This window comes from Variovorax sp. Varisp46, assembly GCF_059491885.1.
Genome location: NZ_CP168515.1, coordinates 3,404,941 through 3,461,921 on the forward strand (window position 1 = coordinate 3,404,941; position 56,981 = coordinate 3,461,921).

The window sequence follows — 56,981 nt, forward strand, 5'->3', positions numbered from 1 at the left end:
ACAACCCGCTCGAGTCGAGCACCAACGACGATATTCAATTGGCGGTGCAAGCATTCCAGCTCCTGCTGGACAACCTCGCCACCGAGCAAGCCCACTGACCGACCACAGAAGAACAACCATGACCGACTACGCCAAACTCGACGCCTGGATCGACGCCCACTTCGACGAGGAAGTGCAGTTCCTGCAGCAACTGGTGCGCGTGCCCACCGACACGCCGCCCGGCAACAACGCGCCGCACGCCGAACGCACCGCCGAACTGCTGAAGGACTTCGGCCTCGACGCCGAGAAGCACGCCGTGCCCGCGCAGGATGTGAAGGAGTACGGCCTCGAATCGATCACCAACCTGATCGTGCGCCGCAAGTACGGCAGCGAAGGCCGTACCGTCGCGCTGAATGCCCACGGCGACGTGGTGCCGCCCGGCGAAGGCTGGACGCACGACCCGTACGGCGGCGAGATCGCCGACGGCAGCCTCTACGGCCGCGCCGCCGCGGTCAGCAAGAGCGACTTCGCGAGCTTCACCTTCGCGCTGCGCGCGCTCGAAGCGGTAGCAAAACCGGCCAAGGGCAGCGTCGAGCTGCACTTCACCTACGACGAAGAATTCGGCGGCATCCTCGGCCCGGGCTGGCTGCTCAAGAACGGCCTGACCAAGCCCGACCTGATGATCGCGGCCGGCTTCAGCTACGAAGTGGTCACCGCGCACAACGGCTGCCTGCAGATGGAAGTGACGGTGCACGGCAAGATGGCCCATGCCGCCATTCCGACCACCGGCGTCGATGCGCTGCAGGGCGCCACGAAGATCCTCAACGCGCTCTATGCGCAGAACATGCTCTACCAGCAGGTGACGTCGAAGGTCGAGGGCATCACGCACCCGTACCTCAACGTCGGCCGCATCGAGGGCGGCACCAACACCAACGTGGTTCCGGGCAAGGTGGTGTTCAAGCTCGACCGCCGCATGATCCCCGAGGAGAACCCGGTCGAGGTCGAAGCCACGATCCGCAAGGTGATCGCCGATGCCGCCGCCGAAAGCGCGGGCATCACGGTCGAGATCAAGCGCCTGCTGCTCGCCAACTCGATGCAGCCGCTGGCCGGCAACAAGCCGCTGGTCGATGCCATCCAGAAGCACGGCGGCGAGCTGTTCGGCGAGCCGATCAAGGCCATGGGCACGCCGCTGTACACCGACGTGCGCCTGTACGTCGAAGCCGGCATTCCTGGCGTGATCTACGGCGCCGGCCCGCGCACCGTGCTCGAGTCGCATGCCAAGCGCAGCGACGAGCGCGTGGTGCTCGAAGACCTGCGCCGCGCCACCAAGGTGATCGCGCGCACGCTCTGCGACCTGCTGGCCTGATCCGGCTCAGGCGCCCTTGGCGTGCGCCGGCAGCGCCCGCGAAGCCGCCCACGCCATCAGTTCGGACAGCGGCGCGGGCCGCGCCAGGTGGTAGCCCTGCACCAGCTTGCAGCCCAGCGCGCGCAGTGCCTCGAGCTCGTCCTGCGTTTCGACGCCTTCGGCCACGACCTGGATGTTCAGCGAACGGCCGAGCTGGACGATGGCATCCACCAGCACCACGTTGCCCGGTGAGGACGACAGGCCGAGCGTGAAGCTGCGGTCGATCTTCACCTGCCGCACGTGCTCGCTGCGCAGCGACGCCAGCGACGAATAGCCCACGCCGAAGTCGTCGACCACGATCGCCACGCCCGCGGCCGACAGCGTGCTCAACCGGCCGCGCGTGGCATGGGTGTCGAGCGCCACCTCTTCCGTTATCTCGATCTGCAGCCGGCGCGGCGCGATGCCGCGCTCCTTCAGCATGCCCAGCACGATGTCGTCGACCGCGAGCTGCGCCATCTCGCGTGGCGAGACGTTGATGGCGACCGGCGCTGCGGCCAGGCTGGAGCCCGCGGCCTCGAGCTGGCGCATGGCCAGGCAGGCCTCGTCGACCAGGTGCCGCAGCAGCGGCTCCGCCACGCCGGTGCTCGCGGCCGCGTAGATCACTTCCTCGGGAGCGATCTGGCCGTGGCGCGGGTGGTTCCAGCGCATCAGCGCCTCGAGGCTGTGGACCTCGCAGCCGTCGCTGTTCATGATCGGCTGGAACCACACGCCGATATCGCGCGCCTCGATGGCGCGCAGCAGGTCGCGCTCCACGTCCCGCCGCGTGGCCAGCCGCTGGTTGAGCGCCTTGTCGAAGAGCTGGCAGCGGTTGCGCCCGAGGCGCTTGGCCTCGTTGAGCGCCTCGTCGGCAAAGCTGATCATGTCGGCGATCTCGGCCTCGCCCGACACCGAGATGCCGATGCTCACGCCCAGGTGACCGCCGTAGTGCGCCGTGGCGAAAGAGACCGAACGGATCAGCCCCTGCGCGATGGCCGTGGGCGCCTGCCGCTCGTCCCACAGGCTGTAGAGCAGCGCGAATTCGTCGCCGCCCCAGCGCCCGAGGACCGCCTGCATGTCTGCGGTTTCCCGCTGCAGCCAGCGGGCCACGTCCTGCAGCACGCGGTCGCCGGCCTTGTGGCCGAAGGCGTCGTTCACCGCCTTGAAGCCGTCGAGGTCGAGCAGCAGCAGGCCGTGCTGGCGGCCATCGGTCGTGGCGATGCGCAGCGTCGCGGCCTCGGTGAAGCCCTCGCGGTTGAACAGGCCGGTAAGCGAATCGTGCGAGGCCCGGAAGGCCAGTTGCTGCGTTGCATCCAGCGAGAGCGCGTGCGCCAGCCGCAGCTGGGCGGCCATGGCGGTGGCTTCGTTGCGGATGCGGCTGCCTTCGCGGAAGGCCTTGTCGCTGTGCAGCGCGCCGCGCCCCAGCGCCCCGAGGTACAGCAGCACGAGCGCCGCCAGGCACAGGTTGTCGAAGCCGCCCGCATACGCCAGGCAGCCCGCCACCGACAGCAGCGCCGGCGTGATGAAGCCGATGGGCACGAGCGCATAGGCGATGCCATAGGTGACCGCCCCGGCGCAGATGCCGCACACCACCGTCAGGTAGAACACCGCCTGCGGCGAGGAGTAGCCGTCGCACAGCAGCGGAATAAGCGCCCACACACAGCCCGACACCGCGGCCAGGCCGGCTGTCAACCGCAGGTGCCATTCGACCGGGCGGGCGATCGGCGATGTGGCGACGCTGCTGTCGGGCGTGGTGCCCGGCGACGGTGCGAACGGCCAGCGGCAGATGTAGCGGCGCAGTCCGTTCACCATGAGGGACAGCAGCAGCCAGCACAGCCCTTCGAACGCCCGGCCGGCGTTGACGGCGATCAGCGCCGCCGCGCAGCTCAGCACCACGTTGATCGGAATGGCCCGCAGCACGCTGCGGCGTATCGCCACGAGCTGGTCGGTGCGCACCGTGCGGGACAGCACCAGGTCGTCGACGGAAGCAGTGAGCTCGGGAGAAGGCGCGCGGGGAATCATGAAAGGAGCACAGTTTAGGGCGCGGGCCACGCCGGCGCGCCGACTGGTGCGCGGTAACAACGAACTTTCGTTCGACTTTCACCCGGATGTCATGGCCCCATCCCAGACTCGCGGCTTTCGCAGAGACGCGCGCTTCCAGTCCGCGTCGCTTTTTTTAAGCCAGCCATGTCCATCTTCCCGACAGTGCGGCGCGCTGGCGAACACTCGTTTTGAAGGGTTCGAAGAATAGCCCATGCCGGCGCGCGCATCAGCCCCTTTCACGCCCAACAGGCCGATCTGCGGATCGTCGGCAGGCAGGTTGCCATTCCGGCACCCCGCTCCAGCCGACGGTGCCCACGCTGATGTACGACGTCATCGAAGACATCCTGATCACGCTGGGCAAGCAGTATCACAATCAATGCGGGCGGCGTGCCGCGTCGGCGGCATCGATCTCGCGCAGCGACTTGCCCTTGGTTTCCTTGGCGAAGCTGACGGCGACGATGGAGATCAGCGCCGCGCCAACCAAGTACAGGGCGATGGGCGTGGATGACTTGTAGTGCTTGAGCAGTGTGAGCGAAATCCACGGAGTCAGCGAGCCGGCCAGCAGCGGTGCGACCTGATAGCACAACGACAGCGCGGTGTAGCGGATCCGCGTGGGGAACAGCTCGGTCATCAGCGCCGAGTACGGCGAATAGGTCATCGACTCGATCGCCAGCCCCAACACGATCGCGGCCATGATGAGCCATTCGTTGCCGGTGTCCATCATCGGAAAGCCGACGAAGCCCCAGAACGCAGTGAGCACCGCACCAATCAAGTACACCGGCTTGCGGCCGATCACGTCGGAGAGATGGCCCATCACCGGAATCAGCAGGAAGTGGACGGTGTGCGCACCGAACATCAGCAGCAGGATGCGCGAGGTGTTCATGCCCACGATCATCTTCAGGTAGGTCAGAGAGAAGGTGACCACCATGTAGTACAGGATGTTCTCCGCGAAGCGGGCGCCGATGCCGATCAGCACTTCACGCCAGTGGTACTTGAGCACCTGCACAAGGCGCATCTCTTGCTGCTTGACCTGATGCTGGCGCGCCTGCGACTCCTTGAAGATCGGCGCGTCGTCCACCCGCTTGCGGATCCAGTAGCCGATCAGCACGACCACGGCCGAGAACCAGAAGGCCACGCGCCAGCCCCAGCCAAGGAAGTCCGATTCGCTCAGCGTCGAGGACAGCAGCAGCAGGACCACGGTGGCGATCAGGTTGCCCGCCGGCACGCCCGCCTGCGGCCAACTGGCCCAGAAACCGCGGCGGTCGTCAGGACTGTGCTCGCTCACGAGGATGACTGCGCCGCCCCACTCGCCGCCGAATGCGAAGCCCTGGATCAGCCGCAGGCTCACCAGCAGCACCGGTGCCCAGTAGCCGATCGCCTCGAAGGTCGGGAGGCAGCCCATCAGGAAGGTGGTGATACCGACGACGATCAGGCTGATCTGCAGCAGCGTCTTGCGGCCGATCTTGTCCCCGTAGTGGCCAAACACGATCCCGCCCAACGGCCGGGCGGCGAACCCCACCGCGTACAGCGCGAAGGCCGCGAGCACGCCATCGATCGGATTGCCGGTCTGCTTGAAGAAGTGCGTGCCGAACACCAGCGCAGAGGCCGTGCCGTAAAGGAAGAATTCGTACCACTCCGCGATGGACCCGATCATCGACGCGGCGACGACGCGCTTGAGATCGCCGGTGTCTTTCTTGGGAATGCTCGCTGGCATCGTCTCGATTGCTGCGGTGTTTGACATGGGAACGGATCCTCGAAAGGGAAGTGAGAAAAATGCGCGCAGAAGTCCCCGCCCACGAGACGGCGGTTGCCGACTCGCGCCGAGTCCGTGAGCAGGGATTCCTTCGCGCGGGAGGACCTCGCGGAACGAATCCCGCGAGGCGAACCTGAGGAACGCTCAGGTGACGATTGCTCGGCGCGCAACGCGCGCCAGGTAGTCCACGAGCAGATTCACGCCATCGAAAGCGGCCGCGGCTTCAGCACTGGCGATGGTGGTCACGGTGAACGGGGCCGCCGGCCTGAAGGATCAACCGACGACCGATTGGTACTGCGCAGGCCGCGTGGCGAGCGCCTTCTTGACGATGGCTTCGATGAATGCGCGCTCCTCGCCGATGAGCGGCAGGCGCGGACGGCGCATGTGCTCGCTGCCCACGCCCACCAGCACGTCGATGAGCTTGAGGTTCTGCACGAGCTTGGTCGACACGTCGAGGTGCAGCATCGGCGTCATCCACTGGTAGAGCTTGAGCGCCTCGGCGAACTTGCCGGCCTTCATCAGGTCGTACAGCGCGACGGTCTCGCGCGGGAACGCGCAACCCACGCCGGCCAGCAGGCCGTCGCAGCCCAGGGCCAGGCCTTCGTAGGCCAGGTCGTCCACGCCCAGGAACAGCTGATAGCGCTCGCCCACCGTGTTGCGCAGGTCGGTGATGCGGCGGATGTCGTCGGTGCTCTCCTTGATGGCGGCGATCCACTCGCAGTCGGCCAGCTCGACCATGTGCTCGGGCTTGAGGTCGACGCGGTAGGCCACCGGGTTGTTGTAGACCATGATGGGTTTCTGCGCGGCGTTGGCGATGGTGCGCACATTGAGCATCGCCTCGCGCGCGTCGGCCACGTAGATCACCGAGGGCATCACCATGAAGCCGGCCACCCCGAGCTTGTTGGCGCCGTCCACGTAGCGCAGCGCTTCGCGCGTGCTGGTTTCCGACACATTGGCCAGCACCGGGATGCGGCCGTCGGCGGCGTCCAGCGCGATCTTCGCGACCTGCAGCTTTTCTTCCAGCGTCAGCGTGCTGGCTTCGCCGAGCGAGCCGCAGGTGACGAGGCCGTGGATGCCGTTGCGGATCTGGAAGTCGATGTGCCGGGCCGTGCCCTCGGCATCGATGCTCTCGTCGGCGTGGAACTTGGTGGTGATGGCGGGGAAGATGCCTTGCCAGCGGGGATTGGTCACGGATGGTGCTCCTTGGATAACAGGGTGGGTTATTTCAAATATCTTATTAATATATTTAAAACATACGTACAAAATATTAGAGTTATTCGCTATTGACATCGCATCAGGGAATCTACGGATATATGATTCCCCGAATGGCCTTGATTGCGTGCAGTTTTTGTATACAAATAACGCATCCGAAAAACCGGCGCGAAATTTGCGTCAAAACCGGGTCCCGATCCACCCACCCGCACGAGGAAAGACCATGAGCACAGTCGTCAGCCAGGCCCCCGCGGGGGCAAGCGAAGCCGGCATTGCGCCGCACGCGGAATCGAACGCCGTCATCAAGCCGGGCTACCACCCGCGCCTGACCAACGAAGACCTCGCTCCGCTGAAGAAGCAGACCTGGGGCCAATACAACATCTTTGCCTTCTGGATGTCCGACGTGCACAGCGTGGGCGGCTACATCACGGCCGGCAGCCTGTTCGCGCTGGGCCTGTCGAGCTGGCAGGTGCTGGTGTCGCTGCTGGTCGGCATCGTGATCGTGCAGTTCTTCTGCAACCTCGTGGCCAAGCCCAGCCAAGTGACGGGCGTGCCCTACCCGGTGGTGTGCCGCGCGCCCTTCGGCGTGCTGGGCGCCAACATCCCGGCCATCATCCGCGGGCTGATCGCCGTGGCCTGGTACGGCGTGCAGACGTACCTCGCATCGGCCGCATTCATGGTGCTGGCGCTGCACATGGCGCCGGGCCTGGCGCCGTATGCCGATGTCGCGCAACACGGCTTCGTCGGCCTGTCGGCCCTCGGCTGGGTCGCGTTCATGGTCATGTGGGTGCTGCAGGCCTTCGTCTTCTGGCACGGCATGGACGCCATCCGCAAGTTCATCGACTGGGCCGGCCCGGCGGTGTACGTGGTCATGGCCGTGCTGTGCGGCTGGCTGGTGTGGAAGGCCGGCTGGAGCAAGATCGACCTGAACCTCGGCGGCATCAAGTTCCAGGGCTGGGACGCGCTGCCCGTGATGCTCTCGGCCATTGCTCTGGTGGTGAGCTACTTCAGCGGCCCGATGCTCAACTTCGGCGACTTCTCGCGCTACGGCAAGAGCTTCGACGCGGTGAAGAAGGGCAACTTCTGGGGCCTGCCGGTGAACTTCGTGTTCTTCTCGCTGCTGACCGTCATCACCACCGCCGCCACGCTGCCTGTCTTTGGGGAACTGATCACCGATCCGGTGCACACCGTGGGCAAGATCGACAGCACCACCGCCGTCGTGCTGGGCGCGCTGACCTTCATGATCGCGACCATCGGCATCAACATCGTGGCCAACTTCGTGTCGCCGGCCTTCGACTTCTCGAACGTGGCACCGCAGCACATCAGCTGGCGCACGGGCGGCATGATCGCCGCGGTGGGCTCGGTGTTTCTCACGCCATGGAACCTCTACAACAGCCCCGAGGTCATTCACTACACGCTCGACGTGCTGGGTTCGTTCATCGGCCCGCTGTTCGGCATCCTGATTGCCGACTACTACATCGTGCGCAAGCAGCGCATCGACGTGGACGCGCTCTACACGATGAGCCCCAAGGGCGAATACTGGTACAGCGGCGGCTACAACCCGAAGGCGATCCAGGCGCTGGTGCCGGCAGCCATCGTGCCGATCCTGTGCGTGATGGTGCCGGCGCTGCGCGGCGGCGCGAACTATGCGTGGTTCATCGGCATGGGCCTGGGCTTCGTGCTCTATGCCGTGCTGAACCGCAACAACAAGACTTGAACTGAAAGAGAAAGGGAGCGCCGTGCGCATCAAGATCATCAACCCCAACACCACCTGGAGCATGACCGAGAAGATCGGCGCCTGCGCCCGCGCGGTGGCGCATGCCGGCACCGAGATCGTGGCCGTGAGCCCGGCCATGGGGCCGGTCTCCATCGAAAGCCACTACGACGAGGCGCTGGCCGTGCCGGGCTTGCTGCAGGAGATCGCTTCGGGCGAGCGCGACGGGATCGACGGCTACGTGATCGCCTGCTTCGGCGACCCGGGCCTGAAGGCCGCGCGCGAGCTGGCACGCGGCCCCGTGGTGGGCATCGCCGAGGCGGCGATGCACCTGGCCAGCATGATCGGCAGCCGCTTCAGCGTGGTGACCACCCTGGGCCGCACCATGGGCCAGGCCTGGCACCTGGCCGAGATCTACGGCATGGAGCGCTTCTGCGCCAACGTGCGCGCCTGCGAGCTGCCGGTGCTTGAACTCGAGGAGCCCGGCTCGCGTGCGCGCGAACGCATCATCGACGAATGCCGGCGCGCGCTCGAGGAAGACGGCTCCGATTGCATCGTGCTGGGCTGCGCCGGCATGACCGACCTGTGCGTGCACATCGAGCAAGTGCTAGGCGTGCCCGTGATCGACGGCGTGGCCGCGGGCACCAAGCTCATCGAGTCGCTCGTCGCCCTGAAGCTGCGCACCAGCAAGCGCGGGGAGCTGGCGAAGCCCTTGCCCAAGCCCATCGTTGGCGCACTGGAAAGCTTTACGCTTTCGAGCTAGGCCACAATCCGCGCATGCCCCGCGCCAGTTCCAAATCTTTCGTACCCCCCGCCATCGCCGTTCCAGCCGAGAACGGCGCGGCCGCAGCAGACAAGAACAGCTCCATCGAAAGCATCGCCAACGACATCGCCACCGCGATCGTCGAGAAGCGCCTGCCGCCCGGCACCTGGCTGCGCGAAGAGGCGCTGGGCCGGGTCTATTCGGTCAGCCGAACCAAGGTGCGCGCCGCATTGCTGATGCTGTCGAAGGACAAGCTCATCGAGATGATTCCCGACAAGGGCGCGTTCGTCTGCCAGCCCTCGGTGGAAGAGGCCCGCGAGGTGTTCGCGGTGCGCCGCATTCTCGAAAGCGAGGTGGTGCGCCTGTTCGTCGCCGCCGCACGGCCGCGCGACTACCAGGTGCTGGAGCAGCACATCAAGTTCGAACGCACGGCGCTGCGCCAGACCACCACCACGGGCACCGTGCGCGAGAAGCTGCTGGGCGACTTCCATGTGGCGCTGGCCGAGGCCACGGGCAACCGCACGCTGGCCGAGCTGGTGCGCGAACTGGTGGCGCGCAGCTCGCTGATCGCCATGCTGTACCACTCGTCGAACGACCCGCACTGCTCGTCGGACGAGCACGCCGATTTCCTGCGCCTGTGCCGCAAGGGCGATGCCGAGGCCGCCGTGAAGAGCATGAATGACCACCTGGAGCGCATCGAGGCGAGCCTCGAACTGGGCACCGAGAAGCCTGACCGGCAGCTCGATCTGGTGAAGGCGCTGCTCGCCTAGGGAGGGTCTGCAGGACAGCCTGAAGGTGTCCTGGGCACCCGGGTGCGATTCAGCGCCGGGCTTTCTTCGCAGCGCGCTTCCTGGGCTCGCGCGAAGAGGAGTCGGCCGGTGCGACAGCTGCAGTTCCCAGGCATTCCGCACTTGCGATCAGTCCGCGCAGGAACACCATGATCAGCCGGCCCGAGGGATCCGGGCGCGTGCTCATCCGCTGCAGTGCCAGCCCATGCGAGAGTGCCATGAAGGCCGCGGCCAGTTCGTCCGGTGCGGCAGGGGGCGAGCGCCCGAGCTTGTCGAACAACAGGCCGATCACGCCGCCGATCTCGGACCGGTGTTTGTCCCACACCTTCCGGTACTCCGCAGCGAACGCCGGGCTGCGGTTGGCATGCAACTGCAGTTCGATGGAAAGCATGCACCAGTCGGCATCGTGATTGAGCGTGGAAGCCCAGGCTTCCAGTTCGGCCAGCATCTGTTCGGGCTGTTGCGCGTCGTTGCCCAAGACCGTGGAAAGCCGCGTCGCTTCCGCTTCCATGTGCCGTCGCAGCAACTCCAGCAGGACGTCTTCCTTGCTCGAGAAGTTCGAATAGAAAGCACCTTGGGAGTAGCCCGCCTTGTCCGCGATGTCGCGGATCGACGCGCCCCCATAGCCGTTCGACACGAACAGGTGCTGCGCGGTGTCGATCAGGCGCTCGCGAGTCTGCGCCCGGCTTTCCTCACGGGTCAGGCGCCTTCTTGCTGTCGTGGGGCTCATGCCTCAAAAGATATCACATGAACTTTGGATGTCGACCGGCGGGCGCGTGCTTCCGGAGGCAAGGCTGGGACACTTCTTCAGATATCACTTGATATTTCAAAATGCCGAAGGTACATTCAAAACTCATTTGATCTTTGACATTCAATCGATATGGAAAAATCCAAGAGCCCGAGGTCCGCATTTGTCACCGGCGCCACCGGCCTTCTCGGCAACAACCTTGTGCGCGAGCTGGTCGCGCGCGGCGTCTCCGTCAAGGCCCTCGCCCGCTCGAAGGCCAAAGGTCAGCAGCAGTTTGCGGGGATGAAAGGCGTCGAATTGGTGCTGGGCGACATGGCGGATGTACCCGCTTTCTCCAAGGCACTGCAAGGATGCGACGTGGTGTTCCACACCGCCGCCTTCTTCCGGGACAACTTCAAGGGCGGCAGCCACTGGGAAGAGCTCAAACGCATCAATGTGGACGGCACGCAGCAGCTCATCGAGCGGGCATACGACGCCGGCATTCGGCGCTTCGTTCAGACCTCGTCCATCGCGGTGCTGAATGGCGAGCCGGGCATGCCCATCGACGAGACCTGTCTGCGTGACCTGGCAGATGCCGACGACGACTACTACCGCAGCAAGATACTGGCCGATCAAGTCGTGTCGGCCTTTCTTGCAGCGCACCCGGACATGCACGCGAGCTTTGTCTTGCCAGGGTGGATGTGGGGGCCGGCCGATATTGGCCCCACCTCGTCAGGACAATTTGTCAACGATGTGGTGCTTGGAAAATTGCCTGGGTTGCTGCCTGGGAGCTTTTCCGTTGTCGATGCCCGCGATGTGGCGAGGGCGCAGATTTCGGCCGCGGAGCACGGGCAGCGCGGCGAACGCTATCTGGCTGCCGGCCGCCACATGACGATGCAGGAACTGGTGCCCTTGATGGGGAAGATCGCGGGCATCAAGACGCCGACACGCAACTTGCCCTTCCCGCTCCTGTATCTCCTGGCGGCGGCACAGGAGCTCTATGCGCGGATCAGCGGCAAACCCATCCTGCTCAGCCTGGCGACGGTGCGGCTGATGCGCAAGGAGGCGGGGCGCAGCCATTTCAATCACACGAAGAGCGAGCAGAAACTTCAACTGAAGTTTCGCCCGATCGAGCAAACCGTTGCCGATACGGTCGCCTGGTATCGCGGCAATGGCTGGCTGCCCAGTGCGTCGCCCCGATAGCGCCAAGCAAATCGCTTTTTCGCCCTTGCGACGGGCCCGAGCCGCCCAACCCAATAAAGGAAAGACCGTGACGAACAAATTGATCTTGAAACTCTTGACGGCCTTCGGAGCCGTCCTTCTTGTCGCGGCAGCGCCGCACGAATCCGCGGCACAGGGCATCCCCTCGGCCAGGGCGGCGGACAGCATGGCCGAGTTCTGCAGGAAAGGACAGGCGGAGTACCCGGGAGGCATCGCTCGCATGCATCCTTCGTTCAAATTCAACATCTGTTGGTGGCTCGAGGATGCCGGCATCGAAGCAAGCACGTTCGACGACGTCGTTGGAACGCCGCCGGAACATGCCGGGCCGTCGCAGGCGGCCTGGCAAGCGACTTTCAGCAAGCCCGCCCAGGTGCATCTGGAACGAGCCCGCGTGGCCGAAGAGCGGGGCGACAGCGCGGCCGCATCGGCCGAATACAAGAAGGCCGCTTTCTATCTGCGGATGAATCGGCTGCCCAAGCGTGTCCCCGCCGCGGATCTGCAGGCGACCGAACGAGCCTACGCGGTCCTGGGAAAGCCGCTCCAGCGGATCACATTCAAGACCGGAGAGAAAGAATTCATTGGCTACTTCCGAGCCCCGTCGGCACGACGCGGCAGCAACGAGAAGCTGCCGGTGCTGGTCATCCTCGGCGGCCTCGACAACCTGAAGACGGAGATGATCCGGCACAGCGACTACTTCATGGGCCGCGGGTTCGCAACCCTCATTGTGGAAAATCCGGACACTGGGGAGAACCAGTTGGGATTCCGTCCGGAGTCCTCCGCGATGCTTGACACGGTTGCGGACTACATCAAGACCCGCAGCGACCTGGACGCGAGCCGAGTGGCCGTGTACGGCTGGAGCATGGGAGGCTACTTGGGAACGCTTGGCGGGCTGAGGAACGACTTCTACAAGGCGATCGTCAACATAGGCGGCCCCAGCGATTCGAGCTTCGGACAAGCGCATTGCAAGACGGCGCCGGCATGGATCGTCGCGCCCTACACCGTGTTTGCCAACATGAATCCGCAGACGACACCCCGTCAGGCGATGTGCGAATACTACGAAGCATTCCAACTCTCACGTCAATTGAAGATGCCAACCGCGGTGCAGTTGCACAAACCCATTCTCATGGTGAACGGCGCCCGCGAAGATCTCGTCTCCAGAGATGAACCTGCGTCCCTTGCGGCTCTTGGCTTCAATGTGACGCAACTGGTATTTGGGGAGGATGGCCACACGGCGGAGTCGAACATGCGAGAGCACTTCGAGTTCACCGCGAACTGGCTCATGCGGCGGCTGAAATTGGAAAACTGATCGTCTTCGCCCAGGGCCCGCGATGCGGGTTTTCCTGCATCCGGATTGCCGCATAAATTGTATACAGTTTGGCGTACACACCAGGTGGACGCCACGGAACACCGCGCCGTTCACGCCTCTCTCCCCTTGCTGCGCCAGGAGATACACGATGACGGCCGAGACCTCTTCCACTGTTCCGACAGTCCATCCCGTGGACCAGCGCCTGCCTTCTGGCAAGCTCGCGGCCCTTGGCCTGCAGCACGTGCTGGTGATGTATGCGGGCGCGGTCGCGGTGCCGCTCATCGTCGGGCGCGCGCTCAAGCTCTCGCCCGACGAGGTCGCCCTGCTGATCTCGGCCGACCTGTTCTGCTGCGGCATCGCCACGCTGATCCAGGCGCTGGGTGCCACGCAGTTCTTCGGCATCAAGCTGCCCGTGATGATGGGCGTCACCTTCGCGTCGGTGGCGCCAATGGTCGCCATCGCCAACGCCAACCCGGGCCAGAACGGCGCGCAGCTGCTGTTCGGCGCCATCATCGGCGCGGGCATCGTATCGATACTGATCGCGCCGCTGGTGAGCCGCATGCTGCGCTTCTTTCCGCCGGTGGTCACGGGCACCATCATCGCGGTCATCGGCATCAGCCTGATGCGCGTGGGCATCAACTGGATCTTCGGCAACCCCGTGGGCCCGACCGCGCCCGCGCTGGTCGACCCGGTGTATGCGAAGTGGCTGGCCGAGGTCACCTCGCCCGGCAGTTCCATTCCCGCGGTGCCCAAGGGCTTCGCGATCATGCCCACGGTGCCCAACCCCAAGTACGCGGACCTCTCTGGCTTCGGCGTGGCGGCGCTGGTGCTGGTGTCGATCCTGCTGATCGTCAAGTACGCCAAGGGGTTCATCGCCAACATCTCGGTGCTGCTGGGCATCGTGATCGGTGCGGTGGTGGCCTCGGTCACCGGCCTCATGACCTACGAGAAGGTGGGCAAGGCCGCCTGGGTCGACATCGTGCTGCCCTTTCACTTCGGCATGCCGCAGTTCGACCCGATCCTGATCCTCACGATGACGCTGATCATGATCGTGGTGATGATCGAATCGACCGGCATGTTCCTCGCTCTCGGTGAAATGACCGACCGCAAGATCAGCCAGAAGGACCTGGCGCGCGGCCTGCGCACCGACGGCCTGGGCACGCTGATCGGCGGCATCTTCAACACCTTCCCGTACACCAGCTTCTCGCAGAACGTGGGCCTCGTGGCCGTCACGGGCATCAAGAGCCGCTACGTGTGCGTGGCCGGCGGCGCGATCCTGATCGTGCTGGGCCTGCTGCCGAAGATGGCCGCGCTGGTGGAATCGTTGCCCACCGTGGTGCTCGGCGGCGCGGGCCTCGTGATGTTCGGCATGGTGGCGGCCACGGGCATCCGCATTCTCTCGGGCGTGGATTTCAAGACCAACCGCCACAACGCGATGATCGTCGCGGTGTCCATCGGCATCGGCATGATTCCGCTGATCGCGCCCAACTTCAAGCAATGGATGCCGCACGCGATCCACTCGCTGATCGAGTCGGGCATTCTGCTGGCGTCGATCGCGGCCGTGCTTCTCAACCTGTTCCTCAACGGCGCGAAGCACGACGAGCAGGCTGTGATCGCCGCGGCCAAGCAGGCCGAGGCGCACTGATCCTTCTTTCTTCTTCTCAGATCATTGCCAGCGGCGTCTTGCGCCGCGGCGGTGGATGCAGACGGTCCAGCTCGGCCAGGGTGGCCGCATCGAGTTGCAGATCGGCGGCAGCCAGGTTCTCCTTCAGGTGCGCACTGCGCACCGCCTTCGGAATCGCGGCCACGCCGGGCCGTGCGACGACGGCGGCCAGTGCAAGCTGCGCAGCCGTCACGCCGAGCCGGCCGGCCAGTTCGCTCAGCCCATCGTCTTCGGCCAGCGCCCCCTGGTCGATCGGGCTGTAGGCCATCAGCGGCATGCCGCGTTCGCGCTGCCAGGGCAGCAGGCTGAACTCGGGACCGCGCTCGCCGAGCGACAGGTACACCTGGTTCGCCGCACAGCCCGGCCCGTCGCCCACGGCCTGCATCAGCTCTTCCATGTCGTCGGTGTCGAAGTTGCTCACGCCCCAGTGGCCGATGCGTCCGTCCGCCACCAGCGACTGCATCGCGGCGACGGTCTCGCGCAGCGGATGGTTGCCGCGCCAGTGCAGCAGGTAGAGGTCGATGGCGTCGAGGCCAAGCCGCTTCAGGCTGCGCTCGCAGGCGTCGCGCGTGCCGCGCCGGCTGGCGTTGTGCGGATAAACCTTGCTGACGACGAAGAGCTCTTCACGCCGTGCATCGCCCGCGCGCAAGGCCTCGGCAATGGCCTGGCCCACCACTGTTTCGGCCCCGCCTTCGCCGTACATCTCGGCCGTGTCGATGAGCCGGTAGCCGAGGGCGATGGCCTCGCGCACGGCTTTCACCTCCGCCGCACGATGACCCGCGTTTTCGCCCATGCGCCAGGTGCCCAGGCCGAGGACGGGCATCTCGCCGCCGGTGGGAAGTTGGAGTGTTCGCATCGGGCCATGGTACGAGGGACATAAGGTCGTGTCAGCCCTCCGGCGACGACTTTCCCGGTGCTCCGTGCAGCAGCACGGCGTTCGCCCGGGGCACCTCCAGCCTTCTAATTTTTCGAAATCGAAGTCGATTCCGTGACATTGAATTGACAAAGTCCTCTATGAAATCTCGCCGCTTCGCCTTCTGATTTTGTCAAGGCGGTTTGGGTGCCAACCCCCACCGCACCCCCACCCCTCGCTCCTAGAATTTTTCAACAGCCCAGCGTCGCAGGCGCCGGCCCCCGAACGCAACGAACTTGGAACAGGTTGAGTCAATGCAGAAGAAGCACAGGATTGCCGTCATTCCCGGAGACGGCATCGGCGTCGAGGTCATGCCCGAAGGGTTGCGCGTGCTCGACGCGGTGGGTCGCCGCTTCGGCATCGACTTCTCCTACGACCATTTCGACTGGGGTTCCGACCACTATGTGCGCACCGGCCTGATGATGCCGGCCGACTGGGCCGACAAGATCCAGGGCCACGACGCCATCTACTTCGGCGCGGTGGGCGCCCCCGACAAGGTGCCCGATCACATCGCCGTGTGGGGCCTGCTCATCAAGATCCGCCGCGACTTCGACCAGTACGTCAACCTGCGCCCCGTGCGCCTGATGCCCGGCGTGCCCGGTCCGCTGGCGCACCGCAAGCCCGGCGACATCGACTTCCTGGTGGTGCGCGAGAACACCGAAGGCGAATACACCTCCGTGGGCGGCCGCCTGTTCGAAGGCACGCCGCGCGAAATGGCGATCCAGGAAGCCGTGTTCACCCGCACCGGCGTGGACCGCATCATCGACTACGCGTTCAAGCTCGCCAGCCGCCGCAAGCGCAAGAGCCTGACGGCCGCCACCAAGTCGAACGGCATCTCGATCACCATGCCCTACTGGGACGAACGCCTGGCCGAAATCGCCACGCGCTACCCCGACGTGGCGACGAACAAGTTCCACATCGACATCCTCTGCGCGCACTTCGTGCAGCACCCCGACTGGTTCGACGTGGTCGTGGCCTCCAACCTCTTCGGCGACATCCTGTCCGACCTGGGCCCGGCCTGCACCGGCACCATCGGCATCGCGCCCTCGGCCAACCTGAATCCGGAGCGCAAGTTCCCGTCGCTGTTCGAGCCCGTGCATGGCTCGGCGCCCGACATCGCAGGCAAGGGCATCGCCAATCCCATCGGCCAGATCTGGTCGGCCGCGCTGATGCTGGACCACCTCGGCGGCGACGATCCCGTCTACGCGCAGGCTTCCGCCGCCGTGCTGTCGGCCATCGAGACTGTACTGAGCGAAGGTCCGCGCACCCGCGACATGGGCGGCACGGCCAACACCGTGGATGTGGGCCGCGCGATCGCCGAATGCATTTCTGCATGACGAATCTGGAAGCCAGGGGTCGGTACGGAGTGCGTCGTTCGGGGTGCGCTCACGCCGACGGGGTACCTTGCTCCGCGAATGTCCTCCGGCCTTCGGCCTCCCCCTTTATTTCGCTGCGCAAGGCACCCCGCCGGCGTGAGCGTTCAGCAGAGCGGTTGAACTGCCGGCACGAGCGCCGCGTCCATCGTGCACAGGGCATCGGGCGCTCCCCGCAGCGAAATAAAGGAGGAGGCCGCAGGCCGGGGGACATTCGCGCAGGGGAGTACCCGATGGTCTGTGCACGCACCCCGAACACACCGCAACACAACACCACGCAGCGGAGTCACTGACATGGGCCTCTTCCTGCTCAAGCGCACGCTGACGCTGATCGGCACGCTGATCGGCGCGTCCATCATCGTGTTCCTCGTTCTGGAAATTCTTCCAGGCAACGCCGCGCAGATGCTCATGGGTCCCGACGCCTCGCCCGAAGCCGTCGCCGCCCTGGCCACCAAGCTCGGCCTCGACCAGCCCGCGTGGACGCGCTACTGGCACTGGATCGGCGGCTTGCTGACCGGCCACCTCGGCGACAGCTACGCCTACAGCTCGCCCGTGCTCGACCTGATCCTCGAACGCCTCGCGCTCACCGTGCCGCTGGCCATGATGGCGATGGCCCTGACCGTCGTCATCGCGCTGCTGGTGGGCGTGACGGCCGCCGCGCGCCACAACAAGCTCGGCGACGTCGGCCTCATGGGCATGGCTCAGGTCGGCATCGCGATTCCGAACTTCTGGTTCGCCATCCTGCTGATCCTCGTGTTCTCGGTGCAACTGCAGTGGTTCTCCGCCGGGGGCTTCGAGGGCTGGGGCGAAGGCATCTTCGCGGGCATCAAGTCGCTGCTGCTGCCTGCGCTGTCGCTGGCGGTGGTGCAGGCAGCGATCCTCGCGCGCATCACGCGTTCGGCGGTGCTGGAGGTGATGCGGGAAGACTTCGTTCGCACCGCGCGTGCCAAGGGTGTGTCGCAACGAGCCGTGCTGTGGACCCACGTGCTGCGCAACGCCATGATCCCGGTCATCACGGTCATGGGCATGCAGTTCTCCGAGCTGCTGGCCGGCACCATCGTGGTGGAGAACGTGTTCTATCTGCCGGGCCTGGGCCGCCTCATCTTCCAGGCCATCAGCAACCGCGACCTGATCGTGGTGCGCAACTGCGTGATGCTGCTGGCGGCCATGGTGGTGATCGTGAACTTCGTGGTCGACGTGCTGTATGCCGTGATCGATCCGCGCATCAAGGCCAGCGACATATGAGCTCCGTCATCGCCGCTCCGAGCGCTGTGGCGCTCGTCAAGCTCCCCGGCTTCTGGCAGCGCGCGCTGAAGCACCGCAGCTTCGTCATCGGCGGCGTGCTGGCCGCGCTGCTGCTCGTCGCCGCCCTGGTCTCCTTCGTGTGGACGCCGTGGTCGCCGTATGCGATGGACATGGCGAACAAGATGCAGGCGCCCTCCGCATCGCATTGGCTGGGAACCGACGCGTTCGGGCGCGACGTGGCTTCGCTGCTGCTGGTCGGTGCCCGCGCATCCATCCTCGTGGGTGTGATCGCAGTCGGCATCGGCCTCGTGGTTGGCACCGCCTTGGGCCTGCTGGCTGCCGCCAAGCGCGGCTGGGTCGAAGAAGCGGTGATGCGGCTGTCGGACTTCACGCTGGCCTTCCCCGCGATCCTCTCGGCCATCATGATGACCGCCGTGTTCGGCGCCGGCATCGTGAATGCCATCGTGGCCATCGGCATCTACAACATCCCGACCTTCGCGCGCATCACGCGCGCCTCGGCCAACGCCATCTGGTCGCGCGAGTACGTGGCCGCCGCGCGCGCCTGCGGCAAGGGCAGCTTCGCGATCACGATGCAGCACGTGCTGCCGAACATCTCGGCCGTGCTGATCGTGCAGATCACGATCCGATTCGCCATCGCCATACTGGCCGAGGCCGCCCTCTCCTACCTGGGCCTGGGCACGCAGCCGCCGCAACCCTCGTGGGGCCGCATGCTCAGCGAAGCACAGACCCTCATGTTCCAGCAGCCGCTGCTGGCCGTCTTCCCCGGCATGGCGATAGCCTTCGCTGTGCTCGGGCTGAACCTTCTTGGCGACGGGTTGCGCGACTTGCTCGACCCGCGCCTGGCCAGAGCCCGGTAAGCGCCATGCCCCTCCTCGAAGTCAACAACCTCCAGATCGGCCTGCAGACCCAGCGCGGGCCGGCGCAGGCCGTGCGCGGTATCTCGTTCTCGCTGGAACGTGGCGAAACGCTGGGCATCGTCGGCGAATCGGGCTGCGGCAAGTCGATCACGGTGATGTCGCTGATGGGCCTGCTGCCGTCGAGCGCCAAGGTCACGGGCAGCATCAAGCTCGACGGGCAGGAACTCGTCGGCCTGCCCGAGAAGCAGATGTGCCATATCCGCGGCAACCGCATCGGCATGATCTTCCAGGAGCCGATGACGGCGCTGAACCCGGTGCACACCATCGCGCGCCAGGTGGGCGAGCCTCTGCGGCTGCACCGCGGCCTGACCAAGGAACGGGCCCGCAAGGAGGCGTTGAGCCTGCTCGACCGCGTGGGCATCCCCGACGCGGCCTCGCGCCTCGATGCCTATCCGCACCAGTTCTCCGGCGGCCAGCGCCAGCGCATCGGCATCGCGATGGCGCTCGCCTGCGGGCCCGACTTGCTGATCGCCGACGAGCCCACCACTGCACTCGACGTGACGATCCAAAAGCAGGTGCTCGACCTGATCCAGGGCCTGGTCAAGGAAATGGGCATGGCGCTGATCCTGATCTCGCACGACCTCGGCGTGATTTCCAACAGCGTGAAGCGCATGCTCGTGATGTATGGCGGCAGCGCGGTCGAGAGCGGCCCGACGGACGTGGTCTTTGCCGGTCGCGCACATCCCTACACGCGCGGCCTGTTCGCGGCGCGCCCCGCCATCGGCGCGGTGCGCGCGGGCCGGCTGCCAACCATCCAGGGCAGTGTGCCTGAGCTGGTCGACATGCCCCGGGGCTGCGCCTTCTCGGGCCGCTGCGCCCACACCATCGACCTCTGCCAGAGCACGCGGCCCCGCGCCACGATGCTGCCGAACGACCATGCCGTGAGCTGCCTGCGGCTGGGCGAAATCGCCGCGTCGAACACCAGGGCGGCCACCGCATGAGCCAGCCACCCAGCACCGCCGCCGGCCAGCCCCTGCTGGCCGTGAACAACCTCTATCGCCACTACGCGCTGCCGCGCGAGAAGCTCTTCGGCCCGCCGCCGACCGTGAAGGCGCTCAATGGCGTGAGCTTCGAGGTGCGCGCCGGCAAGAGCGTCGGCATCGTCGGCGAATCGGGTTCGGGCAAGTCGACCATCGCGCGTCTCGTGATGGCGCTGGACACGCCGACTTCGGGCAGCGTGCGCCTCGAAGGCCGCGACCTGCACACGCTGTCGAAGGCCGAGCTGCGCACCGCGCGGCGCGATTTCCAGATGGTGTTCCAGGACCCCTACGGCTCGCTAGACCCACGCCAGACCGTCGCGCGCATCGTCGCCGAGCCCCTCGAGGCGCTGGCCGAAACGAGTCGCGCCGTGCAGCGCGAGCGTGCCGACGAGGCGCTCGCCGCAGTCGGCCTGCGCACCACCGACATGGACAAGTACCCGCACGAGTTCTCGGGCGGCCAGCGCCAGCGCATTGCGATTGCACGGGCGCTGATCACGCGCCCCAAGCTCATCGTGGCCGACGAGCCTGTCAGCGCGCTCGACGTGTCGGTGCAGGCCCAGGTGCTCAACCTCATGCAGGACCTGCAGCAGCAGTTCGGCATCAGCTACCTGCTCATCAGCCACGACCTCGCGGTGGTCAACCACCTGTGCGATGAAGTGTGCGTGGTCTTCAAGGGCCGCATCGTGGAGCGCGGCCGCCCGGCCGACCTGTTCCGGCACGCGCAGCACGAGTACACGCGCACCCTGCTTTCCGCCGTTCTGCACACGCCGTCCCGCTAGCCGGGCGGTCGTTCTTTCTTTCCATCACCCTCACCTCCAGGAACTACCGAATGTTGAAGCGACGCACACTCATGACTTCCGCCATGGCCGCGGCAATCCCGGGTGTCTTCCTGCCCCAGGCGCGTGCGCAGGCCGGCAAGAACACGCTGACGATCGGCATGCCGCTCGAACCGCCGGGCCTGGACCCGACGACCGGCGCCGCATCGGCCATCGCGGAGATCACGCAGTACAACATCTTCGAGACGCTCACCAAGGTGAACGCCGACGGCTCGGTCACGCCGATGCTGGCAGAGAGCTGGACCTCGTCACCCGACATGAAGACCTTCGTCTTCAAGCTGCGCAAGGGTGTGCGCTTCGAGAATGGTCAGCCCTTCAACGCATCGGTCGTGAAGTTCTCGTTCGACCGCGCGGGCGGCGCCAAGAGCACCAACAAGGACAAACGCTTCTTCAGCGAGATCGGCACCGTGGTGCTCGACGATTACATGGTCGGCGTGAACAGCACGCTGCCCAATCCCGACCTGCCCTTCATGCTCGGCCAGTCGACCGCCTGCATCGTGGAGCCCAAGAGCGCCGAGACCAACGCCACCGCGCCGGTGGGCACCGGCCCGTACAAGCTGAGCGCCTGGCAGCGCGGCGCCTCGTGCACACTGGTGAAGTCGCCAACGTACCGTGACCCTAACCTCGCGAAGACCGAGAAGTTCGTTTTCCGCTTCATGTCGGACACCGCCGCGCAGACCGCCGCGCTGATGGCCAACGACATCGACATCTTTCCGCGCGCGGGCACGCGCTCGGTGAGCCAGTTCAAGGGCAACCCGCGCTTCCAGGTGATCGAGGTCGGCACGCGCGGCAAGGTGATCCTCACCATCAACAACCGCAAGAAGCCGCTGGACGACGTGCGAGTGCGCCGCGCCATCCTGGCGGCCATCGACCGCAACGCGATCGTTCAGGGCGCGGCAGATGGCTTCGGCAAGCCCATCGGCAGCCACTACGCACTGGGCGCGCCGGGCTTCATCGACACCACCGCGTTGAACCCCTACGACGTAGAGAAGGCGAAGAAACTGCTGGCCGAGGCCGGCGTGAAGACACCGCTCGAACTGCGCCTGCAGCTGCCGCCGCCTTCGTATGCGCGGCAAGGCGGCGAGGTGATCGCGGCGCAGCTGGCGCAGATCGGCATCCACGTGAAGATCCAGAACGTCGAATGGGCTCAGTGGCTCAGCGGCACCTTCGGCGGCGCGCACGACTTCGACCTGACGATGGTCGCCCACGTGGAGCCCTTCGACCTCGTGAAGTACACCGAGCCCGACTACTACTGGGGCTACGACTCGAAGAAGTTCCGCGACCTGTTCGCCACCATCCAGAACGAAGAGAACAAGAAGCGCCGCGCCGAACTGCTGGCCGAGGCGCAGCGCGAGCTGGCCACGGACGCGGTCAATGGCTTCCTGTACCAGGCGGTGTTCCCGACCATCGCGCGCAAGGAAGTGAAGGGCCTGTGGCCGAGCATGCCGATCGTGGTGAACGACCTGGCCGCGATCTCGTGGGGCTGATGCGATGACGACCAAGCCCTTGTATTCCCTGAGCGTGCAGGAGCTGCACGCGGCTTACGCCGCCAAGGAACTCTCGCCGGTCGAAGTGGCACGCTCGGTCAACGCGCGCATCGCCGCGTACGAGCCCGAGCTGCATGCCACATGGCTGTTCCGCCCCGAACTGGCGCTCGAACAGGCGCGCGCCTCCGAAGCGCGCTGGCTGGCCGGCCAGCCGCGCGGCACGCTGGACGGCGTGCCCGTGACCATCAAGGACAACCTCGCGACCGCAGGCGACCCGATGCCGCTGGGCACCGCAGCCTACGACCTCGTGCCGATGCTGCAAGACTCGCCACCCGCCGCCCGCCTGAAGGAAGACGGCACGGTACTGGTCGCCAAGACCACCATGCCCGACCTGGGCATGCTGTCGTCGGGCCTGTCGAGCTTTCATGAACTCTCGCGCAACCCGTGGGACCTGTCGCGCACGCCCGGCGGTTCCAGCGCGGGTGCGGGCGCGGCGGCCGCTGCGGGTTACGGCCCGCTGCACGTGGGCACCGACATCGGCGGCTCGCTGCGCCTGCCTGCGAGCTGGTGCGGCATCTACACGCTCAAGCCCAGCTTCGGCCGCATTCCACTGAGCACGCCCTACATGGGCCGCTGCGCCGGGCCGATGACGCGCACGGTGGCCGACTCGGCGCTGATGATGGCGTCGATCGCGCAGCCCGACGATCGCGACTACTCGGAGCTGCCCGCGCCCGCGATCGACTGGGCGGCCTTCGAGGTCGACCCGTCGTTCCTCAAGGGCAAGCGCGTGGCGCTGCACATGGACGCGGGTTGCGGCCTGCCGCTCGATCCGCAGATTGCCGAGGCCGTGCGCCGCGCCGCGAAGCGCATCGAGGCGGCCGGCGCGCATGTGGAGGAAATCGGTGCCTTCATGACACCGAAGATGCTGCAGGGCATGGACCACTTCTGGCGCATGCGCTCGTGCATCGACATGCAGGCGATGACCGCGGAAAAGCGCGCGAAGATCCTGCCGTACATCCGCGAGTGGGCCGAGAGCGCGGCCGGCTTCTCGGGCGCGCACATCTTCGACGCCTACAGCCAGTTCGTCGCCACGCGCGCGGCCACCGTCGCCGCTACCAAGGCCTACGACTTCGTGATCTCGCCCGTGTCGCCCAACATGCCCGCGCCCGCGGAACACGCCTCGCCGACCAACGACCCGATGCTGCCGTTGGAGCACATCGGCTTCACGGTGCCCTACAACATGTCGGAGCAGCCCGCTGCCTCGATCAACTGCGGCTATTCGGGCGAGGGCCTGCAAGGCATGCCGATTGGCCTGCAGATCGCCGGGCGCCGCTTCGACGACCTGGGCGTGCTGCAATTCAGCCGCGCCTTCGAACAGATCCGCGAAGCCCAACACCCCTGGCCCGAACCGAAGTGATCGGCCGCAAGGAGACAACCTCATGAACGCCACCCACTACATCGACGGCCGCCACGTACCGTCCGAAGGCAACGCCACCATCGACGTGATCGACCCGAGCGACGGCCAGAAATTCGGCGAGATCGCACGCGGCACGGCTGCCGACGTCGACACCGCCGTGCGCGCCGCGCGCCGGGCCATGGGCGAGAACTTCGACGGCCCCTGGGGCGGCATGACCGCGCTGCAGCGCGGCCGCCTGCTCGCCAAGCTCGGTGCCGCCGTCTTGGAACACCACGAGGAGCTGGCCCAGTTGGAGGCGCGCGATACCGGCAAGGCGCTGCGCGTGGCGCGCAACGACGCGACCGCGCTGGCCCGCTACTTCGAGTACTACGCCGGCGCCTGCGACAAGCTGCATGGCGACACCCTGCCCTACGAGCGCGGCTACACCGTGCTGACCGTGCGCATCCCGCATGGCGTGACGGGGCACATCATTCCCTGGAACTACCCGATGCAGATCGCGGGCCGCAGCGTGGGCGCATCGCTCGCGGCCGGCAACGCCTGCGTGGTGAAGCCGGCAGAAGACGCGAGCCTGTCGCTGCTGCGCCTGGCCGAGATCGCGACCGAGGTGGACTTTCCGGCCGGGGCGCTCAACGTGGTGACGGGCTACGGCAAGGAAGCCGGCGCGGCGCTGTGCGCGCACCCGGGCATCGACCACATCTCGTTCACCGGCTCGACGATGACCGGCCGCAGCGTGGGCCTGGCCGCGGCCGAGCGCCATTGCCCGGTGACGCTGGAGCTGGGCGGCAAGTCGCCGCAGATCGTGTTCGCCGATGCCGACCTCGACGCGGCCGAACCGGTGCTGCTCAACGCCATCATCCAGAACGCCGGCCAGACCTGCTCGGCGGGCAGCCGCGTGCTGGTGGAGCAATCGGTGTACGAAGAGGTGGTGCAGCGCCTCGCGAAGCGTTTCACGGCCGTTCGCGCGGGAACGCCCGCGGAAGACCTGGACATGGGTCCACTCATCAACGAGAAACAGTTTCGCCAGGTGCGCGACATGGTCTCGACCGCCGAGGCCAGCGGCCTGAAGGTGGCGGCGCGCGGCACGGTGTCGCCCAACGCATCGGCCACGGGCTTCTACCAGGAGGCCGTGCTGTTCCGCGACGTGCCGCACGACAGCGACATCGCGCAGCGCGAGGTCTTCGGCCCGGTGCTGGCCGTGACACCCTTCGCCGACGAGGCCGAGGCGGTGCGCCTGGCCAACGGCACGGACTTCGGCCTGGTGGCCGGCGTGTGGACGCGCGACGGCGCGCGCCAGCTGCGCATGGCGCACAAGCTGCATTGCGGGCAGGTCTTCGTGAACAATTACGGTGCGGCGGGTGGTGTAGAACTGCCTTTCGGCGGCGTGAAATCCAGCGGCTTCGGCCGCGAGAAGGGCTTCGAGGCCCTGCTCGGATTCACGACCCTCAAGACCATCGCCATCAAGCACGGATGAACAATTCATGACCACCACTGAACAGCAAGCCCCACGCAAAGTCGGCCTCGTCGGCGTCGGCCTGATGGGCCACGGCATTGCGAGCAACATCGTCAAGCACGGCCACCAGTTGACGGTGCTGGAACACGCGGGCAACCAGCCGATCGACGGCCTGCTGAAGGCCGGCGCCACGTCGGTGAAGGACGTGGCCGCCCTGGCCGCGCAGGTCGACGTGCTGATCCTCTGCGTCACCGGCACGCCGCAGGTCGAGGCGGTGATGCTCGGCGACAAGGGTGCATTGACTGCCCTGCGCCCCGGCACGGTGGTGATCGACTGCTCGACGGCCGTGCCCGCCTCCACCGCCAAGGTGGCGGAAGCGGTGAGCGCCAAGGGCGGCAGGTTCATCGATGCGCCGATGACCCGCACCGCGAAGGAAGCCGCCGAGGGCCGGCTGAACCTGCTGGTGGGTGGCGACGCCGAGGTGCTGGCTTCGTGCCTGCCGCTGCTGCGCTGCTTTGCCGAGAACGTCACGCACGTGGGCGGCATCGGTGCCGGTCATGCGATGAAGCTGCTGCACAACTTCGTGTCGCTCGGCACGGTCGCGCTGCTGTGCGAAGCGGCTGCCTGTGCGCAGCGCGCGGGCGTGGCGCCGGATGTGTTCGTGGACGTGCTCGCAAAGGGCGGCGGCAACGGCGTGGCGCTGGAACGCGTCAAGCCCAAGCTGCTGACGGGCAGCACCGACTCGTTGAAGTTCTCGATGGCCAATGCCAAGAAGGACCTGGGGTACTACAACGACATGGCGGAGCAGTCGTCTTCCAGCCATGGCATTGCGCAGGCTGTCGATGCGTTGCTGACCCGGGGTGTCGAGAAGTTCGGGCCGGACCGGATGGTTCTCGATCTGGTCGAAGCGCTGCGCTGATTCTTTTTGCTCTTGCTCTTTGCGCCGCCGTTGTTCGGAGTGCGTGCACAGGCCACCGGGTACTCCCCTCCGCGAATATCCCCCGCCCTTCGGGCTCCTCCTTTATTTCGCTGCGGGGAGCACCCGGTGCCCTGCGCACGATGAGCGCGGCTGTGGCGTCGGCGGTTCGACCGCTGCGGCGGATTGCAGGTGGACATGCGCGGGCGCACCACTGAGCTTTCGCGAGAGACGGGCGCTGAACAAGCAGAACTCCGAAGGGCCGGCGTCGGCCGCGGTCGACATTGGCATGACTGCGTTCAATGCCCGCTTCAGATTGGTTGCCGGCGTTCGATGCGCTCTCGCGAATGGGTACTATCGGCCAGTACCGGCCGGCCGCCGACCCCGCTCAATTTGACTGTAAGCAGACATTCGCGACGCGTGCTTGCAACGGGTTGAGTGCGGGCCGCTCAAGCTTCGCTGGAAGCGCGCGCGGACCAAGAGCGGCCGGTCAGATGTGCGGGCCTATTTGGGAAGAAGGCCGGTCCACCATTGCTGTTCGCAAGGCACGCCATCATGGTTCCTATCCATTTGGGTGCCGGGGCAGTTCTTGAGGAAGAACTTTGCCTCAGTGCATGACGACGTCATCTGCGAGCATTACCTGCGTCCGTCGCACTAGAAGCTGCTAGACAGGGGCATCGAGGCCTGCCGCGTCTTGTGACGCCACCGCAGGACTTTGGCCGCGACCTTTGAGGCGTACCGGTCGTACTTCCCATTGCTGAATGCGCCCAATGCAAAACGAAGACTTTCAATCACCGTATGGTCAGGTCCAGACCCATCCAATTGCAAAACTCAAAGGTGAGGAAGAGCACGAGGAACGCAGAAGCGACGAATGCCGAGCCCACCTTGATGGATGTCAGGACCACTGCAGCTGTCTTTTGATTCTTGTCCCTCTGTCCCCGTTCGTAATGCCACTTGACGGCCAAATACATGCCCACGCTGAGCACGAGAACCTTGAAAATAACAAAAGAGATAGGGATTGAATTCATGATTGAAAAGACATCAGGGGACAGACCGAGAAGTGCCCGAGTGCGGCGAGTAGCTCAATAGACCGATGAAGAAACGGAAAGATTAATTAATTAGTTGATTAATCAATCCAACGAAACGGTAGCGGTCAGCTAAATGGGCGTCTGCAAGGCGCGTCGAAAGGCGGAGCAGTCCGCCTGCACACAGAAGCACTCTCATCGTGCTGTCGAGTGTTCATCTTCCAGGCTGATACGTACAGAACCAGATCAGCTGAAAATCTCCATATCAGATGCAAGGAGGCCGGTAGTCGCGTCGGGCAGGCCGACGTCTGATATGACAATCTCGGGAGCGGTCCAGAACGCCCGTATCAGAAAGAGATGCCCATGAACCGCTACGAGAAGCTTGCCGACAACATCGCTCAGCGTATTCGCGCGGGTAGCCTGAAGGCGAATGATCGCCTTCCCTCCGTGCGCGAACTGAAGTCGCAAATGGGCATCAGTGCGTCCACCGTGTTCTCTGCCTACTACCTGCTGGAGGCGCAAGGGCTTGTCGAAGCGCGGCAGCGGTCGGGATACTTCGTTCGAGCGGGGGCGGAAATGCCGACCAATGAACTCGCCGCCAGCGAGCCTGTCCTCCGGTCCATGCCGGTCGACGTCTCGTCGCTTGTCTTTCAGGTCCTTGCGCAGGCTCGCGAGCGCGATATGGTCCCGCTCGGCTCGGCCTTTCCGTCGCCAGAGCTGTTTCCCTTCGAACAACTTGCCGCCGGCCTGACGCGAGCGCTCAAGCGGATGGATCCTTGGCAGACCGTCGAAGATTTGTCGCCAGGAAACGCCCAACTACGCCATCAGATCTCCCTGCGTTACGGCAGCGTCGGAATGGATGTTCCTGCGTCTGAACTGGTCATCACCAGCGGGGCTATGGAAGCCCTCAATCTTGCACTCGAATCGGTGACGCAGCCGGGCGACGTCGTGGCGATCGAAACGCCAACCTTCTATGGTGCGTTGCAGGCACTGGAGCGGCGCGGTCTTCGCGCGGTCGAGGTCGAGACCCACCCGCGTACAGGCGTGGATCTCAGCTCTCTTGCTCGCGTGATCGACCAGCATCCGGTGAAGGCCTGCTGGTTCATGCCGACCTTCCAGAATCCAATGGGCTGCACCATGAGCGACGCAGCCAAAGAGCAACTGGTCGGCATGCTCGCCACCCGCGCCATACCGCTGATCGAAGACGACGTGTACGGCGAGCTCGCGCATGGGGCTCGGAGACCGCCACCAGCCAAGGCCTGGGACCGGGCTGGCTGGGTGCTGCACTGCAGTTCTTTCTCGAAATCCCTGGCACCCGGATATCGCATCGGTTGGGTAGCGGGCGGTCGCTTTGCAGCCACTTTGGGTCGGAACAAGTTGATGAGCTCGCTGGCGACGGCACTCCCCTCGCAACTGGCGTTGCAGGAGTACCTCCAACACAGGAGTTTTGATCGTCACCTGCGCGCCCTGCGGCATTCGCTCAGCCGCCAGCAGGCTGCATGCTTGCGACTTATCGATCGATACTTTCCGACTGGAACGCGGGTCACGCGCCCCGAGGGAGGCTATTTCCTGTGGCTCGCGCTGCCAGAAGGCGTCGACTCGCTCGCACTGCACCAGGACGCTCTTCAGCTCGGCATAGGCGTAGCGCCGGGCCATTTGTTTTCAGCCGACCGCCGATACACCCGGCACCTGCGCATCAACTACGGGCATCTCGGCGACCCGCGCTTGGAAGGGGCTATAAGAAATCTTGGAGAACTCGCCAACGCGCAGCTTAAATCTACAACCGGAAAATCGGGGCCGATCTTCGAGGAGCGTTCGTAGAGACCCTAGTTGGCGTCGATGCAGGTCGAGGTTCGCTGCCTTCGACTGACTCTCAACGTCACGCGCGCCGCTTCCATCCAGTCGTCGGTACTTCGCCGCAAGATTGACGGGCACCTCCAAGTCTTGGAAGGTGCCCGCCGATAGGGGTGCAGGGTCACGCTGCCCGACCGCCGGTCCGCCAGCGATCCGATCACGAAGCACCAGATCAAACCGACGACCGCGATCACTCGTAGGCCGATTTGCGACTCATGATAAAGGTCCACGTCACCGCTACGCGCGGCGTTTCCCCGTACGACATCGGGAAGCCGTCAAGACTCGCCAGCCACCCCTCGGGGATCTGGTGAAGGGTGAGGCGCCGCGCCGTCACCAGTGGCTTGCTCCACGCAAGCATGAGTTCGTTTTCGTTCGTATTCATCGTGGCGCCCCTCATTCATGTGGGAAAGACCGATGGAGCCTTAGAAAGGTTTGTTGGGCAGGAACTTCCCATCCAGTGTGATCACCGCTCGTGAGCCGCCTTCGGGATCCTCCACCTTGTTGAGGTCGAGCTTGAAGTTGATGGCGCTGATGATGCCGTCACCGAACTGCTCGTGAACGAGAGCCTTGAGCGTGGTGCCGTAGATCTGGACCATCTCGTAGAAGCGGTAGATGGTCGGGTCGGTCGGCACGCCGCCGGGGAGGCTGCCCCGCAGGGGAATCGCCTGCAGTTCTTTGGCATCGGCAGCGTCCAAGCCGAGTCGGCTGCAGACCAGCTCCGCGGCGTGTCGCGGCAGGGCATGCTGCCCCAGCAGTGCAGCCGTTACATAGGCCACCCGAAGTCCGGTGCCTTCTGCCAATTCACCGAAGCTGATGTCTTTGCTTGCCTTTGCGGCAAGCACGCGGGAGGTCAATTCAACGCGCGAAGTTTGGGTCACATTGGAGTGAAGCATTGCAGTTTTCCTTTCAGAGGGGAGGGGGAGTCAAGCAGCTTTCAGCTGCGGATGGGGCTCGGAAGCGACGGTGCCGGGATGCTTGGCGAGGCTGACAAAAATGCCGTGCTTGCCATCGAGGGCTTTGACCTCACCGGATTCAATGTCGTAGACCCAGCCATGCAGGCTGAGCCGGCCCTGTTCGAGCGCCAGCGCAACGGTCGGATGGGTCCGTATGTTGGCCAGTTGGGCAACGACGTTGGCGTACACCATGGAGCTGACCTTTGCTATCGGCGTGTCATGGGTATGCGCCTCGTTTACTACCTTGGCGGCGTCGGCATGGCGTAACCAGCCTGCTACCGCGGGAAGGTGATCCAGACAGGTGTGCTTGGCGATGGCCGTCATGGCGCCGCAGTCGCTATGGCCACAGATCACAATGTCGGTCACACCCAGCACACCGACCGCATACTCGACGCTGGCGGTGACGCCGCCAGGTTCTGAGCTGTAGGACGGGACAATGTTGCCGGCGTTACGGATCACAAAGACGTCGCCGGGCTGTTGCTGGGTCAGCAACTCCGGAATGACGCGGCTATCCGAACAGGTGATGAAGAGGGCACTGGGGTTCTGGCTTGTCGCCAGTGTCTTGAACAGGGTCGACATCTTGGGGAAGACATCGGCCTGAAACTTCATCGCGCCTTTGATGAACGGTTTCATATTAATCACCGTGTTGTTGCGAGGAGTTCATCTTCAATCGTTTCCTTCGGCCGGTCCAAGACCGGTTTCGGATGGAGCCGATAGGAACCACCAATAGCACTCTCACCACCGGAAAGGCATGGGCATGCAGCTTCGTCATATTCGCTACTTACTTGCCGTCGCCGAACACGGCAACTTCACGCGCGCCGCGGAGGCCCTTCATGTCTCGCAGCCAACCCTGTCGCAGCAGATCATTCAGCTGGAGGAGACGCTGGGTGTGCCGCTTCTGGACCGTAGCGGCAGGACCGTGAGGGTGACGGACGCGGGTAGCGTCTACATTGAACATGCGCGCCGAGCGCTTCGTGAATTGGCTGCTGCGCGACGGGCCATCCATGACGTGCAGGATCTCCAGCGCGGCGAACTGCGTCTGGCGACGACGCCGACCTTCACTGCCTACCTGGTGGGCCCCTTGGTGACGGCCTTTCATACCCAGTATCCCGAGATCGTTATTCGGCTAAAGGAGATGTCTCTCGACACCATTGCTGCAGCGGTTGCGGCCGACGAGGTGGACCTGGGCATCGCGTTCCATGTTTCGCCACCTGCGGACAACATTGAGTGCGAGACCGTTCTGGTGGAGCGACTAAGCGTCGTTGTTGGCCGCGGCCACCGCTTCGCCGCTCTGGGAGAGGCCGTCACGCCTCAGATGTTGTCGGTTGAACGGCTTGGAGTGCTGAGTCCTGATTTCGCAACTCGCGCCCACGTGGACGAGTATTTGAGGTCTCAGGCCATATCGCCATCCATCGCCATAGAGGCCAACACCATCAGCGCCCTGCTTGAGGTCGTCAGGCGTAGCCATGTGGTCACCATTCTTCCCGAAGCCATTGGCGAGCAGCACCCGGATCTTTGCAACATCGCGATCTCCCCGGCACCCAACCCGCGCACAGCCGCCCTGTTACGTCGAAGGGATGCGTACCAGTCTGCAGCCGCCTTGGCGTTTGCACAACTGTCCAGGATTGTTTGCAGGTGAGCAAGATTGATCTTGCTCCCATTCCTTGCGGGTCTTCTTGGGCAGCGGCTCAAGGCCAAGCGTGATCTGGTCATGCTCAGCATCGTCCTCTTCGCTTACGCCTCTCGCCGTCGCACTCAGGCTTTGTTGGTCACCCTGTCAGCAATGAATTGGAGCGCTCGCAGAGCGGGTGCCGGATCACCGCTGTACTGGGCCTGCACGATGGCGCCATCCACGGCGCTGGCCAGGGCCTCGGCCGTCCGCTTTCGCTGACCCGACTGCGGCAGCAGCGCTTCGATGACGTCGGTCATCTGCTGCTTGTGCTGGCGGGTGGCTTGGACGACAGCAGGCATCGTGGGTCCCATCTCGCTGACGCCATTGAGGAAGGCGCAGCCTCGGAAATCGCCGAGCGCCTTGCCACGGAACCATTCCTTCATCACTGGCGGGAGCGCCTGAGCGCCTTTTGACGCGCCGCCGTGGCGCTCCAATGCCTCAGTGAACCACTTCATCCACCGTTCGTGGCGAAGGTTCAGGTACGTCAGGATGAGGTCGTTCTTGCTCGGAAAGTGCCTGTAGAAGGTCACCTTGGTCACGCCCGCCTCGGCGATGACGCGGTCGATCCCGGTGGCTCGAAGGCCTTCGGCGTAGAAGAGGTCGTGCGCTTTGCGCAGGATGCGTTCTCTAGCCGGTAGGTCACTGTTGCTGATGCTGACAACTTTATTCATGGCTCGACTATAGACAGACTTGTCTACTTGCGCCAGAATGCGCCCATGTAGACAGAGTTGTCTACCTGCCGCAGGTCTGTGGCTCACGACAGACCCTTGATTGATAAAGGAATTGCCATGGAAACCCGTCCCCCCCTGCCCCCGTTCACCCTCGAAACTGCGATCCAGAAGGTTCGCCTAGCAGAAGACGGCTGGAACAGCCGTGATCCGGCCAAGATCGTGTTGGCCTACAGCCCTGACACCAACTGGCGCAACCGGGCCGAGTTCCCGCAGGGCCGTGCCGAGGCCAAGGCGCTGCTGGAGCGCAAGTGGGCACGAGAGCTTGACTACCGCCTGATCAAGGAGCTCTGGGCCTATACCGGCAACCGCATCGCGGTGCGCTTTGTTTATGAATGGCACGACGACGCCGGCAACTGGTTCCGCAGCCACGGCAACGAGAACTGGGAGTTCGACGAGAACGGCCTGATGACCGACCGCCATGCCAGCATCAACGACAAGCCCATCAAGGCCGAGGAACGCAAGTTCCACTGGCCGCTCGGCCGCCGTCCGGACGACCACCCGGGTCTGACCGAACTGGGTCTTTGACGGCGACGCACTGTGCCATCTTTTCGCGAGCTATGCGGAGCACACTTGCGAACGAGGTTGGCATTGGGGCCCATGGGCTAACGCCATCTGCGCGGCAGGCGCTGCACGTTGCGGGCATGTTGCCTGCACGTGCCGCTTTAGATCGGGCACGTGGCGCCGCCGGCTCACGCGCTTGAAGTGGGTCACCGCGTGCTTAGCTTCGTCATCGATGGCCTGACGTTCTACCACCGCGGGCAGCGGCAGCTCAAGACGAACGCTGCATCCAGCGTTGACCGCATTCGAGCGGGGCGCGATGACCACTAAGGAGCAGCCCGATGACCGCTTCGGAGCGAGCCCGATGACCGGTGGGGGCCCGTTGCCGACCTTCGCTTTGGTCCGAAGGAGACCTTGACCAAGGAGACCGTGCTCAGCAAGCGCGCTGCCAACGATCTCACTCAGCGCAGTTCAGCATCCACTGAACACCGAAACGATCGGTCAATTTGCCGTAGTAGTCGCCCCAGGGCTGGATGCCCAAGGGTGTTGTGATTGTCCCGTCAGCACCCAGGACCTGGAAGAGCTTGTTCGTGGAATCTCGGTCGTCCATTGCGAGCAAATGCGCGGAGCCCCGCATCGGCTCGGCGTCTTCGTTGTCTGAAGCATAGAAGAGCAAATCTGGCCCCTTGAATTTGGCGTGCATGACCTTGCCGCGCATGGCCTCGTTCTTCACGGGCATGCCATCGACTCCGTAGCGCAGCACCTCGACGACACGGCCAAGACCGCACTGCGTATAGAAAGCCAAAGCCTGATCACAGGTTGTGGTGAAGAACAGATAGTTCGAGAGTTGCATGACGGTGTACCTGGATGTGAGCGGGGCTACGACACGGTCCGCCCACCCGGGAGACCGCGTCGCTGCCCCCGGATGTGTCAGGCCGAAGCGGCCCCTTCGCCAAGCTGCGCATTGGTGAAAGCCATCCCAGCAATGCCCCAGGCCCCGTCCACCGCGTGCACTACGTTGACCCATATGCGCTCCTTCGGGTGGTGCGCGCCAGACAGCTCATGAATGATGCTGGTGGCCTCTTCGATGTAGCCGACTTGCACATCCCGACTGGCGAATGCGAAGGATGGGACCTTCCATTCCACGAAGGCCACGGAGGCCTCCTTTGCTCCGGAATACGTGTGCTCCTTAGGCAAGACGTGGATCGAGCCAACGATGTTGGGCGTCATCGCCTCGTTTCCTGCCAGGCCGTGCCACTTGAGCATGGCATCGGACAGGCGGCTGAAGGCGACTTTTTCCTGGCCTTTGGGGAGAACGCCCTCGGTGAGGGTGAGCGTAAGTGGCATGGGTACTCCAAGTAGAAAGAACGGCATCGACTCACACGCTGCGATCTGCAGGGCATTTCAAGTAACGACCGTTATTCGATAATACATAACGATCGTGTTTTGAACAACTACAATCGTCAGCTTCACATGTCAAAGGAGCCTCCCGTGTCAAGGTCCGAACAGAAGGTGCAGACGCGGCAACGCATCCTAGAGGGGGCAGGTCGCGGGTTTCGCAAGGCTGGATTCGGCGGGATCGGGGTGGACGGCCTGGCGAAGGAGGCAGGCCTGACATCGGGCGCCTTCTACGTTCATTTCGACTCAAAGGCTCACGCATTCCGGGAATCGGTCGCACAGGGTATGGCCGAATTGCGAGGTGGCGTGCTGTACTTCCAAGAAAAGCACGGACGCGCTTGGTGGCCGGAGTTTGTGCGCTTCTACCTCAGCGCCAAGCGCACGTGTGACTTGTCAGAGAGTTGCACGCTGCAGACGATGCCAGCGGAAGTGGCGCGGTCGGACGAAGTCTCCCGTACAACGTTTGAGAAGGCTTTGCGTGAGGTTGCGCAGGCGATTGTTGATGGTCCCGCCTCACCAAGTGCACCGCGGGACATTGGAGCCGCTTGCGCCGCCCTCTCTTCGCTGGCGGGCGCCGTTACGCTTGCACGTGCCGTTGGGAATGACGCCTTTGCGGACCAGATCGCTGCAGGGACGGAACACGCATTGCTCGGCGCGCCAGGCGGATAGAGTCGCTCAAAGCCACCTGAGTGTGACCCGTAAGGTCTGCTTTCCGGGCGAACTGGGCAGGGGCATCGAACGTCGCCTCATGGCCGATAGTACCTATTCGCGCGAGTCCGTCGAATGTCGGCAACCGCCGCGTAGCCGCCCTTCAGGTAGGCCCGCTCCAGGCCGGATGTAGCCGGTCGGACCTGTTACCGCAGTGTCCGCTGCTGCCGAGGCTAGCCATTCGCTGTTCCGTCAATAGCTGCTCCTTGGGGTGCGCCTGTCGGCATCGATGCCAAGCAGCCGCCTTCATCACGATTTCGCCTCCGACATCCAAACTCCCTGGTGGCCAGCCAGGTTGCGCTATGCCAAAACCCGTACGGTCGAATTTGGCGGCAGTGCGTGCCAATCGATCCAGTCGCCCGCCGCCAGTTGGTGTGTAGGTGTCGAGGCGCCTTCCATGTCGCCCCACTGCAGCGTGAACTCGCGCGCCCCGAGCCTTAGCGCGATCTCGAAGCCTGGCCAGTGCGCGGGCACATGCGGCGTCATCGACAGCTGTTTGCCCTTCACGTTCAGACCCAGCAAGGTCTCGACGGCCGCGCGGTGCAGCCACGCGGCCGAGCCGGTGTACCAGCTCCAGCCGCCCCGGCCCACATAGGGCGCGGCGCCGTAGACGTCGCCCGCCATCACGTAGGGCTCCAGCTCGTAGACCGGGCCGCGCTCGGGGTGCCGCGAACGGTGGGCCGGGCTCAGGCCCTCGAAGCTCTGCCAGGCCGCTTCATGGTCGCCCTGCAGCGCCTGCGCCATGAGCGCCCACACCGCGCCGTGCGAGTACTGGCCGCCGTTCTCGCGCACGCCGCGCGGGTAGGCCTGGATGTAGCCCGGGTTGTTGATCGACTGGGCAAACGGTGGCGCCAGCAGCTGCAGCAGGCCGGCTGGCTCGTCGTGCAACTGCGATTTGACGGCGGCCATGGCCGGGCCGGTGTAGGCCGCGCCCGAGGCGCCCGACAGCACCGACCAGGCCTGCGCGATCAGGTCGATGCGGCACTCGTCGTTGGTCGACGAGCCCAGCGGCGCGCCGTTGTCGAAAAAGGCGCGGCGGAACCAGGCGCCATCCCAGCCGGCGTCGTGCAGCGCGGCGATCCAGCCGGTGCGTGCTTCGGTCCAGCGCGCGGCGCGTTCGTGTTCGCCGCGTGCTGCGGCAAGCGGCGCAAAGCGCTCGACCACGCTGCACAGGAACCATGCGAGCCACACCGATTCGCCGCGTCCTTCGTGGCCGACGCGATTCATGCCGTCGTTCCAGTCGCCGGTGCCCATCAGCGGCAGGCCGTGCACGCCGATCTTCAGGCTGCGGTCGATGGCGCGCGCGCCGTGATCGAACACGGTGGCCATGCAGCCGCTGTGCTGCGGCGCGTAGTAGGCGTCTTCCGCGCCCTCGGGAATGCCAGGGCCTTCGATGAAGCCGACCATCTCGTCGAGCAGCGAGGCGTCGCCCGTCACCTCGACGTAGTGCGCCGACGCGTACGGCAGCCACAGCAGGTCGTCGGAGAAATGCGTGCGCACACCGGCTCCGCCGGGCATGTGCCACCAGTGCTGCACGTCGCCTTCGGGAAACTGGCGCGCCGCGTTCACGAGGATCTGCTCGCGCAGGCGCGGCGGGTCGGTGAGTGCAAAGGCCATTGCGTCCTGCAGCTGGTCGCGAAAGCCGAAGGCGCCGCCGGCCTGGTAAAAGCCGGCTTTCGACCAGAGCCGGCACGCCAGCGTCTGGTACACGAGCCAACGATTGACCAGCGCATCGAACAGCGGGTCGGGCGTGCGCACCTGCAGGCGGCCCAGCAGGTCATCCCAGAAGCCGCGCACCTGCGCCAATGCCTCGGGCACATCGCGCTGCCGCCAGCGGCGTGCAAGTTCGAGCGCGGCGTCTGCCGTGCCGGCGTGGCCGAGCACGAAAGTAAAGCTCGCGGTTTCGCCGGATGCAACGACGAATTCGCCGCCGGTGGCTGCGCAGGCATCGAGCCCGCTGCCGGCGCGGCGCGCCAGCGTGTCGGGCACTTCGACGATGCCGCGGCCGGCGAAGAATTCGCTGCGGTCGCAGGTCCATTGCGTGGCTCCGGTCGTCGTGCCTTGCAGGCCCGCGAACAGCAGGAAGGCCGTGCTGCCGCCGAAGCCCGTGCTCGATTCGCGCTGCTGGCCGAACACGGCCGGCTGGTCTTCGGGCTTCCAGCAGTGCACGGTGCGCCGTTCGCCGCGCGCGGCACCCAGCTGCCACTCGACCATTGCGAGCGCGCGCAGGCGGCGCTGGCCGGCGCCTTCGTTGCGCACGCGCACGTGCACCAGCTTGACGGCTTCGTCGCGGTCCGCGAAGAAAGTGGTTTCGAGCACGAGCTCGCCTTGGCGGTATTCGAAAACCGAGTAGCCCTGCCCGTGCCGTACGAGGTGGCGGTTGGCGCCGCCGCCGCCGGCGGGCGTGAGCGGCAGCATCTCTCGCGTCGCCACGTCCTGCAGCAGGTAATGCTCGAAAGCCGGGTCCTGCACCGGGTCGTTGGACCACGGCGTGACCTGGTGCATGCGGCTGTTGCCGGCCCAGGTGTAGCCGGTGCCCCATTCGGACACCTGGAAGCCGAAGGCGGCGTTAGCGATCACGTTGATCCATGGGCGCGGCGTGCGGCGATCGGGGCCGACCTCGAAGCGGAACTCACCGCTCTCGGCGTCGAAGTCGCCGGTGGGGGCTGTGTTGGTTGGCGAGGCGGCCTGTCGGTTGAACAGCGGCGTGCGGTGTTGCACCGGTGCGCTGCTGTCGTCCGCAATCGCCGGGCTGCGTGCCTCTTGCAGCGCCGCCACCTGCACTTCGAGCGCGCGGCCGTCGGCCGTGAACACCACGCGCGCCAGGCTGGAGAGCGCGGCCTTTTCCGACGGCACCACGTCCTGGTCGCGCAAGAGGTAGAAGCTGGCGGTGTCGTTGCGCGGAAAGCTGTGCTGCGTCTGCTGCGCGACGCGCGAGCGCAGCGTCTCGATCTCGCGCTGCAGCGGCATCAGGTACGAATTCGGCTCGCTGTTGAGCACCACGAGGTCGCAGGCCACGCCACCGAAACCCCACCACGGCTGCGCGCGCAGCAGCGTGTTGATGAGCCCCATGCCGTTCATCGAGTGGATGTACACCAGCACGATGGGCTTGTCGCCCGAAATGCCGAAGCGCCAGATCTGGCGCAGGTCGATCAGCCCGCGGTCGCTCATCACGCGCGGCGTGGTGTAGGTGAGGACGGTTGTCAGGTCCTGCAGCGCCAGGTTCTGTGCGGGCGCGATGCTCAGGTCGCGCAGCCGCACCTGCGCCAGCGTGGCCGCCATGCGGGTGGCGCGCTCCACGTGCATCGGTTGCAGGTAGCGGTCGATGCGGGGCATCAGCGCCTCGATGCTCTCGTCGGCAGCGGTGGCGAAGCTCAGGCGTGCGGTGGTGCCCGGGGCAATCGACAGGCGCACGCGCAGGCAGGCGATGGGGTCCAGGCCGTTCACCTGCTTGCCCTGGGCCGTGAGCGGTTGCCTGTCGAGCGCAGGGTCGGCCAGCGTGCGGTTGCGGCCGATGAAGACGCGCCGATCGGTCATGCTGTCGATCGACAGCACGTTGGCATCGACCGAAGCCACGAAGTGCACCGCGGCGACCACCGCATCGCCGTGCAGGCGCGGCCTGCGCGACAGCAGCAGCGCGCGCCACGCGGGCTCCCAGCGCGATTCGACGAACAGGTTGGCAAAGGCCGGATGCGCCTCGTCGGCCTTCGGGTTCGACAGCACCGGCTCGAAGTACGAGACGAGTTCGAGCGTGCGCGTTTCGTCACCGCTGTTGTGCAGCGTGATGTTGCGCAGCTCGGTGTCGTCCTCGGGGCTGATGAGCACCGTGGTGCGCACCTGCAGGCCGGGGCCGGTCGCATCGAACTGCACCTGGTCGGCCAGGAAGCGGGTGCGATAGTGCCAGTCGGCGCCGGGCGCAGGCAGGGCGGTGAGCGAGGTGAGCTCGCTTTGCCCTCCGTCTTTTTCGATATCGCGCACATAGAAGAAGGTGCCGTAGCTGTCGCGCAGCGGATCGTCGCGCCAGCGCGTCACGTTGAACGCGCGCCAGCGGCTCACGCCGGCGCCGTTGGCCCGCAGCGCCACCGTATAGCGGCCGTTCGACAACAGGTGCGTGGGCTGGAAGCCCGGCCCCGTCGGATCGACCACGCGCGGCTGGAACAACGGCGCCAGCTCGGCCCGGCTGGGCTCGGGCGGCGTGCGCGGGTCGGCGCTGCCGATGATCTGCCGCGGCGTGCGCTCATGCAGCAGCGACTCGTGCGCCTGCACCAGCGCGGCACTGCCGAACCAGCGGCGCGGCGCGTCGTCGCGCAGCACGTTGCACAGCGCCACCAGCGACATGCCCTGGTGGTGCGCCATGAAGTTGCGCACGACAGTGAAGTCCTGCCCCTCGGTCTGGCGCGAGGTGGTGAAGTCGATCGCGTCATGAAAACCGAACTCGCCGCGCGCGCCGAGCGATTCGAGCAGCTCGAGATTGATGACGGCCGCTTCGGGCGCGAAGGGCGCAGCCATCAGGCTGGCGTAGGGCGCCACCACGCGGTCGGTGGGTGGCGTGCGCCGCAGCGCCAGGCGCGGCACGCCGAAGGGCGAGTACTGGTACGCCAGCGAATGGTCTTGCGCGAAGTAGGCCGACTCGGACACGCCCCACGGCATGTTCTGCGCACGGCCGAAGGCCTGCTGCTCGGCGATGGCCGCGGCATTGGCCACCTGCAGCAGGCCGTCGGTGGGCTCGGTCATCACGAGCGCGGGCATCAGGTACTCGAACATCGAGCCCGACCACGACTTCAGGCTGGGCTTGAAGCCCACCAGCAGGAACGGCCGGCCCAGCGCCATCCAGTGGCGGCGCGGCACGTCGCCCTTCGCAATCGCAAGGAAGCTCAACAGGCGCGACTCGGAGGCCAGCAGGTCGTAGTAGCTGGCGTCGAGCACGTTCTCTTCGACGCGCAGGCCGATGTGGAACAGGTGGCGCTTGGCGTCGTAGAGGCCGCTGAAATCCATGCCGTCGTGCAGCGCGTCGCAGCGTCGAGCCAGTGCTTCCAGCGTGGGGGCTTCGCGGCGCTGGCAGCTTGCTTCCGCCGCGAAGGCGCGGCAGGCCTGCGCCACGGCCACGAGGTGGCCCGCGAAGTTGCCGCTGTCGACGCTGGACACATAGTCGGGCGGCAGCGGCTTGAGCGTCTGCGTGTCGTACCAGTTGAACAGGTGGCCGCCGTGCTTCTGCATGCGGTCGACGGTGTCGAGCGTGGCGGTGATGCGCGCCAGCAAAGAGCCGGTGTCGATCCAGCCGAACTCGCGCGCGCAGCAGGTGGCCAGCAGGTACAAGCCGATGTTGGTCGGCGAGGTGCGGTGCGCAATCGTCGGCTGCGGTTCGAGCTGCAGGTTGTCGGGCGGCAGGTGGTTGTCGTCCGGGCCCACCACGTGCTCGAAGAAGCGCCAGGTGTCGTGCGCCAGCTTCTCGAGGTAGCTGCGATCTTCGGGCTCGAGCGGGTCTTCGGCGTGCGCATCGACGCGGCTGCCCCACCAGGCCGCGAGGGGCGCCAGGGACCAGAGCACGAAGAGCAGGGGCCCGAGCACCGGGTGGGCGCTCCGGTTCGCGAGGATGGCGAGCGCCAGGGACATCGCGCTGCTGAGTGCCGCGCTGCGCACGAAAGGCTTCAGGCGCTGGCTCGATTGCGCCTGCGCCTGGTCGGCTGTCGTCCATTGCAGCAGGTGCCTGCGGCTCACGACCAGCCGCCAGGTGGCGAGGAAGGCCGCGTCGAGCAGCAGGCGCGTCTGCGCCGCCAGCTGCACAAACTGCCAGGCTGCGCCGGCCATGGCGCGCAACAACTCGACCGTGCCCACATCGAAGAAGTGGCGCAGCTCGATGGCGCGCCGTGTCGGCACCAGGCCGGCCAGCGCGCCCAGCAGCGGGCCCAGCGTGAGCGCCGCGCCGACGGCAGCCAGCGCCCAGCCGAGCGGCATGGCCTGCGTGAAGATCACCAGCACCAGCAGCGCGAAAGACGCTGGTGCGACCAGCGAGCGGCGCAGGTTGTCGCACATTTTCCAGAGGCCCAGCGCGTCGATGCCGAAGCGGCGCGCACGCCACATCAGTGGCAGCAGCTGCCAGTCGCCGCGCACCCAGCGGTGCACGCGCGAGGCGGCCACGCCGGCATGGTGCGGATGGTCTTCGACCAGCACCACGTCGCTGACCATCGCGCAGCGCGCGACGCTGCCTTCGAGCAGGTCATGGCTCAGCACGGCGCTGTCGGGCAGGCGGTCGTTCAGCGTGGCGTGCACGGCGCGCACGTTGAGCAAGCCCTTGCCGGTGAAGGAGCCGCTGCCGAACACGTCCTGGTAGATGTCGGAGGCGCCGCTGCCGTAGGGGTCGAGCCCGCACTGCCCGGCGAACACCCAGTGGAAGAAGGAGCGCTCGCTGCGCATCGGGAACGGCGTGACGATGCGCGGCTGAAGAATGCCGAAGCCCGCGACCACGCACCGGCTTGGCACGTCGATCTCGGGCGCGTTCAGCGGATGCGCGGCGATGGACACGAGGTCGCGCAGCGCGCCGGGCGGCAGGCCCGTGTCGCTGTCGAGCGTCAGCACATAGGGCGTGCGGCCGGGCGCGAGCTGCTGGCCCGGTGCGAGCGGGAGAAAGCCGCTGGCGTCGCCGCTGGCCAGCAGCCGCACGAGCATTTCGAGCTTGCCGCGCTTGCGCTCCCAGCCCATCCAGCGCTGTTCGGTCTCGCTCCAGTTTCGCGGACGGTGCAGCAGCAGGAAGCGTGGCGCGGCGCCTTCGGCCGGTGGGTACTTGGCGTTGAGCGCGGCGATGCGTTGCTGGGCATCATCGAGCAAGGGCACGTCGTCGGGCATCGAGGCTTGCGAAGCGTCGGCCCAGTCGGTCAACAGCGCGAACTGCGCGTGCGCCTCTCGGTTGGCGAGCCAGTGCAGTTCGAGCCGGTGCGCGAGCTTGGCGTTGTTCGCGGTCGACCCCAGCATCGTGGGCATGACGACGAGCGCGCGGTGCCGCTCGGGAATGCCGTTCGCGAAATCGAGGCGTGGCAAGGCCTGCACGCGCACCGACTCCGCCATGATGCGTTGCGCCAGCGCAATCAGCGCTTCGGACAGCGGCCATGCGAGCAGCAGCAACGCCGCGACGGTGGTCCAGTCGCCACGATGCGGCAGGCCGTGCACCACGGCCGCCAGCAGCAGCGCGGTGCCGAGGGCAACGGACCCCACGTAGACGGGCAGGCGCCAGCCGCGATGGCTGCGCGCGGGGCCTCGTGTGCTCGCGGCGCGTGCGGCATGGCCCGCCGGTGCATTCGCCTGCAGCGACGCGATCAGCGCAGGCCGGCCCTGGCCGAAGAGGTAATAGCCGGCGGTGCCGTCGGCGCGGTCGGTCTCGGCGCCGGCTTCCTCGGCCGGTGCACTGGACGCCAGCGTGACCACGGCCTGCGCCACTTCGCGCTCGGTCCGTTCGGCGCTGCGCGCCACCTGTTCCATCGCATGCGTGATCTGCTGGCGCATGAGTTCGCTCTCGTTCGCAAAGCTGGGAAGTTCGCGCAGCACGCGCAGCGAGCGGCTCACCGGCTCGATCAGATCGCTCCACTCGACCTGGCCGATCATGCGCAAGGTCGTGATGATGTTGCCGACCGTGAGATTGGCCGCGGCCTGCGCGTTCTGCGCGTCGCCGATCAGCGCCGGGCCGTTGGGACAGTGCTGTTCGGTCCAGCGCACCAGCGTGGGCATGTCGTCGCCTCGCTCGACGGGCAGTCGCTGCCACAGCTGCGTGAGGTAGCTGTCCTGCAGGCCGTGGCTCTGCAGCGCGCGGTACAGCACGTCGAGGTCTTGCACCGAGAGGTGCGGCGCCGCGTCCCACGCGGCATGCGCGATCTCGCGCGCGACCTTGTTCTCGGCAATGCGCTCGGCCACGCGGCGCAGGTTTTCGAGCAGCACCACGCGCAGGGTGGTGGGCAGCGCCCAAAGTTCGCCGAACATCAGCTCGTCGATGTCCTGGTAGGCGTTGAGGAAGGCAGTGAACAGCGTCTTGTTGAGCACGCTGTCGGTGTGCGCCACATAGGCCCACGCAATGCCGTACACGCGCGGCAGCCCCGCCAGCGGCGGCGTGACGAGCTTGGGCAGGCGCGCGTAGTAGCTGCGCGGCACGCCGTCATGGATCTGCTGGAGCTGCGCCTCGACGAGGTGGAAGTTGTCGAGCAGCCATTCAGCCGCCGGCGACACATAGCGTCCGCTCAGCGAGATCAGCGCGATGTAGTCGAAGGCGGCGCGCAGCGACTCGAGGTTCTCATCGACACGCGGGAAAAAAAGCGCGCCTTCGCGCGCGCGGTGGTGTTCGTCTTCCACCACCTGGGCACCGGCCAGGCTGTGGCCGTGCTGTTCGAAACGTTGGGCACCGAAGAGTTCGGCGCGAATCGGGAGGGCTACCGGGTCGTGCGGACCGAGCAGAAGAGTCCGGGCGTAGTGACTGAGCCCTTGGAGGCGGTCGACGACGGCAGCGGCGCTCAAGTGACCGCGAACATGCCGATGCCCAGGACCACGGCCACGCACGCCATCGTGACAATGCGGCCCGCAGCGAGCGCGCGCACACGTTGCATGTGGCTTCGCAGCGAGAACCATCGCCCGTGGGCACGTGCGCAGTGATGCATGTGCGAAGCTAGGGCTTCGAAATCGCTGCCGACGAAATCGATGTGCGAATGGGAAAGGGACTGCGGGACGGACATTGCAACGGGCTCCTATGAAACGACTTCGAGCTGCCGCGCGATTGCGAGAACTGTGAACGTGTTCCGACCGTACGCTTTTAATTGACCTTACGGGTGCCTGTTTTCACGATGCCCGACGTAGGAGGATGCTTACGCATTCGCGATTGAGGGCATGTCTGTCACAGCTGATTCTTTGGCGCAGCTACCCATGCCGCCTCTGAAGTACAAGCGAACCAGCCGGCGCACTCGTGCCAATCGGTCGCCCCAGGAGCTCGTCACCCCGCTGCCCCGAACAACGATCGGCGATAGATCGGCACTATGTTCGCTACCGCACAGACAAGGCTTTTCGCATGAATAACGATTGAGCAATGCGCCTCGGAAACACAGTCGACAGCGTTCATTGATGAATCAGGCGAAAGCCATCGAGGTCTGAGCATGCGTAACTTCTTGACCAACAACCGCGATGAACTGATCTCCCGGTGCAAGTCGAAAGTTGCGCGAAGGCCCAGACGCGCAGCAACTGAACAGCAGTTGGCCAACGGCATTCCGCTGTTCCTTGATCAATTGATCCAAACGTTTGCCGCGGAAGAAGATGACAAACCGGCGGACAGCATCAGAATTTCGGGACCTTCAGGCGGAGATTCGCAGACCTTGTCGGAGATGGGGGTAGCCGCCACGGCCCACGGCAAGGAGCTGCTCGAACTGGGGTACACGGTAGATCAAGTCGTCCACGACTATGGCGACCTTTGCCAAGCGATCACGGACATGGCCTTCGAGCGCGATGCTCCCTTTGCCGTCGGGGAGTTCCGCACATTGAATCGATGCTTGGACAACGCCATTGCCGATGCCGTCACGGAGTTCAGCTCCCAGCGCGATACGCAGATCGCCCGCCAGCAGAGCCTTGACTCAACCGAGCGTGTCGGTTTCCTCGCTCACGAGTTGCGCAACTGTCTGGGCACGGCGACTCTTGCCATCCATGCCCTCGAACTCGGCAGCATGACATTGGGAGGTGCCACGGGGAGCGTATTGAAGCGCAGCCTTTCGTCGATGGTCACCCTGATCGATCGGACGCTCGCCGAGGTGCGCGTCAACATGCCGGAACAGCGCCAGACGTTTTCCGTCGCCACGTTCATCAAGGATGCCGAAACCGCCGCGCAGCTCGTCGCCGGAGCCGCACGCTGCCCCTTCGAGGTGAGCTCTGTCGATCCTCTGCTGGCCATCCGTGGCAATCGCGAGCTGCTGCTTGCCGCCCTGGCGAATCTCTTGCAAAACGCGTTCAAGTTCACGCACCCGCACACCATCATTGCCTTAAGAGCTCATGCACTCGACGAGCATGTATCGATTGACGTCGAAGACCACTGCGGAGGACTTCCGCCCGGAAGCGCTTCCAGGATGTTTGAGCCCTTCAATCAACACAGTCACGACAAATCCGGCCTTGGCTTGGGCCTGTCCATCGCACGCCGAAGCGTTGAGGCTGACCTCGGCACCTTGACAGCTCGAGATGTGCCGGGAACCGGTTGCGTTTTCACCATTCGCTTGCCCCTGCACGTCCTCGAATGACAAGCATCTAGTTTCTCCCAATCCCAAGGACTCATCATGGACATCCAATTGCTGATGCGGATCGGCCGCATGGCACCACCTCGGTGGCTCACTTTGTCGGCGGATGTTTCAGCAGCGAAGCGGCTGGCTGCCGACGGCCTGATTGAGATGACTCTGGAGTTGCAGGGCAAAGCAAAGACATCTATACGCGAATCAGTGCATGTTCGCACGATCACACGAAATGGTGCCTTGGCTATCGCTGATGAAAAATCTCGCTCGCAGCGGAAATGAACGCATGATGATCGCATGACAGGCGATGTGATGCTCACCTTCAACCCCGGGTCTTCGTCGATCAAGCTCGGGCTGTTCGTGATCGATGCCGGCGCGACACGCGCCCTCGCCCGCCGCACGGTCGATGCAACACCCGATGCCTTGTCCAGCATGATCGCGAATGCCCTGGATTGGGTGAACGATGCGGCGCCGGGCGCACGACTCGTCGCGGCGGGTCACCGCGTCGTGCACGGCGGGGACGAGTTCAGCGGCCCGGTGGCGATTGCGGAGGACACGCTCGTCGCTATCGAGGCACTGGCGCCGCTCGCGCCGCTGCACCAGCTGCAAAGCCTGCGACTGATCCATGCGGTGCGGCACGCCGCACCGGCGCTGCCGCAGTCGGCCTCGTTCGACACGGCCTTCCACCGCAGCCAGAGCGCTGCATCGCGCCGCTACGCGCTCCCGCGCGCGCTGTTCGACCAAGGCATCAAGCGCTACGGCTTTCATGGCCTGTCGTACAAATTCATCGCGTCGCAACTGCGCCAGCAGCACCCCGGGATTGCCGCGGGCCGCGTGGTGGTCGCGCACCTGGGCAGTGGCGCCAGCCTGTGCGGCTTGCTGCATGGCACCAGCCGCGAGACCAGCATGGGCTTCTCCACGCTCGACGGCATCCCGATGGCTACCCGCAGCGGCGCGCTCGACCCCGGCGCGCTGCTTTATCTGCTCAAGCAACCGGGTCAGTCGATCGACACGGTCGAAGACATGCTTTATCACCGCTCGGGCTTACTAGGTCTCTCCGGCGTTTCGGGCGACGTGCGCAAACTGCTCACGAGCGACGCGCCCGAAGCTCGCGAAGCGCTGGCGTTGTATGCACTGCGGATCGCGCGCGAAGTGGCCGCCATCGCCACCACGCTCGGCGGGCTCGATGCGCTCGTTTTCACCGCCGGCATCGGAGAGAACCAGCCGGCTGTGCGCAACGCCGTGTGTCACCACCTCGCCTGGCTCGGCGTGGCGCCCGATCCCGCAGCCAGTCAGGTCGCCGTGTTCGTCATGCACACCGACGAAGAGCAGGTGATCGCCGACGAGGCCTGCCAAGTTCTGTCCCTTTATCAAACCACCGGAGCCGCCCCGTGACCCGCCCACTTGAACGCGCTCCGTGCACGCCAAGTTCTCGGCATCGGTTTCCGTGGGGTTCATGGCGCACTTTAGGTTGCTCTCCAAAGCGAAGTTATGGGACCCCGCCAGCCAGAAAGTGAGTCCCTGACTGTTCGCTGGCGCACCCGGCCCCGCCAAAAAATGTCTCGGCAGTTGATACGCCGGCGCACAGACGCCGGATTTCAGTCGCAGAATCATGAAGATTTGGAAGCAGACTTCCTCATGGCATTGCCTCCTCGTTCGTCTTCGTTGCACCGGGCCGCCGCACGCAACGAACTGCTGGATGCCATCCCTCTTGAAGTGATGGCCCGAATGGAGCCGTTCCTCGAGCCGGTGCCGCTGCGTCTTGGGGAGGTGCTCTACGAGTCGGGGGTAGTGCAGCGACACGTTTTCTTCCCCATCGATTGCATCGTCTCCCTGCTGTACGTGCTGGAGAACGGGCAGTCCGCTGAGATCGCGGTCGTCGGCTTCGAAGGCATGGTTGGCGTATCGCTCTTGATGGGCGGAGGTAGCACGCCCAATCGTGCCGTGGTGCAAAGTGCAGGCAACGCCTTCAGGCTAAGTGCCACCCACATTCAGGAGCTGACGGAAAAGGGGGGGCCGTTGCTTCACCTCTTGCTGCGCTACACCCAATCGCTCATCACCCAGATGTCGCAAACGGCGGTGTGCAATCGGCATCATTCGCTCGAGCAGCAGCTGTGCCGCTGGCTATTGTTGAGCCTGGACAGATTGCCGGGCAATGAACTGGTCATGACTCAGGAACTGATCGCCAACATGCTCGGCGTGAGACGCGAAGGCGTGACGGAGGCGGCGGGCAAATTGCAGCGTCTGAACCTGATCAAGTACGCGCGAGGTCACATTACGGTGCTCGACCGCCCGGGCCTGGAACAGCAGGTTTGTGAATGCTATGAGGTCGTGAAGCGCGAAACGGATCGGCTGCTTCCTCGCCAAGTGGCAAGCTGATTCGCCGCGGCGACGGTCAGGCTCGGTGCGCCGCCGCACAGACGTGAGCCATCGCATCGGCAACAATGCGGCAGGTCACGCATTTTCGCGCTGGCTCCTCTCAACAGGGGCTCTGTGACATCCCATCCGACCCGCCCCATTCACAACCGTCTGCTCGAAGTGCTTCCGCCGATGGTCAGGGCGTGTCTACTCGAAAAATGCGAGAACGTGGCATTGGCGGCGGCCCAGACGCTCTATGAGCCGGGCGATTCCATCCGCCACATCCACTTTCCCACGAGCGCCTTTGTTTCACTGGTTTCCACGGCAGACGGCCACGACGGCCTGCAAACAGGCTTGGTGGGCAACGAGGGCGCCTTGGGCTACGAACTGTCGTTGGGTGTTCGGAGCGCGCCGTTGCGAGCGTTCGTTCAGGGCGGCGGTCTGGCCTGGCGCCTGACAGCGCAGTCCTTTGCTCAGGAACTGGAGCACAACACGATGCTCAGGCGTGTTCTCAACCGCTACGTCTGTGTGCTGCTGATGGAACTGGGTCGCTCGGGCCTGTGCAACCGCTTCCATCTGATCGAGGAGCGCCTGGCGCGCTGGTTATTGACGACCCAGGATTGCGCGCACTCCACACACCTTGCACTGACTCATGAAGTGCTGGGCCGCATGCTGGGGGTGCGTCGGGTCGGCATCACCAATGCCGCGACCGCGCTGCACGAGCGTCGACTGATTGACTACCGACGTGGCGCCATCACGATCACGGATCGCCGGGGACTGGAAAGTGCGGCGTGCGATTGCTATCGGGCCAACCAGCGCAACTACGCGCGGTTGATCTCATGACAGGTCGCCTTCCTGCAATTCATAGGGCAGGAACATGAAGATCGTTCTCCCGCAGCATCACCGGCTCCATTGCCCCCTGTGAGAGACGACGCCGCACCGCAGCTTCGATCTCTTCGACATGGTGGCTGAACGTTTCAAGCGGGTCGGCGTTCTCGGTCGTGCGAAAGTGATAACGCAGTGCTTCCCTCCCGATGCTGGCACTCACGAACTGGGTGCCTTCCATGTCCACCCAGAAGCGGACGGAGCCTGAAGCATCATGAAAGTACGGAGCGTCAGACATTTCGAGATCTTTCTTTGAGGCGGCTGCGCACTATCGCAGGTCTGGCGTTTCGTGTCTGTGCGATATCGGGTGTTTGGTCGCCACACAGGTCTACGCGCTTGGCTCTTTGCCGCGAACTCCATCGAGGTGACGGCCCTCCTGCATCGAGGCTCCGCTCTTGATGGGCGGGTGCTTAAGCTTCCTCTACCAGCGCCGGATGGCCGTCAACCCGATCATGGTGTAGCCTTGGCCTTCGGTCTGTGCGCCAACGCACGGTGCGAAAACATCCTGAGCAACCTCGGCAAACGAACCGCGCTCTACAGTTCGTTTGACGCGCTTCAAGAACGGCGCGAATGCCGATGTCGGCGGTCTCGGTCGGTTCCATGCAGCCATTCCTGTCGGCCCAACCAACCCTGGCGACGGCAGCCAACGCGTTGGTGGTGCGCGGACCCGGTCGTTAGCACTCCAGGACAGACTGAAGAGGCATTGGGCGTTGATACCGCGTCCCAGCCAACTGTGTCGTCCGCCGCGGAAGAGACTATTTCGCAGGCGAGAAAGAGGTGGGCGCCAAGAACGAGTTGTCCATCTTCGCAACAATCGGTCCGGCTGCCTCGCTCGCCTTTCTGACCTCGACCCATTCGGGATCGACGACAAACTTGCCCCACTTGACCTCACGATCGGCCAGGCTCTCCCAGACAAGCATGTAGGTAAGCGCGTTGCTGTCAGGTCCGACTGCAGTCGTCCAATATCCGAGTTGACGAATTCCCAGCCGGTTCCAGATGCCCGCGGTGTGATCGCGAAATCTGGCAAGAACGTCGGGCAGCCGGCCAGGCATTGCGGTATAGACGCGTAGTTCGTAGATCATCGACATCAGTCCTGAAAAATGTTACAAGTTGACGAGGCGGCGGGCGTGACCGCCAAGCTCACATTGTGCTGCCAGAGGTCCATCCGCCGTCAAAGGAGATGATCTGCCGGGGTCTGCCCCAACCGCTGACCGCCAGTCTCAGGCATTCCGCGTCGCGCCTTCTCGCCAACAAATGCATTCGCGGAGCAAGGCACCCCGTCGGCGTGAGCGTCGCCCCGAACGAACCCGAGCACGAGCACGAGCCCTACGGCATCCCACGCGCCAGCAAGTGATCGACCAACCGGCGCTGCGGAAAGCTCAACGCCTCCTGCCGCGTGCACAGGTACATCCGTCGTGAAGCCCACGCATCGGTGAGATTGATGAAGCGCAGCTTCATCTCCTTGCGGTAGGTCACAGCGGCACCCTCGGGCAGGATGCCCACGCCCATGCCCGCTTCGATCATCCGGCACACGGCCTCGAAGCTCTTCACCCGCACGCGCAGGCGCAGCACCTTGCGCGCGCTCATGGCGGCGTCTTCCATCGTGCGGGAGATGGCGGAATCGTCTTCGAGACCCACGAAATCGAAATCGAGCAGTTCCTCGAACGACACCTCGCGCCCGCGCCACGGATGCTTCTGCCGCACGATGGCAACCAGCCGGTCGGTGCGGTAGGGAATGAAGTTGAGCGCCGGGTCGGCCGCCTCGCTGGTGATGACGCCCACGTCGGCCTGCCGGTCGCGGATGGCCTGCACGATGTACACGCTGCGGTGCTCCTCCACGCTCACGCGGATCTCCGGGTAGCGCTGGCGGAAACTCGCCACGTCGTCCGGCAGGAACTGGCCCATGGCCGAGGCATTGGCGTGCAACCGCACACGGCCGGTGGCGCCCTGCGCGTAATCTGACAGGTCGGCGCGCATGCGGTCGACGTCGCGCAGGATCTGGCGCGCATGCATGGCGAGCGACTCGCCGGCGCCGGTGGGCGTCACGCCTTTCGAGGTGCGGTTGAGCAGCGCGACGCCCAGGTGGCCTTCGAGAATGGACAGGCGGCGGCTCGCGGCCGACAGCACCATGTGGCTCTCGGCGGCGGCCTTCGACAGGCTGCCGTGCTCAATGGCACGCAGGAAAAGCGCCAGCGAATCGAGGTCGGGTCTCATGGGTTCGGGTCGATCTGGGAGGCTGGCATTGTCGCGCCCGCGAGGGCGGGCACAGGCGCAAGGATGAGGGCAAAATCCCCCGGCCGCGCCGATCGGCCCCATCCCCCGTGCCGTCCATGCCGCCCCCGCCGCCAATCACGCCCGAAACACCTCCGCCCTCCTCCCCGCCCGCGCCACCGCGCGCTGGCCGGCTGGATCGCCGCGGGCGTACTGGCACTGCTGCTGATCGGCATGGCGGGCCAGTGGGCCGCGAGGCGCGAGGCGAACTTCCAGGCCGACTCGATCCGCCGCGCCATGGAAGTCCATGTGCTGGGCCTGCGCGACGCCGCCGGCAAGTACAGCTACCTGCCATTCACCGCGAGCCTGCATCCGGACGTGCTGGCCGCGCTGGCCCATCCCCGGGACGCGGCCGTGAAGCAGCGCGCCAACCGCTATATCGAGGAGGTGAACCGGCAGGCGGGCTCCGACGCGCTCTACCTCATCGACCTGCAGGGCCTTACGCTGGCGGCCAGCAACTGGGCAACGCCGCAGAGCTTCGTCGGCGAGTCGTATGCCAACCGCCCCTACTTCCGCGACGCGCGCGCGGGGCGCAACGGCCTGTTCTACGGCGTGGGCCAGACCACCGGCGAGCCGGGGCTCTTCATCTCCGCGCCGGTGCGGCCCGACGGCGGCGCCGTGCTGGGCGTGGTGACGGTGAAGGTCAGCCTGCGCCAGCTGCAGGAAGCCTGGACCTTCTCGCGCGACCCGATCCTGCTGACCGACGCGCGCGGCATCGTGTTCCTGAGCTCGGTGCCGCCGTGGATGTACCAGGCCACGCGCGCGCTGGGCGCAGCGGAACTCGACGGCATGCAGCGCGACCAGCAGTACGGCGCGCGCACCAGCTTCGCGGCACTGCCGTGGAAGGTGGAGCGTGGCGAAGGCGAGCCCGGCTACCTCGTGCGCACCGACATCGACGGCCAGCCGCGCCGCTTCCTCGCAGTGGACGAGCCGCTGCCCGACCTGGGCTGGACGCTGACGGTGATGGCCGACCACGCCGAAGTCACCCGCGCACGCGAGCGCACCTGGATGCTGGGCCTGCTGTGTGCCGGCGTGCTGCTGCTGGGCGGCCTGTACTGGCAGCTGCGCGAACGCCGCTTCGCCGAGCAGCGCGATGCACGGCGCGACCTGGAGCTGCGCGTGCGCGAGCGCACCCACGAGCTCGACGAGGCCCACGCGTTCCGCAAGGCGATGGAAGACTCGCTGCTGGTGGGCATGCGCGCACGCGACCTGGAGGGCCGCATCATCTACGTCAACCCGGCCTTCTGCGAGATGACCGGCTACGACGCCGACGAACTGCTCGGCAAGCTGCCGCCCTACCCCTACTGGCACCCCGACGACGTGGCGCAGCACTGGCGCCAGTACGACGCCATGATGAGCGGCCAGCCCGCGCGCTCGGGCTTCGAGTCGCGCCTGCGGCACCGCGACGGGCACGACGTGATCACCATGGTCTACACCGCCGCGCTGATCGACGCCGATGGCCAGCACAGCGGCTGGATGAGCTCGGTGGTGGACATCACCGAGCAGAAGCGCGCCGAGCTGCGCCAGCGCCAGAACGACGAGCAGCTGCAGCACGCCCAACGCCTGGCCAGCCTCGGCGAGATGGCCTCCACGCTGGCCCACGAGCTGAACCAGCCGCTGATGGCGCTGAGCAATTTTGCGAGCGCGGCCAAGGCCTTCGCGGAACAGGGCAACCAGCAGCTGCTGGTCAGCAGCCTCGACGAGACCATGGCGCAGGCCCAGCGCAGCGCCGAGATCGTGCGGCGCATCCGCGGCTTCGTGCGCCAGCGCACCGTGGGCACCGAGGACTGCGCGGTGGCGGCGCTGGTGGCGAACGCGCTGGCGCTGCTGCAGGGCGAGATGCGGATGCGGCAGGCGCGTGCCGAAGTCCGCATACCGGCGGGGCTGCCCGAGGTGCGCGGCGACCGCGTGCTGCTCGAGCAGGTGTTGCTGAACCTGCTGTCCAACAGCTTGCAGGCGATGCAGGCCACGCCGCCGGAACAGCGGCTCGTGGAGGTCGAGGCCGAGGTGCTGGCAGGACGCATGCACATCCGCGTGGCCGACCGCGGGCCGGGCATCGATGCAGCGTTGGCCGAGCAGGTGTTCGCGCCCTTCTTCACCACCAAGACCGGCGGACTGGGGCTGGGCCTGAACATCTGCCGCACCATTGTCGAGGCCCATCGCGGCCGGCTGTCCTTTGCCAACCGGGACGGCGGTGGCACGGTTTTCACCCTCGAGCTGGAGATCTCACCCCCATGAACGCTCTTGCCAACAACCTGTGCGTGGTGGACGACGACGAGGCCGTGCGCCGCTCGCTGGGCCTCCTGCTGCTGTCGCGCGGCTACGCGGTGCAGACCTTTGCCTCGGGCGAGGCCTTCCTGGCCGGCGCCGACCTGCAGCGCGCAGGCTGCGTGATCCTCGACCTGCGCATGGAGGGCGTGAGCGGGCTGCAGGTGTTCGATGCATTGCGCGCGCAGGACAGCCCGCTGGTCGTGATCTTCCTGTCCGGCCACGGCGACATTCCGATGGCCGTCGAGGCGGTGCAGAACGGCGCCTTCGGCTGGCTCGAGAAGCCCTGCAACGACGAGCGCCTGCTCGACAGCATCGCCCGGGCCCTGCAGCGCGCCGGCGAGATCGCCGTGCGCCGGCAGGCCCGCCAGGCCGCGCAGGCGCTGTGGGACAAGCTCACGCCGCGCGAGATGCAGGTCGCCCGGCTGGTCGCCGAGGGCAAGCCCAACAAGCAGATCGCCCTGGAACTCGCGCCGCTGGAGCAGCGCACGGTGGAAACGCACCGCGCCCACGTGTTCGCCAAGCTGGGGCTCGCGAACAGCCACCAGCTCGACCGGTTCCTGCGGGAACACGGGCTGTAGTCCTTTCTAGGTATTTACCCTTGCGTACCGATACGTAGCCGCGCGGCGGGCGGCTACGGACGACAGCGCGCCGGCGGCCGGACAGACTTGCCGGTACGGTCTCGCGCGGCTTTGCGGCGGGCCGCAGCCAGAGACAAGGACACCTTTCCATGACCAACATCGCCAGTGCGAGCGTCGGCGCCTCCGGCCCGGACGCGACCGCCAACAACACGCCGTATACCTTCGAAGAAAAGCGCAAGCGCATCTTCGCCATCTTCGCCGCCTCGTCCGGCAACCTGGTGGAATGGTTCGACTTCTACGTCTACGCCTTCTGCGCCATCTACTTCGCGCCGGCCTTCTTCCCCAAGTCGGACCCGACCGTGCAGCTGCTGAACACCGCCGGCGTGTTCGCCGCCGGCTTCCTGATGCGCCCTATCGGCGGCTGGCTGTTCGGCCGCCTGGCCGACCGCAAGGGCCGCAAGACATCGATGGTCACTTCGGTCGTCATGATGTGCGTGGGCTCTCTGGTCATCGCCTGCCTGCCCACCTACGCGCAGATCGGCGCCGCCGCGCCCGCGCTGCTGCTGGCCGCGCGGCTGCTGCAGGGCCTGTCGGTCGGCGGCGAATACGGCACCACCGCCACCTACATGAGCGAAGTGGCCATGCGCGGCCAGCGCGGCTTCTTCTCGTCGTTCCAGTACGTCACGCTGATCGGCGGCCAGCTGCTGGCCGTGGTGGTGGTCGTGGTGCTGCAGCAGGTGCTCGACGAGGCCGAGCTCAAGAGCTGGGGCTGGCGCATTCCGTTCGTGCTCGGTGCCGTGGCTGCCGTGGTGGCCCTCATGCTGCGCCGCACGCTGACAGAGACCGCCAGCACCAAGACCCGCGCCGCCAAGGGCGCCGGCACCATGCGCGAGCTGTTCACGAACCACAAGCGCGCCTTCTTCGTGGTGCTGGGCTACACGGCCGGCGGCTCGCTGATCTTCTACACCTTCACCACCTACATGCAGAAGTACCTGGTGAACTCTGCCGGCATGTCGATCAAGACCGCCAGCAACGTGATGACGGCCTGCCTGTTCATCTACATGTGCATGCAGCCGGTGTTCGGCGCGCTGTCCGACCGCATCGGCCGGCGCAACAACATGCTGCTGTTCGGGGCGCTGGGTGCGCTGATGACGGTGCCGGTGCTGAGCAACCTGCAGAGCGTCGGCAGCCCGCTGGCGGCGGGCGTGCTCATCACGCTCGCGCTGGCGGTGGTGAGCTTCTACACCTCGATCAGCGGCATCGTGAAGGCCGAGATGTTCCCGCCCGAGATCCGCGCGCTGGGCGTGGGGCTGTCCTACGCGGTCGGCAATGCGATCTTCGGCGGCAGCGCGGAGTACGTGGCGCTGGGGCTGAAGTCGATCGGGCACGAGCCGTACTTCTACTGGTACGTGACGGCGATGATGGGCGTGGTGTTCCTGGTGAGCCTGCTGCTGCCGAAGCAGGCGACGTACCTGCACCACGACAAGTAGACAGTGCTTCAGCGGGCGGCACCCTGCGCGGCCAGCGCCAGGGTCCGCTTCGCGATGTTGACGAGGTGGATCTGGCTTGTTCCCTCGTAGAGGCGGAACAGACGAACATCGCGGTAGAAGCGCTCGGCCACGTTGCCGGCGATGAAGCCGCTGCCGCCGAAGACCTGCACGGCCCGGTCGGCGACGCGGCCGCACATCTCGGAGGCGAACAGCTTGCACATCGACGCTTCCATCGTCACGTCGATGCCCCCGTCCCTCTTGCGCGCCGTCTCCAGCACCAGCGCGCGCGCCGCATGCACCTCGGTGTTGCTCTCGGCAATCATCTGCTGCACCAGCTGGAAGTCGCCGATGGGCTGGCCGAACTGCCGGCGCGACTGCGCCTGCCGCGCCATTTCCTCCACCAGCCGGATCGCAGGGCCGATGCACAGCGCGGCGAGATTGATGCGCTGCTTGTTCAGCGTTTTCATCGCCGTGCGAAAGCCCTGCCCTTCGACGCCGCCGACGATGGCCGAGGCCGGCACGCGCACACCTTCCAGCCTGACCTCGCCCACCGGCGAGCCGTGCTGGCCCATCTTGCGGTAGGGCTGCGAGGTCGACAGGCCGGGCGCGCCGCGCTCGACCAGGAAGGCGCTGATGCCGGCCGCGCCCTTCGCGTTCGGGTCGGTCCGGGCGAACACGGTGAACAGGTTCGCAACCGGCGCGTTGGTGATGAAGCATTTCTGCCCGGTGATGACGAAGCTGTCGCCGTCGCGCACCGCCACCGTCTTCTGCGCCGTGGCGTCCGATCCGGCCTCGGGCTCGGTGAGCGCGAAGCAGCCGGTCAGCTCGCCGCTGGCCAGCCGCGGCAGGTAATGGCGCTGCTGCTCGGGCGTGCCGTCGACCACGAGCGACTCCGATGCGATGCCGGTGTTGCCTCCGAAGCGCGCACGGAATGCAGTCGCGACCTGCGACACCTCGAGGTTCACCAGCGTCAGTTCCTCGGTGGTCAGGCCGGCGCCGCCGAAAGCCTCGGGGATGCTGTGGCCGAACAGGCCGATCTCGCGCATGCGCTGGACGACCGGTTCGGGAATCAGGTCGTCACGGTCGACCTGCTCCTCCAGCGGCAGGCATTCGTCATGGGTGAACCGGCGCACCTCGGCGAGCATGGCCTGGAATTTCTCGCGGTCCCTGATCATGGTTTCGCCTCGTTGTCCGCCGCGCGCACATCCCGCAAGAGCGCATAAAGCATGTCGTTGGGCGCCGCGCAGCCGGCCGGCTGGCGCGCGCCGAACAGGACGGCGTCGCTGTGTGTGAGTTCGGGCCGTTCGCGCTCCTCGATCCAGTCGTACACCACCGTGCGCGCGGCGATGCGCCATTCGCCCTGGCGGCGCTCGAAGCGGTCGAGGTAGCGTCCGCACAGCAGGGTGCGCTTCGCGGGCGCATCGGCAGGGGCCTGCAGTGCGAAGAAGCCGCTCTCCACCGCAGCCACGTCGCCATGCAGCTCGATCGCGATGTTGTTCACCTGGTGCACGCGCCGCCCGCCCTGGCGCAACCGCTGCAGCGCCTGCGCGATGAAGCCGTCGGCGCTGCCGTTCCAGGCGCCATGGCAGTCGGTGGCGTCTTCCCAGTAGGCCGAGCGCAGGGCCTCTTCGTCGACGCGGTCGATGCCGCGGCAGTAGCGGTAGAGGCACTCGCGGATCGCCTCGCGATCGAGCAGCGCCTGCAGCGGTGCGCGCGGGTTCATGCCGCCGGGGCCACTGGCGCCGCGGCGCGTTTGAACAGCTGCATCACGTTGCCTTCCGGGTCGCGCAGCGACATCACCGCGCCGTGCGCGCCCATGTCGCGCGTGCCGATCACCTCGCCGCCTGCGCCGGTGATGCGCTCCTGCGCACCGGCGAAGTCGCTCACCTCGAACACCATCACCACGCCGGAGGTCGCCGGCGCGGCCTCTTCGGCACAGGCCAGCG

General features: G+C 65.7%; 49 protein-coding genes (2 of these 49 only partly in view). 29 read left to right on the top strand and 20 right to left on the bottom strand.

All coding sequences use genetic code 11. The features are described 5' to 3' along the window. Window positions 1–98, top strand: partial view of a 2-oxo-4-hydroxy-4-carboxy-5-ureidoimidazoline decarboxylase gene (gene uraD, locus ACEN9N_RS16010; RefSeq protein ID WP_495653975.1) — the 3' end only. The gene continues 1,681 nt to the left of window position 1, outside the view; the window shows 98 of its 1,779 coding nt (coding positions 1,682–1,779); its start codon lies off the left edge, out of view; it ends in the stop codon at window positions 96–98. A 20-nt stretch (window positions 99–118) separates the two neighbouring features. Further along, window positions 119–1,345, top strand: coding sequence for a M20 family metallopeptidase (locus tag ACEN9N_RS16015; RefSeq protein WP_413314636.1), 1,227 nt, complete (start codon window positions 119–121; stop codon window positions 1,343–1,345). Between the two features lie 6 nt (window positions 1,346–1,351). Here ACEN9N_RS16015 and ACEN9N_RS16020 read toward each other — a convergent pair whose 3' ends face one another. From ACEN9N_RS16020 to ACEN9N_RS16030, 3 genes are all read right to left on the bottom strand, one after another. After that, entirely contained in the window at window positions 1,352–3,382 is a 2,031-nt protein-coding gene (locus ACEN9N_RS16020; protein WP_495653976.1) for a putative bifunctional diguanylate cyclase/phosphodiesterase, read from the bottom strand. 394 nt (window positions 3,383–3,776) lie between these two features. Continuing rightward, window positions 3,777–5,117 carry a fosfomycin efflux MFS transporter AbaF gene (abaF, locus tag ACEN9N_RS16025; RefSeq protein ID WP_495656392.1) on the bottom strand — a complete coding sequence of 447 codons (1,341 nt, stop codon included), beginning with the start codon at window positions 5,115–5,117 and terminating at the stop codon, window positions 3,777–3,779. A 312-nt stretch (window positions 5,118–5,429) separates the two neighbouring features. Beyond that, window positions 5,430–6,347, bottom strand: coding sequence for a dihydrodipicolinate synthase family protein (locus ACEN9N_RS16030; protein ID WP_495653977.1), 918 nt, complete (start codon window positions 6,345–6,347; stop codon window positions 5,430–5,432). Window positions 6,348–6,591: 244 nt separating this feature from the next. Between ACEN9N_RS16030 and ACEN9N_RS16035 the strand changes: the two genes are divergently transcribed. The 3 genes from ACEN9N_RS16035 to ACEN9N_RS16045 are packed head-to-tail and all read left to right on the top strand — an operon-like array spanning window position 6,592 to window position 9,615. Continuing rightward, complete coding sequence (locus ACEN9N_RS16035; protein WP_495653978.1) at window positions 6,592–8,085, top strand: NCS1 family nucleobase:cation symporter-1; 1,494 nt, start codon at window positions 6,592–6,594, stop codon at window positions 8,083–8,085. Window positions 8,086–8,107: 22 nt separating this feature from the next. Further along, entirely contained in the window at window positions 8,108–8,845 is a 738-nt protein-coding gene (locus tag ACEN9N_RS16040) for an aspartate/glutamate racemase family protein (protein ID WP_495653979.1), read from the top strand. Between the two features lie 14 nt (window positions 8,846–8,859). After that, on the top strand, window positions 8,860–9,615 hold the full coding sequence (locus tag ACEN9N_RS16045) for a GntR family transcriptional regulator (RefSeq protein ID WP_495653980.1): 756 nt from the start codon (window positions 8,860–8,862) through the stop codon (window positions 9,613–9,615). A gap of 49 nt (window positions 9,616–9,664) precedes the next feature. Here ACEN9N_RS16045 and ACEN9N_RS16050 read toward each other — a convergent pair whose 3' ends face one another. After that, window positions 9,665–10,363, bottom strand: coding sequence for a TetR/AcrR family transcriptional regulator (locus tag ACEN9N_RS16050; protein WP_413315595.1), 699 nt, complete (start codon window positions 10,361–10,363; stop codon window positions 9,665–9,667). A 150-nt stretch (window positions 10,364–10,513) separates the two neighbouring features. Between ACEN9N_RS16050 and ACEN9N_RS16055 the strand changes: the two genes are divergently transcribed. The 3 genes from ACEN9N_RS16055 to ACEN9N_RS16065 all read left to right on the top strand — a co-directional run bounded on the left by ACEN9N_RS16055 (window position 10,514) and on the right by ACEN9N_RS16065 (window position 14,532). After that, window positions 10,514–11,563 (top strand): SDR family oxidoreductase, encoded by a 1,050-nt coding sequence (locus ACEN9N_RS16055; RefSeq protein WP_413315596.1) that lies wholly within the window; start codon window positions 10,514–10,516, stop codon window positions 11,561–11,563. A gap of 67 nt (window positions 11,564–11,630) precedes the next feature. Next, window positions 11,631–12,887: an alpha/beta hydrolase family protein gene (locus ACEN9N_RS16060; RefSeq protein WP_495653981.1), complete on the top strand. Its 1,257-nt coding sequence runs from the start codon at window positions 11,631–11,633 to the stop codon at window positions 12,885–12,887. Window positions 12,888–13,035: 148 nt separating this feature from the next. After that, window positions 13,036–14,532 carry a nucleobase:cation symporter-2 family protein gene (locus ACEN9N_RS16065; protein WP_495653982.1) on the top strand — a complete coding sequence of 499 codons (1,497 nt, stop codon included), beginning with the start codon at window positions 13,036–13,038 and terminating at the stop codon, window positions 14,530–14,532. A 16-nt stretch (window positions 14,533–14,548) separates the two neighbouring features. On the opposite strand, the gene ACEN9N_RS16070 is transcribed toward ACEN9N_RS16065, so the two are convergent. Beyond that, the gene (locus ACEN9N_RS16070; RefSeq protein ID WP_413315598.1) at window positions 14,549–15,406 is read right to left on the bottom strand and encodes an aldo/keto reductase; all 858 of its coding nucleotides are present in this window, start codon (window positions 15,404–15,406) and stop codon (window positions 14,549–14,551) included. Between the two features lie 311 nt (window positions 15,407–15,717). Between ACEN9N_RS16070 and ACEN9N_RS16075 the strand changes: the two genes are divergently transcribed. The 9 genes from ACEN9N_RS16075 (at window position 15,718) to ACEN9N_RS16115 (ending at window position 26,108) form a co-directional block, all read left to right on the top strand. Continuing rightward, window positions 15,718–16,800, top strand: a complete 1,083-nt coding sequence (locus tag ACEN9N_RS16075) for a tartrate dehydrogenase (RefSeq protein ID WP_157609097.1) — start codon at window positions 15,718–15,720, stop codon at window positions 16,798–16,800. A gap of 330 nt (window positions 16,801–17,130) precedes the next feature. Beyond that, a complete protein-coding gene (locus ACEN9N_RS16080; protein ID WP_413315599.1) occupies window positions 17,131–18,081 on the top strand; it encodes an ABC transporter permease in 951 nt (316 codons plus the stop codon). Next, complete coding sequence (locus tag ACEN9N_RS16085) at window positions 18,078–18,959, top strand: ABC transporter permease (RefSeq protein ID WP_495653983.1); 882 nt, start codon at window positions 18,078–18,080, stop codon at window positions 18,957–18,959. Before ACEN9N_RS16080 ends, ACEN9N_RS16085 begins: the two co-directional genes overlap by 4 nt. A 5-nt stretch (window positions 18,960–18,964) precedes the next feature. After that, window positions 18,965–19,960, top strand: coding sequence for an ABC transporter ATP-binding protein (locus ACEN9N_RS16090; RefSeq protein ID WP_495653984.1), 996 nt, complete (start codon window positions 18,965–18,967; stop codon window positions 19,958–19,960). Next, window positions 19,957–20,778, top strand: coding sequence for an ATP-binding cassette domain-containing protein (locus ACEN9N_RS16095; protein ID WP_413315602.1), 822 nt, complete (start codon window positions 19,957–19,959; stop codon window positions 20,776–20,778). Before ACEN9N_RS16090 ends, ACEN9N_RS16095 begins: the two co-directional genes overlap by 4 nt. Before the next feature lie 50 nt (window positions 20,779–20,828). Beyond that, window positions 20,829–22,322 (top strand): ABC transporter substrate-binding protein, encoded by a 1,494-nt coding sequence (locus ACEN9N_RS16100; RefSeq protein ID WP_413315603.1) that lies wholly within the window; start codon window positions 20,829–20,831, stop codon window positions 22,320–22,322. Between the two features lie 4 nt (window positions 22,323–22,326). Continuing rightward, complete coding sequence (locus ACEN9N_RS16105; protein WP_413315604.1) at window positions 22,327–23,739, top strand: amidase; 1,413 nt, start codon at window positions 22,327–22,329, stop codon at window positions 23,737–23,739. Between the two features lie 22 nt (window positions 23,740–23,761). Then, complete coding sequence (locus ACEN9N_RS16110) at window positions 23,762–25,210, top strand: aldehyde dehydrogenase family protein (RefSeq protein WP_495653985.1); 1,449 nt, start codon at window positions 23,762–23,764, stop codon at window positions 25,208–25,210. A 7-nt stretch (window positions 25,211–25,217) separates the two neighbouring features. After that, window positions 25,218–26,108, top strand: coding sequence for an NAD(P)-dependent oxidoreductase (locus tag ACEN9N_RS16115; RefSeq protein WP_413335632.1), 891 nt, complete (start codon window positions 25,218–25,220; stop codon window positions 26,106–26,108). A gap of 501 nt (window positions 26,109–26,609) precedes the next feature. Here the strand turns inward: ACEN9N_RS16115 and ACEN9N_RS16120 are convergent. Together ACEN9N_RS16120 and ACEN9N_RS16125 are read right to left on the bottom strand one after the other, a co-directional pair. Then, the gene (locus ACEN9N_RS16120) at window positions 26,610–26,732 is read right to left on the bottom strand and encodes an excalibur calcium-binding domain-containing protein (protein ID WP_495653986.1); all 123 of its coding nucleotides are present in this window, start codon (window positions 26,730–26,732) and stop codon (window positions 26,610–26,612) included. A gap of 164 nt (window positions 26,733–26,896) precedes the next feature. After that, window positions 26,897–27,133 (bottom strand): hypothetical protein, encoded by a 237-nt coding sequence (locus ACEN9N_RS16125; RefSeq protein WP_413315711.1) that lies wholly within the window; start codon window positions 27,131–27,133, stop codon window positions 26,897–26,899. Between the two features lie 360 nt (window positions 27,134–27,493). Here ACEN9N_RS16125 and ACEN9N_RS16130 point away from each other — a divergent pair, with 360 nt between their 5' ends. After that, on the top strand, window positions 27,494–28,951 hold the full coding sequence (locus tag ACEN9N_RS16130; RefSeq protein ID WP_413315712.1) for an aminotransferase-like domain-containing protein: 1,458 nt from the start codon (window positions 27,494–27,496) through the stop codon (window positions 28,949–28,951). A gap of 223 nt (window positions 28,952–29,174) precedes the next feature. Here ACEN9N_RS16130 and ACEN9N_RS16135 read toward each other — a convergent pair whose 3' ends face one another. From ACEN9N_RS16135 to ACEN9N_RS16145, 3 genes are read right to left on the bottom strand one after another with little or no spacing between them, the layout of a single operon-like run. Next, window positions 29,175–29,366, bottom strand: coding sequence for a hypothetical protein (locus ACEN9N_RS16135; RefSeq protein ID WP_413315713.1), 192 nt, complete (start codon window positions 29,364–29,366; stop codon window positions 29,175–29,177). Between the two features lie 40 nt (window positions 29,367–29,406). After that, window positions 29,407–29,877, bottom strand: coding sequence for a cyanase (gene cynS, locus ACEN9N_RS16140; protein ID WP_413315714.1), 471 nt, complete (start codon window positions 29,875–29,877; stop codon window positions 29,407–29,409). A 30-nt stretch (window positions 29,878–29,907) separates the two neighbouring features. Next, entirely contained in the window at window positions 29,908–30,570 is a 663-nt protein-coding gene (locus ACEN9N_RS16145; protein ID WP_495653987.1) for a carbonic anhydrase, read from the bottom strand. Between the two features lie 118 nt (window positions 30,571–30,688). Here ACEN9N_RS16145 and cynR point away from each other — a divergent pair, with 118 nt between their 5' ends. Then, window positions 30,689–31,576, top strand: coding sequence for a transcriptional regulator CynR (gene cynR, locus ACEN9N_RS16150; protein ID WP_495653988.1), 888 nt, complete (start codon window positions 30,689–30,691; stop codon window positions 31,574–31,576). Window positions 31,577–31,692: 116 nt separating this feature from the next. On the opposite strand, the gene ACEN9N_RS16155 is transcribed toward cynR, so the two are convergent. Then, window positions 31,693–32,280 (bottom strand): TetR/AcrR family transcriptional regulator, encoded by a 588-nt coding sequence (locus ACEN9N_RS16155; RefSeq protein ID WP_495653989.1) that lies wholly within the window; start codon window positions 32,278–32,280, stop codon window positions 31,693–31,695. A gap of 117 nt (window positions 32,281–32,397) precedes the next feature. On the opposite strand from ACEN9N_RS16155, the gene ACEN9N_RS16160 reads away from it, so the two are divergent. After that, the gene (locus tag ACEN9N_RS16160; protein WP_418125943.1) at window positions 32,398–32,865 is read left to right on the top strand and encodes a nuclear transport factor 2 family protein; all 468 of its coding nucleotides are present in this window, start codon (window positions 32,398–32,400) and stop codon (window positions 32,863–32,865) included. A gap of 430 nt (window positions 32,866–33,295) precedes the next feature. On the opposite strand, the gene ACEN9N_RS16165 is transcribed toward ACEN9N_RS16160, so the two are convergent. Both ACEN9N_RS16165 and ACEN9N_RS16170 read right to left on the bottom strand, forming a co-directional pair. After that, entirely contained in the window at window positions 33,296–33,691 is a 396-nt protein-coding gene (locus ACEN9N_RS16165; RefSeq protein ID WP_495653990.1) for a VOC family protein, read from the bottom strand. Window positions 33,692–33,768: 77 nt separating this feature from the next. Continuing rightward, window positions 33,769–34,185, bottom strand: coding sequence for a 4-oxalocrotonate tautomerase (locus ACEN9N_RS16170; RefSeq protein WP_495653991.1), 417 nt, complete (start codon window positions 34,183–34,185; stop codon window positions 33,769–33,771). Between the two features lie 99 nt (window positions 34,186–34,284). Between ACEN9N_RS16170 and ACEN9N_RS16175 the strand changes: the two genes are divergently transcribed. Further along, window positions 34,285–34,905, top strand: a complete 621-nt coding sequence (locus ACEN9N_RS16175) for a TetR/AcrR family transcriptional regulator (RefSeq protein WP_495653992.1) — start codon at window positions 34,285–34,287, stop codon at window positions 34,903–34,905. Window positions 34,906–35,244: 339 nt separating this feature from the next. Here the strand turns inward: ACEN9N_RS16175 and ACEN9N_RS16180 are convergent, their stop codons facing one another. Further along, window positions 35,245–43,440: a glycoside hydrolase family 94 protein gene (locus ACEN9N_RS16180; RefSeq protein WP_495653993.1), complete on the bottom strand. Its 8,196-nt coding sequence runs from the start codon at window positions 43,438–43,440 to the stop codon at window positions 35,245–35,247. Window positions 43,441–44,069: 629 nt separating this feature from the next. Here ACEN9N_RS16180 and ACEN9N_RS16185 point away from each other — a divergent pair. The 5 genes from ACEN9N_RS16185 (at window position 44,070) to ACEN9N_RS16205 (ending at window position 48,383) form a co-directional block, all read left to right on the top strand. Next, a complete protein-coding gene (locus tag ACEN9N_RS16185; protein ID WP_007839088.1) occupies window positions 44,070–45,194 on the top strand; it encodes a sensor histidine kinase in 1,125 nt (374 codons plus the stop codon). Window positions 45,195–45,230: 36 nt separating this feature from the next. Continuing rightward, window positions 45,231–45,464: a hypothetical protein gene (locus ACEN9N_RS16190; protein WP_081502714.1), complete on the top strand. Its 234-nt coding sequence runs from the start codon at window positions 45,231–45,233 to the stop codon at window positions 45,462–45,464. Between the two features lie 15 nt (window positions 45,465–45,479). Further along, window positions 45,480–46,577: an acetate/propionate family kinase gene (locus tag ACEN9N_RS16195; RefSeq protein ID WP_495653994.1), complete on the top strand. Its 1,098-nt coding sequence runs from the start codon at window positions 45,480–45,482 to the stop codon at window positions 46,575–46,577. Between the two features lie 243 nt (window positions 46,578–46,820). Beyond that, window positions 46,821–47,561 (top strand): Crp/Fnr family transcriptional regulator, encoded by a 741-nt coding sequence (locus ACEN9N_RS16200; protein WP_007839084.1) that lies wholly within the window; start codon window positions 46,821–46,823, stop codon window positions 47,559–47,561. 114 nt (window positions 47,562–47,675) lie between these two features. Beyond that, window positions 47,676–48,383 carry a Crp/Fnr family transcriptional regulator gene (locus tag ACEN9N_RS16205; RefSeq protein ID WP_413315622.1) on the top strand — a complete coding sequence of 236 codons (708 nt, stop codon included), beginning with the start codon at window positions 47,676–47,678 and terminating at the stop codon, window positions 48,381–48,383. Between the two features lie 19 nt (window positions 48,384–48,402). Here the strand turns inward: ACEN9N_RS16205 and ACEN9N_RS16210 are convergent, their stop codons facing one another. From ACEN9N_RS16210 to ACEN9N_RS16220, 3 genes are all read right to left on the bottom strand, one after another. Further along, window positions 48,403–48,663 (bottom strand): DUF1488 family protein, encoded by a 261-nt coding sequence (locus tag ACEN9N_RS16210; RefSeq protein WP_007839081.1) that lies wholly within the window; start codon window positions 48,661–48,663, stop codon window positions 48,403–48,405. Window positions 48,664–49,180: 517 nt separating this feature from the next. Continuing rightward, window positions 49,181–49,507, bottom strand: a complete 327-nt coding sequence (locus tag ACEN9N_RS16215; protein WP_007839080.1) for an NIPSNAP family protein — start codon at window positions 49,505–49,507, stop codon at window positions 49,181–49,183. A 244-nt stretch (window positions 49,508–49,751) separates the two neighbouring features. Beyond that, window positions 49,752–50,639, bottom strand: coding sequence for a LysR family transcriptional regulator (locus tag ACEN9N_RS16220; protein WP_007839079.1), 888 nt, complete (start codon window positions 50,637–50,639; stop codon window positions 49,752–49,754). Between the two features lie 231 nt (window positions 50,640–50,870). Here ACEN9N_RS16220 and ACEN9N_RS16225 point away from each other — a divergent pair, with 231 nt between their 5' ends. The 3 genes from ACEN9N_RS16225 to ACEN9N_RS16235 all read left to right on the top strand — a co-directional run bounded on the left by ACEN9N_RS16225 (window position 50,871) and on the right by ACEN9N_RS16235 (window position 55,035). Continuing rightward, window positions 50,871–52,934 carry a sensor histidine kinase gene (locus ACEN9N_RS16225; protein ID WP_495653995.1) on the top strand — a complete coding sequence of 688 codons (2,064 nt, stop codon included), beginning with the start codon at window positions 50,871–50,873 and terminating at the stop codon, window positions 52,932–52,934. Then, window positions 52,931–53,545: a response regulator transcription factor gene (locus tag ACEN9N_RS16230; protein WP_007839077.1), complete on the top strand. Its 615-nt coding sequence runs from the start codon at window positions 52,931–52,933 to the stop codon at window positions 53,543–53,545. Before ACEN9N_RS16225 ends, ACEN9N_RS16230 begins: the two co-directional genes overlap by 4 nt. Window positions 53,546–53,694: 149 nt before the next feature. Then, the gene (locus ACEN9N_RS16235; protein WP_495653996.1) at window positions 53,695–55,035 is read left to right on the top strand and encodes an MFS family transporter; all 1,341 of its coding nucleotides are present in this window, start codon (window positions 53,695–53,697) and stop codon (window positions 55,033–55,035) included. Window positions 55,036–55,043: 8 nt separating this feature from the next. Here the strand turns inward: ACEN9N_RS16235 and ACEN9N_RS16240 are convergent, their stop codons facing one another. The 3 genes in view from ACEN9N_RS16240 to ACEN9N_RS16250 are tightly spaced (each overlapping or abutting the next) and all read right to left on the bottom strand, a layout consistent with a single transcriptional unit that may run on beyond the window. Then, window positions 55,044–56,210, bottom strand: a complete 1,167-nt coding sequence (locus ACEN9N_RS16240) for an acyl-CoA dehydrogenase family protein (RefSeq protein WP_495653997.1) — start codon at window positions 56,208–56,210, stop codon at window positions 55,044–55,046. Beyond that, the gene (locus ACEN9N_RS16245) at window positions 56,207–56,758 is read right to left on the bottom strand and encodes a nuclear transport factor 2 family protein (protein WP_495653998.1); all 552 of its coding nucleotides are present in this window, start codon (window positions 56,756–56,758) and stop codon (window positions 56,207–56,209) included. Before ACEN9N_RS16245 ends, ACEN9N_RS16240 begins: the two co-directional genes overlap by 4 nt. Further along, on the bottom strand, window positions 56,755–56,981 hold the 3' portion of the coding sequence (locus ACEN9N_RS16250; protein ID WP_495653999.1) for a VOC family protein. Its footprint extends 163 nt past the window's final position; the window shows 227 of its 390 coding nt (coding positions 164–390); its start codon lies beyond the right edge, outside the window; its stop codon occupies window positions 56,755–56,757. Before ACEN9N_RS16250 ends, ACEN9N_RS16245 begins: the two co-directional genes overlap by 4 nt.

Bases quoted from the DNA above. Each gene is read 5' to 3' on its own strand.
- ACEN9N_RS16050 (WP_413315595.1), bottom strand. From the start codon at position 10,363: ATGAGCCCCACGACAGCAAGAAGGCGCCTGACCCGTGAGGAAAGCCGG.
- ACEN9N_RS16245 (WP_495653998.1), bottom strand. From the start codon at position 56,758: ATGAACCCGCGCGCACCGCTGCAGGCGCTGCTCGATCGCGAGGCGATC.
- ACEN9N_RS16130 (WP_413315712.1), top strand. From the start codon at position 27,494: ATGAACCGCTACGAGAAGCTTGCCGACAACATCGCTCAGCGTATTCGC.
- cynS (WP_413315714.1), bottom strand. From the start codon at position 29,877: ATGCTTCACTCCAATGTGACCCAAACTTCGCGCGTTGAATTGACCTCC.
- ACEN9N_RS16070 (WP_413315598.1), bottom strand. From the start codon at position 15,406: ATGCGAACACTCCAACTTCCCACCGGCGGCGAGATGCCCGTCCTCGGC.
- ACEN9N_RS16190 (WP_081502714.1), top strand. From the start codon at position 45,231: ATGGACATCCAATTGCTGATGCGGATCGGCCGCATGGCACCACCTCGG.
- ACEN9N_RS16080 (WP_413315599.1), top strand. From the start codon at position 17,131: ATGGGCCTCTTCCTGCTCAAGCGCACGCTGACGCTGATCGGCACGCTG.
- ACEN9N_RS16085 (WP_495653983.1), top strand. From the start codon at position 18,078: ATGAGCTCCGTCATCGCCGCTCCGAGCGCTGTGGCGCTCGTCAAGCTC.
- ACEN9N_RS16220 (WP_007839079.1), bottom strand. From the start codon at position 50,639: ATGAGACCCGACCTCGATTCGCTGGCGCTTTTCCTGCGTGCCATTGAG.
- cynR (WP_495653988.1), top strand. From the start codon at position 30,689: ATGGGCATGCAGCTTCGTCATATTCGCTACTTACTTGCCGTCGCCGAA.
- ACEN9N_RS16240 (WP_495653997.1), bottom strand. From the start codon at position 56,210: ATGATCAGGGACCGCGAGAAATTCCAGGCCATGCTCGCCGAGGTGCGC.
- ACEN9N_RS16065 (WP_495653982.1), top strand. From the start codon at position 13,036: ATGACGGCCGAGACCTCTTCCACTGTTCCGACAGTCCATCCCGTGGAC.
- ACEN9N_RS16020 (WP_495653976.1), bottom strand. From the start codon at position 3,382: ATGATTCCCCGCGCGCCTTCTCCCGAGCTCACTGCTTCCGTCGACGAC.
- ACEN9N_RS16115 (WP_413335632.1), top strand. From the start codon at position 25,218: ATGACCACCACTGAACAGCAAGCCCCACGCAAAGTCGGCCTCGTCGGC.
- ACEN9N_RS16165 (WP_495653990.1), bottom strand. From the start codon at position 33,691: ATGCAACTCTCGAACTATCTGTTCTTCACCACAACCTGTGATCAGGCT.
- ACEN9N_RS16185 (WP_007839088.1), top strand. From the start codon at position 44,070: ATGCGTAACTTCTTGACCAACAACCGCGATGAACTGATCTCCCGGTGC.
- ACEN9N_RS16170 (WP_495653991.1), bottom strand. From the start codon at position 34,185: ATGCCACTTACGCTCACCCTCACCGAGGGCGTTCTCCCCAAAGGCCAG.
- ACEN9N_RS16210 (WP_007839081.1), bottom strand. From the start codon at position 48,663: ATGTCTGACGCTCCGTACTTTCATGATGCTTCAGGCTCCGTCCGCTTC.
- ACEN9N_RS16125 (WP_413315711.1), bottom strand. From the start codon at position 27,133: ATGAATTCAATCCCTATCTCTTTTGTTATTTTCAAGGTTCTCGTGCTC.
- ACEN9N_RS16095 (WP_413315602.1), top strand. From the start codon at position 19,957: ATGAGCCAGCCACCCAGCACCGCCGCCGGCCAGCCCCTGCTGGCCGTG.
- ACEN9N_RS16135 (WP_413315713.1), bottom strand. From the start codon at position 29,366: ATGAATACGAACGAAAACGAACTCATGCTTGCGTGGAGCAAGCCACTG.
- ACEN9N_RS16105 (WP_413315604.1), top strand. From the start codon at position 22,327: ATGACGACCAAGCCCTTGTATTCCCTGAGCGTGCAGGAGCTGCACGCG.
- ACEN9N_RS16235 (WP_495653996.1), top strand. From the start codon at position 53,695: ATGACCAACATCGCCAGTGCGAGCGTCGGCGCCTCCGGCCCGGACGCG.
- ACEN9N_RS16120 (WP_495653986.1), bottom strand. From the start codon at position 26,732: ATGACGTCGTCATGCACTGAGGCAAAGTTCTTCCTCAAGAACTGCCCC.
- ACEN9N_RS16075 (WP_157609097.1), top strand. From the start codon at position 15,718: ATGCAGAAGAAGCACAGGATTGCCGTCATTCCCGGAGACGGCATCGGC.
- ACEN9N_RS16155 (WP_495653989.1), bottom strand. From the start codon at position 32,280: ATGAATAAAGTTGTCAGCATCAGCAACAGTGACCTACCGGCTAGAGAA.
- ACEN9N_RS16200 (WP_007839084.1), top strand. From the start codon at position 46,821: ATGGCATTGCCTCCTCGTTCGTCTTCGTTGCACCGGGCCGCCGCACGC.
- ACEN9N_RS16015 (WP_413314636.1), top strand. From the start codon at position 119: ATGACCGACTACGCCAAACTCGACGCCTGGATCGACGCCCACTTCGAC.
- ACEN9N_RS16225 (WP_495653995.1), top strand. From the start codon at position 50,871: ATGGCGGGCCAGTGGGCCGCGAGGCGCGAGGCGAACTTCCAGGCCGAC.
- ACEN9N_RS16090 (WP_495653984.1), top strand. From the start codon at position 18,965: ATGCCCCTCCTCGAAGTCAACAACCTCCAGATCGGCCTGCAGACCCAG.
- ACEN9N_RS16055 (WP_413315596.1), top strand. From the start codon at position 10,514: ATGGAAAAATCCAAGAGCCCGAGGTCCGCATTTGTCACCGGCGCCACC.
- ACEN9N_RS16160 (WP_418125943.1), top strand. From the start codon at position 32,398: ATGGAAACCCGTCCCCCCCTGCCCCCGTTCACCCTCGAAACTGCGATC.
- ACEN9N_RS16215 (WP_007839080.1), bottom strand. From the start codon at position 49,507: ATGATCTACGAACTACGCGTCTATACCGCAATGCCTGGCCGGCTGCCC.
- abaF (WP_495656392.1), bottom strand. From the start codon at position 5,117: ATGCCAGCGAGCATTCCCAAGAAAGACACCGGCGATCTCAAGCGCGTC.
- ACEN9N_RS16145 (WP_495653987.1), bottom strand. From the start codon at position 30,570: ATGAAACCGTTCATCAAAGGCGCGATGAAGTTTCAGGCCGATGTCTTC.
- ACEN9N_RS16100 (WP_413315603.1), top strand. From the start codon at position 20,829: ATGTTGAAGCGACGCACACTCATGACTTCCGCCATGGCCGCGGCAATC.
- ACEN9N_RS16195 (WP_495653994.1), top strand. From the start codon at position 45,480: ATGACAGGCGATGTGATGCTCACCTTCAACCCCGGGTCTTCGTCGATC.
- ACEN9N_RS16230 (WP_007839077.1), top strand. From the start codon at position 52,931: ATGAACGCTCTTGCCAACAACCTGTGCGTGGTGGACGACGACGAGGCC.
- ACEN9N_RS16035 (WP_495653978.1), top strand. From the start codon at position 6,592: ATGAGCACAGTCGTCAGCCAGGCCCCCGCGGGGGCAAGCGAAGCCGGC.
- ACEN9N_RS16045 (WP_495653980.1), top strand. From the start codon at position 8,860: ATGCCCCGCGCCAGTTCCAAATCTTTCGTACCCCCCGCCATCGCCGTT.
- ACEN9N_RS16110 (WP_495653985.1), top strand. From the start codon at position 23,762: ATGAACGCCACCCACTACATCGACGGCCGCCACGTACCGTCCGAAGGC.